Here is a 53,900-nt window from a genome sequence, read left to right as displayed (position 1 = left end):
AGCAGCAGCACCTTCATCGGCATCGACAGCCAGCGGCCGAGAATGGCTTTCTGCTGGTTGCCGCCGGACAGGTACATGATCTTTTGCGCGGCGGTCGGGGTTTTGACCTTCATTGCCTTGATCTGCTGGTCGGCATTGCCCTTTTCCCAACCGTCGCGCAGCAACCAGCCAAACGAAGAGTGGGCTCCACGGGCGCTGATATTGATGTTCTCGGCGACGCTGGACAGCGGAATGATGCCTTCCTTCTTGCGATCTTCCGGGCACAGCAGTACACCGGCGGCGATGGCATCACGCGGTGAGCGCAGTTGCAGGGCCTCCCCGCATAACTCAAGGCTGCCGGCGCTGGCGCGTTCCAAGCCGCTGAGCAAACGGAACAGCTCCGTGCGCCCTGCCCCGACCAAGCCGAACAACCCAAGGATTTCGCCTTTGCGCACCTCAAAACTGATCGGCTCACGCAAACCCGGCCCCAACAAACCGTCGACCTTGAGCGCCACCTCGCCGTGCTCGCGCGGGCGGTAGTCGTAGATGTCCTGGATGTCGCGACCGACCATGCAGGTCACCAACTGGTCGTGGGTCAGCGCGCTCATGTCATCGAAAGTGCGCACGTAGCGGCCGTCCTTGAACACCGTCACCGCGTTGCAGATGCGGAACACTTCTTCCATGCGGTGCGACACATAGAGCACCACTTTGCCCTCGTCCCGCAGGCGCGCGATGATCGCCATCAAGCGGTCGATCTCCCGCGCCGACAGGCTGCTGGTGGGTTCGTCGAAGGCAATCACATGGGCGCCACGGGACAGCGCCTTGGCGATTTCCACCAGTTGGCGCTGGCCCAGGGACAGGCGCCCGAGTTTTTCCTCGGGGTCGATTTCATCCGCCAGGCCCTTGAGACAGGCCAGGGCCTGCTTGCGCAGCAGGCCCCGGTTGACCACGCCGAAGCGCGCGGGCAAATGCCCGAGGAACAGGTTTTCGGCGACGGTCATTTCCGGCACCAGATGCAGTTCCTGGTGGATCACCGCCACGCCACTAGCGATGCTGTCGGCGGCGCATTTGAACGCCATGGTCTGCGCGCCGATCTGCACGCTGCCGCTGCTGGGAATATAGGCGCCGCCGAGGATCTTCAGCAGCGTCGACTTACCGGCACCGTTCTCGCCCATCAAGGCGTGCACCTGCCCCGGGTGGGCGGTGAAGCTGATGCCGTCCAGCGCCTTGACCCCGGGAAAGGTTTTGCCGATAGCGTCGAAACGCAGGGCCGCCGCCGTCATTTCCACAGCCCGATCTTGGTCAGTTCTTCCTGGAAGTTGGCACGGGTGATCAGGGTCACTTCATCCATGGCCGTGTATTTAGGCGGCTCGGTGCCCTTGGTAACCCACTCGTACATCATCAACGCAGTGTTGTAGCCCTCGATGTGCGGGCTCGGCAGCATCGAGCCGAAGAAGCCGCTGTTGGCCTTCTTCAGTTCGCCGATGGCGTCGGTACCATTGATGCCGATACCGATCACATTGGCCGCAGCGAAGCCGGCGCTTTCGGTGGCGCGCACGCCGCCGAGCACGGTGTTGTCGTTCATGCCGCCGATGATCAGGTTTTTCGCACCGCTGGGCAGCTTGACCAGGGCCGAGTTGGTGGCGTCCATACTGCCGGGGACGTCGAGGGTTTTCAGTGCAGCCGTCAGGATGTGGTCCTTGGGAATACCGGCTTCTTCGAGGGATTTGATCGAGCCGTCGGTGCGTTTCTTGCCGGTGTCGAGTTCATTGAAGGTGTTGATCACCGCGTAGGTGTCCTTCCAGACCCAACCACGTTTTTTCGCTTCGGCGGCCATGGCGGCGCCTTGCTTCTGGCCCACTTCAAACGCGGCCATGCCCAGGTACGGCACGTCCTCCATGAAGTTGCCCTTGGCGTCGACAAAACGGTCATCCACGGCAATCACTTTCAAGCCGTTGGCCTTGGCCTTGGCGACGATCGCCGGGCCCAGGGACACGTCCGGCGGGCAGATCACAAAGCCCTTGGCGCCGTTGGCGGCCAGGCTGTCGATGGCCGAAAGAGTTTTTTCGCCATCAGGCACGGCGATCTTGATCACGGTAAAGCCATGTTCCTTGCCGGCTTTTTCGGCAAAGGCCCATTCGGTCTGGAACCACGGCTCCTCGGCCTGCTTGACCAGAAAACCGATTTTCACTTCTTCAGCGGCCAGCAACAGCCCGCTCAAGCTCATGGCCGAGACCGCCACAGCGGCGCAGCACAGGGAACGGATACCACGACGACGATGATTCATACGGGTGACTCCTTGTTGTTGTTTTTTGTTTGCTGTTTTTTGTAGGAGCGAGCTTGCTCGCGAAAAACGTTAACGATGACGCGTACATCCTGAATGCACACGGCGCGCTCAGGCCTTTCGCGAGCAAGCTCGCTCCTACAGTGAAGCGGTGCAGCTAACCGGCAAAGCGATGGCAAGGCATGCCGGGGACATCGACTTCAATGGCCAGCACCGCGCCGTCCAGAGGGTGATCCAATGGGCTGGCGGCGCTGGTGATATACAAAGTGGTGAGGTTGGGGCCACCGAATACGCAACTGGTGGGGCGACTCACGGGCAACTCGATAATGCGGTCCACCTCCCCCTCGGGCGTCAGGCGCAGCAGGCAACTGCCGTCCCAACGGGCGTTCCAGATGTAGCCTTGACTGTCCATGGCAGAGCCATCCGGCCCGCCGCGCAAGTGCGGCCCGAACCACGGCGTTGCGGGCTCGAGTTGGCCGTCGGCCTGGATCGAATACTGGTAGAGCGTGGCGTCCAGGCTGTCGCCGAAATGCACCTGGCGGCCGTCCTCGCTCCACAGCAAGGTATTGGGAATGCCCAGGCCGTGGAGCAACGGCGTGACCCGGGCATCGACATCGATGCGAAACAGGCCGCCGGAGCGCCGCGTGATCGGCAGGTCTTCGCCGTGTTCGCCGATGTTGTTCTGCATGGTACCCAGCCACAGGCGGCCCTGGGCATCGCAGCGCGCTTCATTGCCACGGTTGCCCGGTTGCGGGTCGGCCACGCACAGCAGGGTCAGGGCTTCCGTGGCCAGGTCCAGGCGGTAGACACCGCTGCTCAGGGTCACCAGCGCATCACCGCGTTCGCACGGGATAAACGCCGAAACGTGCTCGGGTAACTGCCAGATCTGCAACTGCCCGCCCATCAGGCGCAGGGCCTGTTTGCCGGCGATATTGACCCAGTACAGCGCCTGGGTCGGCACGTCCCAGAACGGGCCTTCCCCCAGTTGCGCACGGTGCTCAGTGACAGCGGTACACGACATGACGCCTCCTGATAAGTGTTTACAGCGAGTCACGGGATGGCGTGCCATCCACCAGGCGCTGGATGCGCAACGGGTTGGCGTTTTTCAACGCGTCAGGCAGCAGGCTGTCAGGGTAGTTCTGGAAGCACACCGGACGCAGGAAACGGTCGATGGCCAAGGTGCCGACCGAGGTGCCACGGGCATCCGACGTCGCTGGATACGGGCCGCCATGCACCATCGAATCGCAGACTTCGACGCCGGTCGGGTAGCCGTTGAGCAGGATGCGCCCGACTTTCTGTTCCAGCAGCGGCGTGAGTTCGGCGAACTGTTGAAAGTCTGCCGGTTCGCCAATGATCGTCGCCGTGAGCTGGCCGTGCAGGCCGTGCAAGGCGGCGCTCAGCTGGGCTTGATCAGCGACCTCGACAAACACCGTGGTAGGGCCGAAGACTTCTTCCTGCAGCACTTCATCGCCCTCGAGCAACAAGCGCACATCGGCCTTGAACAGCTGCGGTTGTGCCTGATTGCCCGCCTGGGTGCTACCGGCCACATGCTGAATGCCAGGGTGCGCCAGGAGTTTTTCCAGGCCTTTGCCGTAGCTGCTCAGGGTGCCGGCATTGAGCATGGTTTGCGCCGGTTGCTCACCGATCAGTTGGGCGACCTGTTGGGTAAACGCGGTGAACTGCGGCGAGGCGATACCGATCACCAGGCCAGGGTTGGTGCAGAACTGACCGCAGCCCTGCACCACCGACGCGGTCAGGTCCCGCGCGACCGCTTCCGCCCGCGCCTGCAGGGCCTGGGGCAGCACGATCACCGGGTTAATGCTCGACATCTCGGCAAACACCGGGATCGGCTGCGGGCGCGCCGCTGCCATATCGCACAAGGCGCGACCGCCCTTGAGCGAGCCGGTAAAGCCCACTGCCTGGATCGCCGGGTGCTTGACCAGCGCCTCGCCGACGCCGCCACCGAAGATCATATTGAACACGCCCGCCGGCATCTCGGTCGCTTCTGCCGCGCGAATGATTGCATTGGCCACCTGCTCAGCCGTGGCCATATGCCCGCTGTGGGCCTTGAACACCACCGGGCAACCGGCCGCCAGCGCCGCTGCGGTATCGCCGCCGGCGGTGGAAAACGCCAGGGGGAAGTTGCTCGCGCCAAACACGGCGACCGGGCCCAGGCCGATGCGGTATTGGCGCAGGTCCGGGCGTGGCAGTGGCTGGCGATCGGGTAACGCCTTGTCGATGCGTGCGCCGTAGAAATCACCGCGACGCAGCACCGTGGCGAACAGGCGCATCTGGCCGCTGGTACGCCCGCGCTCGCCTTTGATACGTGCGGCAGGCAGCGCGGTTTCGCGGCAGACCAACTCGATGAAGTTATCGCTCAGGCCATCCAGCTCGTCGGCGATCGCATCCAGGAACTGCGCACGGCGCGCGGCACTCAACGCACGGTACGCGGGATACGCCGCGGCGGCGGCCTTGGCGGCGGCATCCACCTCTTCCGGCGTGGCCTGGTAGAAATCCTGGGGCAAGGTTTCGCCCGTGCTGGCATCGACGCTGTGCAGCTTGACGCTGCCGCTGGCGCTGCGCTGGCCGCCGATGTAGTTGTGGCCGAGGAACTGGGTCATGTTGATCTCCTTAAAGGGGGGTGACTTGGCCGGGTTCAAAGGCCGCCTCGCTGCTGCCGACGCCATTGACCAACGACGCGCCGAACTCGGCCTGGCTGATCTCGAACACATCGCCCGGTTGGGTACGTATACCATCGGCGAATGACAGCGTGGCGGTGCCGAAGAAGTGAATGTGCACATCGCCCGGCTTGAGGAACTGGCGGTATTTGAAGTGGTGGTACTCGAGGTTTTCCAGGCTGTGGCACATATTGGCCTCGCCACTGAGGAATTCGTTCCGCCAGATTTCCTCGCCGTTACGCAGGATGCGGCTGGTGCCGGCCAGGTGCTGGGGCAACTCGCCCACGCGCAGTTCGGGGCCGTAGCTGCAACTGCGCAGCTTGGAATGGGCCAGGTACAGGTAGTTCTTGCGCTCCATGATGTGGTCGGAGAACTCGTTGCCCACTGCAAAACCCAGGCGATAGGGCTTGCTGTCCGGGCCGATCACATAAAGGCCGCCGATTTCCGGTTCTTCACCGGCGTCTTCGGCAAACGGGGGCACCGGGAAGGCTTCGCCTGGGCGCACGACGATGCTGCCGTCGCCCTTGTAGAACCATTCCGGTTGCACACCGGCCTGGCCGGCAGCGGGCTTGCCGCCCTCCACGCCCCATTTGAAGATGCGCATGGTGTCGGTCAAAGCGCTCTCATCGCCGGCCTGCTGGTGCATTTTGTCCCGCGCCGAGGCGCTGCCCAGGTGGGTCAGGCCGGTGCCGCTGATGAGCATATGGGCCGGGTCCGGATGATCCAACGGCGGCAAAATCTTCAAGTCGGCCAGCAGTGCGGCGTAGTCATGGCTGTCGCCCAGGCCCAGGCTCTCGACCTGCTGCTGCAACTTGACGCCCGCCTCGATGGCGGCCAGCGCCAGTTCGCGCACGCTGCGCGCGGTACGCACTTCGCGCACTGTGGTGCCTTCTACAACGCCGACCCGGCGTTCACCGTTGCTTGACTCGAACTGAACTAAACGCATCAGACTTCTCCCAGATTAAGTACGTGTGGCGCCACGGGCGCTGGCGGCGAATTGATCGGCGGGCAGTACGTGCTTGCGCTCCAGCACGCGGTAGACCACGCCGGTCAAGACCAGCCCGAACACCATGACCCCGGACAGGAAGTACAAGCCCGAGGCGAGGTTGCCGGTGTATTCCTTGAGCGCACCGATCACGAACGGCCCGATATAGCCGCCGAGGTTGCCCACCGAGTTGATCAAGGCAATGCCCGCCGCCGCACTGGCGCCGGCAAAGAAGCGCCCCGGCAAGGTCCAGAACACTGCGGTGCAGGAAAACAGCGCAAACGCCGCCAGGCACAACGCGGCCATTTGCAGCACCGGCACACTCAGCCAGGCACTGCAGAACAGGCCGATGGCGCCGAGCACATACAGCACCGCCAGGTGGCCGTAGCGATCATTCAGGCGGTCCGAACTGCGCGGGATGATCAGCAGGCCGATGATGCCGAAGATGTACGGCACGGCGGAGATAAAACCGGTGACCAGGTCGGTGCCGCCGAACTGTTTGATCAGGGTCGGCAGCCACAGGCCCAAGCCGTAAATGCTCAGGGTCACCGGCAGGTAGAACAGCGCCAGCAGCAACACGCGCTTGTCCTTGAGGGCATGCAGCGGGTTGCCGTGGCGGGTCTGGCCGTAGGCTTGCAGGTCTTTGTCCAGCTCACCGGTGAGCCAGGCCTTTTCGTCGTCGCTCATCCATTTGACCTGCCTGGGGCCATCCGGCAGGTAGCGCAGCACCGGCCAGGTCAGCAGGATCGCCGGGGTGCCGATCACGATGAACAGCCACTGCCAGCCATGCAGGCCGAGGATGCCATCCATGCCCAGCAGGCCGCCGGACACCGGGCCGGTGATCATCATCGCAATCGGTTGGGAGAGGATGAACAGCCCGAGGATCTTGCCGCGATGGCGCACCGGGAACCATTGGGTGATGTAGTACAGGACGCCGGGAAAGAATCCGGCTTCGGCCGCGCCGAGCAGGAAGCGCATCACATAGAAACTGTGCGGCCCTTGCACGAAGGCCATGCCGATGGTGATCGCGCCCCAGGTGATCATGATCCGCGCAAACCAGCGCCGTGCGCCGAAGCGGTCGAGCATCAGGTTGCTGGGGATCTCGAAGAGGAAGTAGCCAATGAAGAACAACCCCGCGCCCAGGCCATAGGCCGCATCGCCGATACCGACGTCGGCGCCCATGTGCAGCTTGGCAAACCCCACGGCGGAACGGTCCACGTAGGCGATCAGGTACAGCAGGATCAGGAAGGGAATCAGTTTCAGCGTGATGCGCCGGATAAGCCGCAGTTCCTGGCTCATGGGGGTCGATCTCCGATTGTTGTTTTTATAGAAGCTCGGGGGACGCCTCTCGCGGAAATCCGCCAGGGTCATACCTCAGTTAAGCCAGACTATATAGTAGGACTATTTGCAAAACAACTCTTCCAAAGCATCGATTTTGCGCTTATGTTTAAGCACGCATAGAACATATAGTCATACAATAAGAGAATCGATCATGTCTGATAAAAAGCCCGGCCTACGCTCCGCCCAGTGGTTTGGTACCGCCGACAAAAACGGCTTCATGTACCGCAGCTGGATGAAGAACCAGGGCATCGCCGACCATCAGTTCCATGGCAAGCCGATCATCGGTATCTGCAATACCTGGTCGGAGCTGACCCCGTGCAACGCGCATTTCCGCCAGATCGCCGAGCACGTCAAACGTGGCGTGATCGAGGCCGGTGGCTTCCCGGTGGAATTCCCGGTGTTCTCCAACGGCGAATCCAACCTGCGCCCCACCGCCATGCTCACCCGTAACCTGGCGAGCATGGACGTGGAGGAAGCGATTCGCGGCAACCCGATTGACGGTGTGGTGCTGCTGACCGGCTGCGACAAAACCACCCCGGCCCTGCTGATGGGCGCCGCCAGTTGCGACGTGCCGGCCATCGTGGTCACTGGCGGGCCGATGCTCAACGGCAAGCACAAGGGCCAGGACATCGGCTCCGGCACCGTGGTGTGGCAGCTCAGCGAACAGGTCAAGGCCGGCACCATTACCCTGGACGATTTCCTCGCGGCCGAAGGTGGCATGTCGCGCTCGGCGGGCACCTGCAACACCATGGGCACCGCGTCGACCATGGCCTGCATGGCCGAGGCACTGGGCACCTCCCTGCCCCACAACGCGGCGATCCCGGCGGTGGATGCGCGGCGTTATGTGTTGGCCCACATGTCCGGCATGCGTGCGGTGGAGATGGTGCGCGAAGACTTGAAGCTGTCGAAGATCCTCACCAAGGAAGCGTTTGAAAACGCCATCCGCGTGAACGCCGCCATCGGTGGTTCGACCAACGCCGTGATCCACTTGAAAGCCATCGCCGGGCGCATCGGCGTCGAGCTCGACCTGGACGACTGGACCCGCATCGGTCGCGGCATGCCGACCATCGTCGACCTGCAACCGTCCGGGCGCTTCCTGATGGAAGAGTTCTACTATGCCGGTGGCCTGCCCGCCGTGCTGCGCCGCCTGGGTGAAGCCAACCTGATCCCGCACCCGAACGCCTTGACCGTCAACGGCAAGACCCTCGGCGAGAACACCAAGGACTCGCCGATCTACGGCCAGGACGAAGTGATCCGCACCCTCGACAACCCGATCCGCGCCGACGGCGGCATCTGCGTGCTGCGCGGCAACCTGGCGCCATTGGGCGCGGTGCTCAAGCCGTCGGCGGCCAGCGCCGAGCTGATGCAGCATCGCGGCCGTGCGGTGGTGTTCGAGAACTTCGACATGTACAAGGCGCGCATCAACGACCCGGAACTGGACGTGGACGCCAACTCGATCCTGGTCATGAAAAACTGCGGGCCCAAGGGTTACCCAGGCATGGCCGAAGTCGGCAACATGGGCTTGCCAGCCAAACTGCTGGCCCAGGGCGTGACCGATATGGTGCGGATCTCCGATGCGCGCATGAGCGGTACTGCCTACGGCACCGTGGTCTTGCATGTGGCGCCGGAAGCCGCGGCCGGCGGACCGTTGGCCACGGTGAAGGAAGGTGACTGGATCGAACTCGACTGCGCCAACGGTCGCCTGCACCTGGACATCCCCGACGCAGAGCTGGCGGCGCGCATGGCCGACCTGAAGCCGCCGCAGAACCTGATCGTCGGCGGCTACCGCCAGCTGTATATCGACCATGTGCTGCAGGCCGACCAGGGTTGCGACTTTGACTTCCTGGTGGGTTGCCGAGGGGCTGAAGTCCCCCGGCATTCCCACTAATTGGGATGCTATGATGCCGCGAATTTAAGTCGGAGCATCCCTGTCGTTATGGATCACCAGCCGTCCAAGCCGCGCAAGAGCATGCATGCCCAGATCGTTCAGGACTTGGGTATGCACATCGTTTCAGGTCGCTTCAAGCCCGAAGAACGGCTGCCCATGGAGGCCACGCTGTGCGAGGAGTACAAGGTCAGCCGTTCGGTGTTGCGCGAGGCGACCCGGGTGCTCAGCGCCAAGGGCCTGGTGTATTCCAAGCCGCGGGTGGGCGCGGTGGTGCGGCCGCGCTTGAAGTGGCACCTGCTCGACCCGGACGTATTGTCCTGGTTGATGCAGTCCACGCCCCACAGTGAGTTCTTCAATACCCTGGCCGGTGTGCGGCGCATCCTCGAGCCGGAGATCGCCGCCATGGCCGCGACCACCGCCACCGATGAAGACATCGCCACCATCGAAAAAGCCTATCAGGGCATGGAAACCGCGCAGACCCACGAACAGCTGCTGCAGGCCGACCTGGACTTCCACCGCGCCATCGCCGACGCCACCCGTAACGACCTGCTCGCCTATATGTGCAACATGCTGTCGTTGCCGCTGCGCGAGTCGATCAACATCACCAACCGCCGCCCGGACATCCAGGGCCTGAGCCTGCCCCGGCACAAGGCGATCCTCACCGCGATCCAGAACCGCGACGCCCTCGGCGCGCGGCATGCGTCGCTGGTGCAGTTGGATGACACGCGAGTGGCGTTGGATACGGTGATGAATGTGCTGACGCCGTTGTAATGTAAACGCAGTCAAATGTGGGAGGGGGCTTGCCCCCTCCCACATTGAAGCTGTGCAGGCTGTTAGAGGGTGTAGGCGATCCCTACCTGCACCGTGCGCGGTTCACCTGGGTAGGCGTACACATTGCCGAACGCACCTTCTTCATACTCTCGATTAAACAGGTTTTTCACGTCCAGGTTCAGCCGCACCTTGTCGTTGACCTTGTAGTAGCTGAGCAGGTCGACCACGGTGTAGGCGTCCATCGAGAAGGCGTTGTTGGAGGTCTGCCCGGCCCGTTCATCCACATACTTGCCACCCGCGCCGAGGCCCAGGCCCTTGAGGGCGCCGTCCTGGAACTCGTAGACGTTGAGCAGGCTGAAGCTGTTACGCGGGATGTTCAGCAAGCGCGTGCCGCTGCGCAGGGTGTTGTCCTTGGTCACTTCGGCATCCACGTAGGCGTAGCCACCGATCACACGCCACTCGGGGGTGATATTGCCCGCCACGTTCAGGTCGAAACCACGGCTGCGCACCTGGCCGGCGGCGACGCTGAAGGTGGAGTCGAGAGGGTCGGTGGTGAGCACGTTTTTCTTCTCGATCTGGTAGATCGCAGCGTCGACGCTGAGTTGACGGTCCAGGGCTTCCCACTTGATGCCCATCTCGTAGGATTTGCCTTTCTCCGGCTCAAAACCACCGCCCTGGCGACTGGCGCCGGTGTTGGGCTTGAACGAACGTGCGGCGTCGGCGTAGACCGCGACGGTGTCGGTGAGGTCGTAGATCACGCCCACGCGTGGGGTGACGGCGTTGTCGCTGGCTTCCCAGCTTTTACCGCCCGGCACGTAGGTGTGGTAGTCGTGCTCGAAGCGCTCGAAGCGTGCGCCGGCAAGGACTTTAAGGCGCTCGGTCAGGGCCACCTGATCCTGCACGAAGGCCGCGTAGGTCTTGAGGTTTTCCTTGTCGTGGGTCGGCGTGCGCGTGAGGTTCGGGCGCGCCTGGCCGTAGACCGGGTTGAAGATGTCGATTGAATAAGCACCCACTGCGCCGCTGGAGCGCTGGATGATCGACTTATAGTCGTAGTCTTCGAACTCGACGCCGGTGAGCAAGGTGTGGTCGAAACCACCGGTGGAGAAATGCCCGGTGAGGTTGAGCTGGGTGTCCTTGTCGGTCCACTCCAGTTTGCGGTAGTTGAAGTTGCGGCCCAGGGTGCGACCGTCGGCGGCCAGGCCGTTGGCTTCAATGGCATTGCCTTGCAAGGTGCCGTCCAGCCATTGGAAACCACCGCCCAGGGTCCAGCTGTCATTGAGCAGGTGCTCGAAACGCAGCTGGGCCATGCTGTTGTCGTTGTGCAGTTTGCCGGCGTCTTTTTCACCCCAGAAGGTGTCGCGCGAGGCGGTGCCTTTTTGATTGGGGTAGCGCGTCAGGCCACGGTCCAGCGGGTGGTTGTTGCGCATGAAGTCGCCTTCGAAGATCACCTTGGTGTCATCGCTGGCCTGCCAGGTGATCACCGGGGTCACGCCGTAGCGTTCGGTTTCGACATGGTCACGGAAGGTGTCACCGCCCTCGCCCACCACGTTCAGGCGATAGGCCAGGCGACCTTGTTCGTCCAACGGGCCGGAAGCGTCGAGGGTGGCGCGCTGCATGCCCTGGTCATCCAGTTGGCTGCCGAGGGTCACGGTCGGCTCGGCCAGCGGTTGCTTGGAGACCACGTTGAAGGTGCCGCCAGGGTCGCCACGGCCATACAGCATGGTTGCCGGGCCGCGCAGCACTTCGAGACGTTCGATGGTGTTGGCGTCCGGCATGTTCGGGTAGCCCCGGTTGATCGGGAAACCGTTGCGGTAGAACTCGCCGGTGGTAAAGCCACGTACGGTGAAGGTGGTGAGCCCCTGCCCGCCAAAGTTGTTGGCACGGCCGACGCCGCCGGCGTAGTCCAGGGCGTCCTGCAAACGGGTGGCGCCGATGTCTTCGACCACATCCTTGGACACGACGCTGATGGACTGCGGGGTTTCATGAATCGAGGTGTCGGTGCGCGTCGCACTCGCCGAACGTGTGGCGTGGTAGCCCTTGACCGGCCCTTGCGCCGTCTCGTAGTCCGCCTCGCCGGTGACATTGGTGGCTTGCAGCTCAAGACTGGCCTTGTCGGCAGGGACAACCTCGGCCCAGGTAAACGGGGAAAACGCCTGAAGCACGCAGAGGGAAATCAGGGTACGACGCATGGATGTTGAACCTAGTGAATGAGCCAGATGGGGCGGCAAACCTGCCAAAAAACGCGGGAATGGTATACCAAGTCATTCGCGTTTGACATCTATTCTCATTCACTATTTTTCAGGTAACAGCTTTGTATCGATCTGTAGGAAATTGGACGCGAGGCAAATGTGGGAGGGGGCTTGCCCCCGATATCGGTGTATCAATCACAGCAACATCGACTGGTCTACCGCTATCGGGGGCAAGCCCCCTCCCACACTTGGATTTTTATACAACGTTAGAAGTGGATCCGATCAGCGATACCGCTCCAACCAATGGGCGTAAGGCGCCGGCAAGGTCCAGGAGGATTTCTCCACGCCCAGCTCCTTGGCCGCAAAGTACGCCCAATGCGGGTCAGCCAGGTGCGCACGACCGACCGAGACCAGGTCCAGGTGCCCAGCCTGCAACGCACCTTCCGCCAGTTGCGGCGTGCCAAAGCCCCAGGCCGAGGTCACCGGGATGCCGGCTTCGCGGCGCACGCGCTCGGCGATCGGACCCATGAAGGCCGGACCCCACGGGATATTCGTGTCGGGGATGGTGAAACCGACGCTGACGCTCAGCAGGTCCAGGCCGCCGGCCTTGAAGTTGCGGGCCAGTTCGATGGATTCGGTCAGGGTCTGTTCGTCACGGCCGTCGTATTCGATCACGCCAAAACGTGCGGTCAGCGGCAGGTTTTCCGGCCAGACCTCGCGCACGGCAGCGAGGGTTTCCAGGAGGAAACGGCTGCGGTTGTCGAAGCTGCCACCGTAGGCGTCGGTGCGCTGGTTGGAATGCTCGGAGAAGAAGCTCTGGCCCAGGTAGCCATGGGCGAAGTGCAGTTCGATCCATTCGAAGCCGGCGTCACGGGCACGGCGGGCGGCGTCGACGAAGTCCTGCTTGACCCGAGCGATGTCGTCCAGGGTCATGGCCCGTGGCACTTGCGGCAGGTTGGCACCGAAGGCGATGGCCGACGGTGCGATGGTTTCCCAGCTGCGCGCATCGGAGACAGGTATGTGGTCGTCCCCTTCCCACGGGCGGTTGGCGCTGGCTTTGCGACCGGCGTGGCCGATCTGGATGCCTGGCACCGAGCCGGCGGCCTTGATGGCCTTGACCATGGGCACGAACGCTTCGGCGTGGGCGTCGCTCCACAGACCGGCGCAACCTGGGGTGATACGCCCCTCAGGCGCGACAGCGGTGGCTTCGACCACCAGCAAACCGGCGCCGCCCCGGGCCATACTGGCCAGGTGCACGAGGTGCCAGTCGTTGACGATGCCGTCATCGGCCATGTATTGGCACATCGGCGGGATGGCGATGCGATTGCGCAGGGTGACGTCTTTGAGTGTGAACGGTTCGAACAAAGCGGACATTGAGAACTCCGGGAGCGAGTGGATGATTCGATAGTTCGATGGTAATCGAACTATGGTATTCGATGATAGCCCCCTGTTATGATTCGTTTCATGCGAGCCTTTAAACACCCCACCCCGGAAGACCTGACCCTCGAGCGCCTGCTGTACGCTCTGAGTGATCCGGTGCGCCTGGAGATTGTCCGCTGCCTGGCCGGCGTGCCCGAGGCCAGTTGCGGCGAACTGGACGGCGGGCGCCCCAAGTCCAGCATGTCCCACCACTTCCGGGTCCTGCGCGATGCCGGCCTGGTCCACACCCGCAGCGTGGGCACTACCCACATGAATTCATTGCGCGGCGAGGTGCTTGAGGAACGGTTTCCGGGATTGTTGCAGAGCATCCTGACGCAACGATAAAAGCCGGATCAGTCCAGCAGCGCGATCAGCCGCGACTCGATCGTCATGTCCCGCACGTCCAGCACCGCCAACGTCACCGGCAATTTGAAGCGCCGCCGCCCTGCACTGCCGGGGTTTACGTACAGTGTTGCGCCCCGCCATTCGATCAGGGGCTTGTGCGAATGGCCGGTGATCACCAGCCGAGTAGACGTGTCGAGTAAGGCGGGTACGTCGGCGATATCATGCACCACCAACGTCCGCCATCCGTCCACCTCCAGCATCAGATGGTCGGGCACCAGCTCCGCCCACGCCGCGTCCTGGTCATTGTTGCCACGCACCACATGCAGGGGCGCGATCTGTGCCAATTGCTGAAGAATCTCAGGGCTGCCGATATCGCCGGCATGGATGATCTGCTCACATCCCTGCAAGGCAGCGACAGCCTCAGGGCGCAGCAGGCCGTGGGTGTCGGAAATCACGCCAACTCTGGACATCGTGGTCCTATTTTTCGGATGAAGGCGCAGCGAGCGACTGCGCTCTGTAGGTTGTGTAAATCTTTTGAACCTCAGGATTATCAAGGCTTTCGTAGGTAATCCTTTCCTTATCAAGCCCATCCAGACCTTTTAGGCCACCTATCATTCCTGGCCATTCATCACGATGTGCAATATCGACCACGAAGGGCTGCAGGTAATCATTCAGATGCCCTTTAAACGGCTCTTTGATTTCCGCACTGAGTGCCCGGAGGTAATCATCCTTGTTGGTTTTTGACCATTCAATGGCGAACTTGGCTCGATAACAAAGCTCCATGAAAACAAGCAGAATCGTGCGCCCATTGCCATCGAGAAAAGGATGCGCGAATGCCAACTGGCCCATGACGTCACCAGAGCGATCCCTAAAGCGCTTCTTGTTCGACGCCAGTTCAAATGCATAGTCGACGGAGAGCTTGATCGATGCCGGATGCTCAAACGGGGTATGGTGTGGATCGTCTTGAGAACCTTTGAAAACGGCAAGATGTGGAACAAGCTCAGTTCGATCCTTACCCGCCCAGTGATAAAAATCCGAGAACAGGATCTCGTGCACTTTGAGTACGGACGAGTAATCGATACTTTTTTTTTGGGCCAAGTATCGAAGCGCGTCTTCCATACTCAGTTCGAACGATAGATGCTCTGACTCTTTTACTTCGATGGGATCTTTAAGCTGTAGAGCATTTTGAAGGTACCCATCGGTCTCAAAATCGCCGAAGGGATCAAAATTCATGCGCTTAGCTTCTTCTTGGAGCGCCGCTTCTCTTTGAGGTAACTGCCCTGAAGCGCCAGGGTTTCCGATTTACTCAGAACACCCTTCCTCTTGAGATTGACCAACAGTTGCTCCACACCATCCAGCTCGACCACATCACCAGCCAGGCTGGTAATCGCAGCAGCCATTCGGCTTATGCCATCACGCTCAGCGGTAACATGATGAGCCCTGGCCAGGCGGCGCACATGGCTGGCAATACTGATATCGGCTGTTTTAGTCATCTGAAATCCCTCAATTAGCCTCCAGAGCATAGCATGGCGCCCTCCTCCCACTTCAACCGAAGCGCACGTCACTTAAACGTTTCTGGTTCAGGGCGAACCGTCCCCGCAAGCCGGCGTTCGAGCTAAGTCGCTCCCTGGCAGACCAGCGCGCCATCCAGATACACGCGGTCCTTGCCATTGCCCTTGGAGGCGTAGAGATTGCGGTCGGCACGCTTGAGGACCGCCGACATATCGGCCCCGGCCGTAAAGCACGTCATGCCCGCACTGCAGGTGTAGTGATGGGGCGGCGCGACACTGCAGCGGATCGCTTGCAGCAGGCGCAGCGCGTAATCGGTGGCGAGATCGGGGTCATCGACCAGCAGCAGCACGCCGAATTCCTCGCCGCCAATCCTGCCGAAACTGTGGCTGCCGGGGGTGGATTTCAGGCACGCGGCCATGGCGCAGAGAATCCGGTCGCCGACATCATGGCCGAACTGGTCATTCTTCAATTTGAAACTGTCGATATCCAACATCATGAAGTAACCGGTATCACCGGCCGCAATCAGTTTGGCGAAGCCCTCCATAAAGGCGCGCCGGTTCAGGATGGAGGTCAAGTAATCCGTCTCGGCCAATTCCCGAAACTCACTCTCGACCAGTAACACGGAGCGCAGGTTTTTCAGGTAGTAGACATTCAAGATAAAGCCGATCGACACCGACGCCGCACAAAAAATAAACACATAGGTGTCGACGCCGTCATAAAGGCTCAGCTGAATGTTGGGCCACGTCAGTAACCAGACCAGGGCGGCGCAGACCAGAAAATCCTGGACCACGATAAACAGGATTGCGCTGCTCATCACCAAGGTTACGGCCAGCGGCAAGGCGAACACCTGCAACGCGGGGCGGGTGTGCACCACATAGGCAAAACCTGCGGACAGCAGCACCATGTAGAACCCGCCGAGGGCCCGCCACAGCACATAATGCGTCACCATCCGGTGAACCCCATACACCACGCACAGCCCCAGCGTGACCAGCACCACCGGCCAGCCGAACATTCCCCCACGATCCACCAGCAACACCGCCAGCCAGGCGAAAATCCCGATCAGTTCGGCCTGGGCGATGGCAGGCGACAACAGCCTCTGCATCCGTGGCCTGAGTTTCACATTTGCCGGCATCCCGTCACTCCCTGTGAATGCGTGGCCGGTGTGTCATCGGCATGACTCAGTTGAAGACTGTGCAGGCAAATCGCAAACGAATAGGCCATGAACCGTCTTACCAGCACGACAAAAGGTGGCAGGACTTCAAGCTGCGTCTTGGAATGAATCTTGAAATAGCCCCGCTCGGCCCCCTCTTGCACCAGACGAATGACGTGGGTCTTGGACACCGAAAGTTGCTCAGCGATGGAAAGGTAGGACGAAGACCTGAAACTTGCGCCCTGATTATCCCGCGCACACGCATCGTTATAGATCGCCAGCATCAACATATGCCCGGCATCGCGCTTTACCAGCCAATAACAATCGGGCATCAACAGGTCAATGCTCAGGTTACGGCAGAGAAGCACCGAAAACCCTTTGAAATACCGGGCCAGATAGGCGCGATCATCCAACCCGGCCATTGAGGCGCACACCGCGGGTTCGGGGCACATCACGCCCAGCGGCTCGACCACGGACGTGAGCATCGGCCTGATCTCCGCGCAGGCTTGGGACGATGGGCTGAACAGCCGCAGACGGCTGTCGTCCGGATGCCTCGACACCGTCATGAACCCCAGCGCCCTGAACAGCAGGAAGATCGACTCCAGGCTGTTTCGCGAACAGAACCCGCGCGCCACACAAAACGCTTTCACCTCGGACAGCAAGGGGACCGGCTTGGCGAAATACGTACTCAATAACGTAAAGGACACCATCAAGCGACTGAACTTCAGTGCCGTCTTGTAGAAAAACGGTCTTTTTGAATAGCACTCCAGCAGAGCCGAATAATGGGTACGAATACACCCGTCAAAATCCACATGGCGCTCAAACGCCCGCGCCGACTGTTCAATCGCCAGCTTCAACGAACCACTGCACATGAGAAAGAGCCCTGATCAAACAACTTGGATTCACTGATCTCAATTGCAGCACCGGTAATGGCGTTTTGCCTTGAGCGCAATCTATCGTGATTAGCTCAGGGGACATCGTCGTTACCAAAATTGTTCCAAAAAACCCAGGCGGCTTAACCGTTTCAGTCGCCGCGGCGAACCTTCCCCGCAAGCCGGCGTCCGAGCTAAGGCACTGTTGCCTACCGCTCGCCGCGAGGTTGTCGTTTGAAAGCCGCCATCATCAAAAAGTACCGCCTGATCATCAAGACCATGGGCTATGTGGGCTGGTCGCTGTTCTGGCTGTTGCTGTGGGACGTCGCCGTCACCGTGGACTTCATGCTGTTCCTCACCGCCAAGATCAATTTGCCGCTGATGCCCCTCACCCTGCTGGGCTCGGCACTGATCGTGCTCATCAGCTTTCGCAACAGCAGCGCCTATAACCGCTGGTGGGAGGCCCGTACGCTATGGGGCGCGATGGTCAACAATTCACGCAGCTTCGCGCGGCAGGTATTGACCCTGCTGGACGACCCCGACGGCGAAGTGAACCCGGTCAAGGCCACCCTGCTGCGCCGCCATGTGGCCTATGTGAATTGCCTGGCTGCGCACCTCAAGGGCGAGCCGTGCCCTGATGAAGTACGCGCCTTTATCCCCTCCGAGGAATTCGCCCGCAACGGCGCCACCAATAATTTCGCCAATGACATCCTCACCGGCTCGGCGGCGTTGCTGGCCAGGGAATACAAGGCAGGGCACCTGGACAGCATTCGCCTGGCACGGCTGGAGTCGACCCTGGTGGATTTGTCCAATGCCCAGGGCGGCATGGAGCGGATCGCCAACACGCCACTGCCCTACCCTTACGTGTATTTCCCACGCCTGTTTATCTCGCTGTTCTGCCTGATCGTACCCGTGGGCCTGGTGGAATCCCTGGGCTGGTTCACCCCGCTGGCGTCCACCGTGGTGGGCTTTATGCTGCTGGCCATCGAACGCATCGGCACCGACCTGCAAAGCCCGTTCCGCTCCAGCGAACACCAGATCCAGATGGAAGCCATCTGCGAAACCATCGAGAAAAACCTGCAATCGATGCAGCGTGATGCGCTGGGTGGCGAGCGCATCGGATAAACACGCCCTTCGGCCTAAAGTGCGTGCTCCCGCAGTCGATACAAAGGGAGTACGCATGGGCCACATCCCCTCAAAACAACACATGCGACGCTCGACGCCACTGTTTTCTCCTTGCCAAAAATATAAATACCCGCGGGTGAAGTCATGAATATCAAGCAAAAGTTGACCTGGGCGTTTGCCGCTATCGCGTGCCTGCCAGTCATCCTGGTGGCCGTTATGGTTGTGCTGAACTTGCGCGAGGGGGCCCTGGCCAATTTCCTCGACAGCAGCGGTCGCGAGATCCGTCAGATCGACAACGGCATGAAGCAGTTTTTCGATGGCATCAGCCAGAACGTCGACTTTGTGGCCAAGGACCCGCGCGTTGTCGCGGCCAAGGACCTCAAGAGCTACGCCGGCGCCGACGCCGCGCAAATCCCCCTGACCCAGACCAACAAAGACCTGCTGGCGATTTTCGATCAGTTCGCCAAGAGCCACCCGAGCACCGCCTACTTGTCCTTGGGCCTCGCCGACGGCGGTTATGCCAGCTGGCCTGACGACACCAAACTGAACAACTACGACCCACGCGTACGCCCCTGGTACAAGGCCGCCATCGCCGCGCCAGGTGCTACCGTGCGCACCGGCGCCTATTACTGGGCACCGGACGACGTGGTGCTGATCGGCACCGTGCACACCGTCGCCGACGCCACCGGCAATATCCTCGGCGTGGTCGGCCTGGACGTGTCGCTCAAGCAGCTCACCGAACTGGTGCGCAACATCAAGCTGGGCGACAGCGGCTACCTGATGCTGGTGGAAGCCAACGGCAACGTGCTGGTGGACCCCAGCGATGCCAAGCACAACTTCAAGCCGATGGCCGACCTGGGCCCCAACTACGCCGAACTGGCCAAGCGCGGCGACGGCGTGACCCAGGTCGACATCAACGGCGTGGCCTACATGGCCAACGTGGTCAGCTCCAAGGATTTGGGCTGGCGCTTTATCGGCCTCATCAAACGCGATGAAGTCATGGCCGGCGCCACCAGCCTCACATGGTTGATCGCCGCGATTGCCGCCGTCCTGGCCGTGGTGTTCGCGATTGTCGGCGCCAGCTTTGCCAGCGTGATCGTGCGCCCGATTCGCGGGGTGGCCGACGGCCTGCAGGAGATTGCCGAAGGCGAAGGCGACCTGACGCGCCAACTCAAGGTGCAAGGCAAGGACGAAACCGCCAGCCTGGCGGGCTGGTTCAACCAGTTCCTGAGCATGATCGCGCAACTGGTGCAGCGCATCGGCAACGCCTCTTCCGACCTGCAAACCGCCGCCGCCGACACCAGCGAAGTCGCCAACAACATGAACCAGGCCGCCGGGCGCCAACGTGAAGCCGTGGAGCTGGTAAGCACCGCGTTCAACGAAATGGTGGCCACCGCCAACGAGGTCGCGCGTTCCTGCAGCGCCGCCGCCGCGAGTGCCGACGAAGGCTACCGCGACGTGCACAATGGCCAGCAGCATATCGGCGAAGCCACCGGCAGCGTGCTCAAGCTCAGCGAAGACCTGCAAAAGTCGACCCAGACCATGCAGTTGCTGGAGCAGGACAGCCAGAACATCAACACCATCCTCGACACCATCCGCTCGATCGCCGAACAGACCAACCTGCTGGCGCTCAACGCCGCGATTGAAGCCGCGCGCGCCGGTGACCAGGGCCGCGGTTTTGCCGTGGTCGCCGACGAAGTCCGCGCCCTGGCACGCCGCACTGCCGACTCCACCGGTGAAATCGACAGCCTGCTGGGCAACCTCGCCCGCCGCACCCAGGAAGTCACCCAGCAGATGCAGGGCAGCCTGCTCGTATCCCACACCAGCGTGGAACGCATCCAGCAGGCCCGCGACAGCTTCGACAAGATCCAAGGCTCGGTGGACTCGATCCGCGACCAGAACACCCAGATCGCCACCGCGGCCGAAGAACAGCACCAGGTGGCCGAAGAGATCAACCGGCACATCGCGCAGATCCATGCCGATGCGCAACTGGTCGAAGGCTTTGCCCACTCGGCGCAGACCGGATCGGGGCGGTTGACGGATATTTCCGGTCAGCTCAAGGGGTTGGTGGGGCGGTTCAAGTTCTAGGGTCGCCTGCGGGGACGTGTATTGGCTACTGATAGCCTCGCACTCCCCGCCTCTTACCCAACCACTGCTATTAAGGCGCTATCGGGGATGACGGTAGTCACCAACGACTTCGGGATCGTGCAGGCCCTGATGGATGCGACGCAGGTCACGGTGATCCACACCGGCGGCCAACTGGACCATGACAACCATTCTTCCGTCGGCGGGCTGGCCGTGGCGACCCTGCGCCAGGTGGTAACGGACATCGCCTTTGTGTCCATCAGCTCCTGGGACTTGCACCGAGGCATCACCACCCCCTCGGCGCTGAAAGTCGAGGTCAAGCAAGTGACGATGCAATCGGCGTCCCAGGTGGTGTTGGTGGCGAGCAGCTCCAAATATTGCACCTTCAGCATGTACCGCATCGCCGGGCTGGAACCGTTCGACGTGATCATCAGCGACGACGCCCTGGCGCCGGCAGCGGCAGATGGCATCCGCACGCGCGGGATTGAATGGATGCTGCCGGGTGATCCGTTGCCGGCCTGATGCCCTTCCTTTGTGGGAGATGTCGAGCTTTAGCGAGGCTTCGATGGCGGTGGCACGGTTGGCAGGTGTCTTGGCTGACGCACAGCTATCGGGGGCAAGCCCCCTCCCACATTTGATTGAGGTCGGCAGGTGGGAAGTTGCCCGGCTGTAGATCTCATGGTCACCGCTGGTCCCCTGTGGGAGATGTCGAGCTTTAGCGAGGCTTCGATGGCGGCGGCACGGTTGGCAAGTGTGTTGGCTGACACACAGCTATCGGGGGCAAGCCCCCTCCCACATTTGATTGAGGTTGGCAGGTGGGAAGTTGCCCGGCTGTAGATCTCATGTTCACCGCTGGTCCCCTGTGGGAGATGTCGAGCTTTAGCGAGGCTTCGACGGCGGCGGCACGGTTGGCAGGTGTCTGGCTGACACACAGCTATCGGGGCAAGCCCCCTCCCACATTTGATTGAGGTCGGCAGGTGGGAAGTTGCCCGGCTGTAGATCTCATGATCACCGCTGGTCCCCTGTGGGAGATGTCGAGCTTTAGTGAGGCTTCGATGGCGGCGGCAGGGTTGGCAGGTGTGTTGGCTGACACACAGCTATCGGGGGCAAGTCGAATCGTCGCACCGCCCCTCCCACATTTGAACCGAACCGACACAGAGGCTCTGTCGACTACCGAGCCGCTTTCCAGTCCCACAACCATTGCAGGCCCGCCGAGGTATCGGCCTTTGGCCGGTATTCGCAGCCGACCCAGCCGTCGTAGCCCAACTGGTCCATCAGTTCGAACAGGAACCCGTAGTTCAGCTCGCCCAGGTCAGGCTCGTGACGGTCCGGCACCCCGGCAATCTGGATATGGCCAATGCCGTCAAAGTCGCGGCGCAGCTTGGTGGCCAAGTCGCCTTCGACGATCTGGCAGTGGTAGCAGTCGAACTGCACCTTGAGGTTGCGCGCGCCGACCTCTCGGCAGATGGCGTGGGCCTGGTCCTGGCGATTGAGGAAAAACCCCGGCATGTCGCGGGTGTTGATCGGTTCCAGCAACACGGTGACGCCGACCTTGGCCGCCGCCGCGCTGGCGTAGGCGAGGTTTTCCAGGTACACGGCGTGATGGCGCTCACGCAGGGATTCCGATGGCAACAGCCCCGCCATGACATGCACGCGGTGGTTGCCGAGCACGGCGGCGTATTCCAACGCGCGCTCGAAGCCACTGCGAAACTCGGCTTCACGCCCCGGCAGGCTCGCGATGCCCCGCTCCCCCGCCGCCCAGTCACCGGGCGGCGCGTTGAACAACGCCTGCACCAGGTCGTTATCACTCAAGCGCTGCTTGAGCACCTGCGCGTCGTACTCGTAGGGAAACAGGTACTCCACCGCTTCAAAACCATCGGCCTTCGCGGCACTGAAACGCTCGAGAAAGTCATGTTGCGGGTACAGCATGCTCAGGTTGGCAGCAAAACGAGGCATAGGAACTCCTGGAAATCAGACAAAAGGCCAGATCAACAATGTAATCACGAAACCCAAGGTGCCGAGCAAGGTGGTGATCACCGCCCACGTGCGCAAACCGTCGGCCACGTTAAGCCCGGCAAGTTTGATGAAGATCCAGTAGCCGACATCGTTGATATGGGACATAGCCAGCCCGCCACTATTCATGGGGTACTCATGAGGAAAACGGCGGCTGACACCACACCGGCGAGCCGCGTTTGAGCTGGGATCGATCACTCACCAATGAACGGATCATGTTAATTATTTTTTCAATCTGACATTTTTTAACATTGATCCGAGAAAACCTCAGCCTCACCCCTTATCGCCGTCCCCCACGCAAACTCATTTGCGACCCTTGTGCTTTACGTATTATGGTATACCATCATACGCAATCCACTCCCCCACACCTGATGGAGCCGCTCATGAGTTTCGAAATCCGCAAGATCGTCAGCTACGTAGAAGAAACCTTTATCGAAGGCGGCAAGGCCGCGGACACCCCGGTGAAGATGGTCGGCCTCGCCGTGGTGCTGAAGAACCCATGGCTGGGTCGTGGCTTCGTCGAAGACCTCAAGCCGGAAATCCGGGCCAATTGCTCCGACCTCGGCGCACTGATGGTCGAGCGCCTGGTGGGCATCATTGGCGGCGCCGAAAACATCGAGGCGTATGGCAAGGCTGCCGTGGTCGGGGCCGATGGCGAGATCGAACACGCGAGCGCGATCATCCATACCCTGCGCTTCGGCAATCACTACCGTGAAGCGGTCAAGGCCAAGAGCTACCTGAGCTTCACCAACAAGCGCGGCGGCCCTGGCACCTCGATCCAGATCCCGATGATGCACAAGGACGACGAAGGCCTGCGTTCGCACTACATCACCCTGGAAATGCACATCGAGGATTCGCCGCGCGCCGATGAAATCGTCGTGGTATTGGGCTGCGCCGATGGCGGCCGCCTGCACCCTCGTATCGGCAACCGCTATATCGACCTGGAAGAGCTGGCCGCTGAAAAAGCCCAGTAAGCAAGACCGGCCAAAACAAAAAGCATGCAGGAGCGCTCCATGATTCGGCTCACCGCTGAACGCACCCCGGCTGGCACCAGTTATCTGGCGACCGGCCAAGGCCAGCCTGTGGTTTTGATCCACGGCGTGGGCCTGAATAAAGAAATGTGGGGCGGGCAAGTCGTTGGCCTGGCCACGAATTACCGCGTGATCACCTATGACATGCTCGGCCATGGCGCCAGCCCGCGTCCGGCCGCCGGCACGCCGCTGCTGGGGTATGCCGACCAGTTGCTGGAGCTGCTCGACCACCTGCAATTGCCCCAGGCCACGGTGATCGGTTTTTCCATGGGCGGCCTGGTCTCCCGGGCGTTTGCCCTGCACTATCCCGAGCGCCTCACATCCCTGGTAGTGCTCAACAGTGTGTTCAATCGCAGCCCGGAACAGCGCGCCGGCGTGATCGCACGCACCGCCCAGGCCGCCGAACACGGCCCGGATGCGAATGCCGAAGCCGCGCTGTCGCGCTGGTTCAGCCGTGAATACCAGGCGGCCAACCCGGCGCAGATCGCCGCCCTGCGTGAAACCCTGGCGGGCAACGACCCCCAGGGCTACCTGACCACCTACGAACTGTTTGCGACCCAGGACATGTACCGCGCCGACGACCTCAAGGGCTTGCGCGTACCGACCCTGGTCGCCACCGGCGAACTCGACCCCGGCTCAACCCCGGAAATGGCCCGGCAACTGGCCGATCGTATTCCCGGCGCCACCGTTGCGGTGCTGGCCGAGCAACGGCATATGATGCCGGTAGAATCGCCACGCCTGGTCAACCAGCTGCTGCTGGGCTTCCTCGACACGGTGTACGCCCAAAACAATCCAATCAAGGGGATCGTTGCATGACACTCGCACGCTTCCAGATGTGCATCGGCGGTGAATGGGTCGATGCCCTGTCCGGCAAGACTTTCGACAGCCTCAACCCGGCCCTGGCCGAACCCTGGGCGCAACTGCCCGACGCCGATGAAGCCGATGTGGAGCGCGCCGTGCAGGCCGCGCAAAGCGCCTTCGACAGCCCGGCCTGGCGTGGCCTCACCGCCACCGCACGGGGCAAATTGCTGCGCCGCCTGGGTGAGCTGATCGCCGAGAACAAGGAGCAACTGGCCCAGCTCGAAAGCCGCGACAACGGCAAGTTGATCCGCGAAACCCGTGGCCAGGTCAGCTACCTGCCGGAGTTTTTCCACTACACCGCCGGCCTGGCCGACAAGCTCGAAGGCGGTACCCTGCCGCTGGACAAGCCCGACCTGTTCGCCTACACCGTGCACGAAGCCATGGGCGTGGTCGCCGCGATCATTCCGTGGAACAGCCCACTGTACCTGACCGCGATCAAACTCGCGCCGGCCCTGGCGGCGGGCAATACCATCGTGATCAAACCGTCGGAACACGCCTCGGCGACCATCCTCGAACTCGCGCGCCTGGCCCTTGAAGCCGGGATCCCAGCGGGCGTGGTCAACGTGGTCACCGGCTACGGCCCCAGCACCGGCGCCGCCCTCACCCGCCACCCACTGGTGCGCAAGATCGCCTTCACCGGCGGCGCGGCCACGGCCCGCCACGTGGTGCGCAGCAGTGCGGAGAACTTCGCCAGGCTGTCCCTGGAACTGGGCGGCAAGTCACCCAATATCATCTTTGCCGACGCCGACCTCGACAGCGCCATCAACGGTGCGATTGCCGGGATCTACGCGGCGTCCGGGCAGAGCTGCGTGTCCGGCTCGCGCCTGCTGGTGCAGGATGAAATCTACGACGAATTCGTTGAGCGCCTGGTGGCTCGCGCCCAGCGCATCCGCATCGGCAACCCCCAGGACGACGCCAGCGAAATGGGCCCCATGGCCACCGCGCAGCAACTGGCCGTGGTCGAAGGCCTGGTCGCGGACGCCATCGCTGAAGGCGCGCGCCTGCGCACCGGCGGCAAACGCCCGCAGAACCTCGGTGGGGGCTGGTTCTATGAGCCGACCTTGTTCGAGTGCGACAGCAACTCGATGAAGATCATGCAGGAAGAAGTGTTCGGCCCGGTGGCCTCGGTCATCCGTTTCAAGGACGAAGCCGAAGCGCTGGCCATCGCCAACGACTCGCAATTCGGCCTCGCCGCCGGCATCTGGACCCGCGACCTTGGCCGCGCCCACCGCCTGGCGCGGGACGTGCGCTCGGGGATCATCTGGGTCAACACCTACCGCGCCGTGTCGGCGATGGCGCCTATCGGCGGCTTCAAGAACAGCGGCTACGGACGTGAAAGCGGCATCGATTCGGTGCTCGCCTACACCGAGCTGAAGACGGTGTGGATCAACCTCTCCCAGGCGCCCATGCCTGACCCTTTCGTGATGCGTTAAGAGACCCCGACCATGATCGAACCCGGCATTTACAAAGACGTCATGAGCTCATTCCCTTCCGGCGTCACGGTGGTCACCACCCTCGACCCGGACGGCGGCATCGTCGGCATCACCGCCAGTGCGTTCAGCGCGCTGTCGATCGACCCGGCGCTGGTGCTGTTCTGCCCCAACTATGGGTCGGACACCTACCCGATCCTGCGCGACAGCAAGCGCTTCGCGATCCACTTGCTGTCCGCCGACCAGACCGCCGAGGCCTATGCTTTCGCCAGCAAAGGCAAGGAAAAGGCCAAGGGTATCGAGTGGCACCTGAGCGAGTTGGGCAACCCGCTGCTGGCCAAGGCCACGGCGATCATCGAGTGCGAACTGTGGCGCGAATACGACGGCGGCGATCACGCGATCATCGTCGGCGCGGTAAAGAACCTGATCCTGCCCAAGGAGCCGGTCACGCCGATGATCTACCACAAGGGCAAGCTGGGCCCGCTGCCGGCCCTGGCCTGAGGCGCGCGGGGGCGTGAGGGTTTGTCGCTTAAGGAACGCAGCATGATAAACTTGGGCACGATTTTCGGCCCTCAATCGGCCCCGGCCGGCCGAGGCCTCCAGTTAACCGCCACATTCAGAGCAGACCCCATGAAACGCGCGCCCCTCGACGACAGCTTCAAGGTCAATCACAACCCGGTCACCCTGCGCGAAATCGTGCTGGAAAAACTGCGCAGCGCCATCATGAACTTCCAACTGCTGCCCGGTGACCGCCTGGTGGAGCGCGACCTGTGCGACCGCCTCGGCGTCAGCCGCACCTCGGTACGCGAAGCCTTGCGTCACCTGGAGTCCGAAGGCCTGGTGGAATTCGCCGATGCCAAGGGCCCGCAGGTGGCAATCATCACCCTGGCCGACGCCGTCGACATCTATGAACTGCGCTGCGTACTCGAAGGCTTGATCGTGCAGTTGTTCACTCTGCGCGCCAAGGCCAAGGACATCAAGGCCCTGGAAAAAGCCCTGGAAGAAAACCGCAAGGCCCTCAAGGACGGTGAACTGCAACAGGTCATCGACTCGGTCCAGGGCTTCTACGACGTGCTGCTCGAAGGTTCGGGCAACCATGTGGCGGCCACCCAGTTGCGCCAGCTGCAAGCGCGCATCAGCTACCTGCGCGCCACCTCGGTGTCCCAGGAAAACCGTCGCGGCACCAGTAACCAGGAAATGGAACGCATGGTCCAGGCGATCAAGAGCGGCGACCCGCTGGCGGCCCACCAGGCCTGCGTCGATCACGTGCGTGCGGCCGCCGCCGTGGCCCTGGACTACCTCAAGCGCAAACAGGAAGAAACCGGCAAGATTCCGGAAATCACCCTGCCCATCGCGCTGAAAGAACCGCGCATAGGTCACTGACCTTGGCCAGCCCCAGCTTTTGCCCGACATGCGGCGGCAGTGACCTCGGTCACCAGCTGCCACCGGGCGATACCCATGAGCGCCTGATGTGCCGGGGCTGCGGCTATATCCACTACATCAATCCCAAGATCATCGCCGGCTGCATCATCGAGCAGGACGGCAAATACCTGCTATGCCAACGGGCGATCCCGCCCCGCCCGGGCACCTGGACCTTGCCTGCCGGCTTTATGGAAGGTGGCGAAACCACCGAGCAGGCGGCGTTGCGTGAAGTCTGGGAAGAAAGCGGCGTACGCGCCGAGATCGTATCGCCCTACTCGATCTTCAGCGTGCCGAAAATCAGCGAGGTTTACATCATCTTCCGCGCCATCGCGCTGGAGATCACCGGCCAGTTCGGCCCGGAAACCCTCGACTACACGTTCTTCGCGCCCGAGGAGATTCCCTGGGAGAGCATCTACTACCCGGCGATCCGGCAGATTCTCGAGCGGTATATCGAGGAACGCCAGGCTGGGGTGTATGGCATCTATATCGGGAACGATGACAGCGGCAAGATTCATTTCATCCGCTGACCGCACGGCCAAACACGGATCAAAATGTGGGAGGGGGCTTGCTCCCGATAGCGGTGTATCAGTCAGCATCCTTGTAGCTGACAGACCTCTATCGGGAGCAAGCCCCCTCCCACATTTGGCCCATGTTCGGCCTGATGACCTAGGGCGCCAGCCCTTCCACGATGATGATCTGCGCCACCCCCGCCCCTTCACGGTGCGCCTTCGCCTCCTGATATTCAGCGGACTCATAACACGCTACCGCCTGCTCATAGCTCTCAAACTCAATCACCACATTACGCTGCCGTGCCGGCCCGCCTTCCATCGCCTCGCTGCGCCCGCCCCTGGCCAGGAACCGCCCGCCAAACTTTGCAAACGCCGCCGGCGCGCGCTGGGTGTACTGCGTGTATTGCTCGGCATCGGACACATCCACATGGGCAATCCAGTAGGCCTTCATCGTGACATCCTATTGTTGAGTTTTTGTGGTATACCATAATACATACAACCAACAAATCGAGCACTCTCCATGTCCTTCAACAGCATCGCAGACATCATCGAAGACTACCGCCAAGGCAAGATGGTGCTCCTGGTGGACGACGAAGACCGGGAAAACGAAGGCGACCTGTTGCTGCCTGCGGCCTGCTGCACCGCCGAGACTATCAGTTTCATGGCCCGCGAAGCCCGTGGCCTGATCTGCCTGACCCTCACCGACGAACACTGCCAGCGCCTCGGCCTGGAACAGATGGTGCCGAGCAACGGCAGCGTGTTCAGCACCGCGTTTACCGTGTCCATCGAAGCCGCCAGCGGCGTGACTACCGGCATCTCCGCCGCCGACCGCGCACGCACCGTGGCAGCGGCCGTCGACAGCAATGCCGGACCGGCCGATATCGTGCAGCCGGGGCATATCTTCCCGTTGCGCGCCAAGGACGGCGGCGTGTTGACCCGCGCCGGCCACACCGAAGCCGGCTGCGACCTGGCGCGCCTGGCCGGGCACACCCCGGCGTCGGTGATCGTCGAAGTGATGAACGACGACGGCACCATGGCCCGCCGTCCGGAACTGGAAATCTTCGCGCGCAAGCACGGCATCAAGATCGGCACGATCGCCGACCTGATCCACTACCGCCTCAGCACCGAACGCACCGTGGTGCGCATCGGCGAACGCGACCTGCCCACGGTGCACGGCACATTCCGCCTGATCACCTTTGAAGACCGCATCGACGGCGGCGTGCACATGGCAATGGTGATGGGCCAGTTGCGCCGCGATACCCCGGCGCTGGTGCGCGTGCATGTGATCGACCCGCTGCGCGACCTGGTCGGTGCCGACTACAGCGGCCCGTCCAACTGGACGCTGTGGGCGGCCTTGCAACGTGTCGCCGCTGAAGGCAGCGGCGTGGTGGTGGTGCTGGCCAACCATGAGTCGTCCCAGGCGCTGCTCGAACGCGTGCCGCAACTGACCCAGGCACCGCGCCAGTTCAACCGTTCGCAGTCGCGCATCTATTCCGAAGTGGGCACCGGGGCGCAGATCTTGCAAGACCTCGGCGTCGGCAAACTGCGTCACCTCGGCCCGCCCCTCAAATATGCCGGGCTGACCGGCTACGACCTGGAGGTGGTCGAGAGCATTCCCTTCACCGAATGACGGATAACCGGTAAGGCAAAATGCTTGCACAAAGTTTGGAATACCATAATATGATATTCCATAGACCGAACGCTTCCGCCAAGTGCGCCCGCCAGGGAGAGCACCAATAACAGCCCTTGGCACGGTCGCCTTTTGGGGTCTCGATTAGAGGCCCCCGATGGACCTACTGCTCCCGATAGGCGGGCATTACCAAGCCCGCTCAATAACAAAACAAATGAGGGCGTGAAAATGGTGTTGAACAAACGTGCAACCGCGGTGCTGTTCGCGGGTTTATTGGCCACGGCCACTCACGCGGCCATGGCGGCCGAAAGCGTCAATTTCGTGAGCTGGGGCGGTAGCACCCAGGATGCGCAGAAGCAGGCCTGGGCCGACCCGTTCAGCAAGGCCAGCGGCATTACCGTGGTCCAGGATGGCCCCACCGACTACGGCAAACTCAAGGCCATGGTCGAAAGCGGCAACGTGCAGTGGGACGTGGTGGATGTCGAGGCCGACTTCGCCTTGCGCGCCGCCGCCGAAGGCCTGCTCGAACCCCTCGACTTCTCGGTGATCCAGCGCGACAAGATCGACCCGCGCTTCGTCTCCGACCATGGCGTGGGCTCGTTCTTCTTCTCCTTCGTGCTCGGCTACAACGAAGGCAAGCTCGGCGCCGGCAAGCCCCAGGACTGGACCGCGCTGTTCGACACCAAGACCTACCCCGGCAAACGCGCCCTCTACAAATGGCCAAGCCCCGGCGTGCTCGAACTGGCGCTGCTGGCCGACGGCGTCCCGGCCGACAAGCTCTACCCCCTGGACCTGGACCGCGCCTTCAAGAAACTCGACACCATCAAAAAAGACATCGTCTGGTGGGGCGGCGGTGCGCAGTCGCAACAGTTGTTGGCCTCCGGCGAAGTCAGCATGGGCCAGTTCTGGAACGGTCGCATCCACGCCCTGCAGGAAGACGGCGCGCCCGTGGGCGTGAGCTGGAAGCAGAACCTGGTCATGGCCGATATCCTCGTCGTGCCTAAAGGTTCGAAAAACAAAGCGGCGGCGATGAAATTCCTCGCCAACGCCAGCAGCGCCAAGGGCCAGGCGGATTTCTCCAACCTGACCGCCTATGCGCCGGTGAACATCGACAGCGTGCAGCGCCTGGATTCGGTGCTCGCGCCGAACCTGCCGACCGCCTACGTCAAGGACCAGATCACCCTCGATTTCGCCTACTGGGCCAAGAACGGTCCGGCCATTGCGACACGGTGGAATGAATGGCTAGTCAAATGAAAATGACGGCAACCACACCGACCGGGAGCGCCCTCGGCGCTGCCGGCGCGGTTTCGCCCAAGGCCGGGGCGCCGTCCCTGGCACAGCGCTGGCGGGGCTCGAGCAACCTGATCCCGGCCCTGCTGTTCCTCGGCCTGTTCTTCCTGGCGCCGCTGATCGGCCTGCTGCTGCGCGGTGTGCTGGAGCCAGTGCCGGGCCTGGGCAACTATGAACAGCTGTTCGCCAACTCGGCCTATGCACGGGTGCTGCTCAACACCTTTTCGGTGGCGGGCCTGGTGACCCTGTTCAGCCTGCTGCTGGGCTTTCCGCTGGCCTGGGCGATCACCCTGGTGCCGCGCGGCTGGGGACGCTGGATCCTGAATATTGTGCTGCTGTCGATGTGGACCAGCCTGCTCGCCCGCACTTACTCCTGGCTGGTCTTGCTGCAAGCCTCCGGGGTGATCAACAAGGCGCTGATGGCCATGGGCATCATCGATGTGCCCCTGGAGATGGTGCATAACCTCACCGGCGTGGTGATCGGCATGAGCTACATCATGATTCCGTTCATCGTGCTGCCATTGCAGGCGACCATGCAGGCCATCGACCCGATGATCCTGCAGGCCGGCTCGATCTGCGGCGCGAGCCCGTGGACCAACTTCTTGCGCGTGTTCCTGCCGCTGTGCCGGCCGGGGTTGTTCTCCGGCGGCCTGATGGTGTTCGTGATGTCCCTCGGTTACTACGTCACCCCGGCGCTGCTCGGCGGTGCGCAGAACATGATGCTGCCCGAGTTCATCATCCAGCAGGTGCAATCGTTCCTTAATTGGGGCCTGGCCAGTGCCGGCGCCGCGTTGCTGATCTTCATCACCCTGGTGCTGTTCTACTTCTACCTGAAGCTTCAGCCGGAATCCCCGGTTGGCGCCCGCAACGCGAGGTAAGCCGTCATGCTCCTGACCCCCAATGCCATGAGCCGCAGGATGCGCTTGGGCCTCTACACCACCACCGGGTTGATCGGCCTGTTCCTGCTGCTGCCGATCGTGTTTATCGTGCTGCTGTCGTTCGGCTCGTCGCAATGGCTGGTGTTCCCGCCGCCGGGCTGGACGCTGAAATGGTACGGCCAGTTCTTTTCCAACGCCGACTGGATGAACGCGGCCATGGCCAGCCTCAAGGTGGCCGTGCTGACCACCGTATTCGCCGTCGCCCTCGGCCTGCCCACCGCCTTTGCCCTGGTGCGCGGGCGCTTCCCCGGCCGTGAATTGCTCTACGGCCTGTTCACCCTGCCGATGATCGTGCCGCTGGTGATCATCGCCGTGGCGGTGTACGCGCTGTTCCTCAAGCTTGGCTACACCGGCACGATGTTCGCCTTTGTGGTCAGCCATGTGATCGTGGCGCTGCCGTTCACCATCATCTCGATCATCAACTCGCTGAAACTGTTCGACCAGTCGATCGAAGACGCGGCGGTGATCTGCGGCGCCTCGCGGTTGCAGGCGGTGTTCAAGGTGACCTTTCCGGCGATTCGTCCGGGGATGGTCGCCGGTGCGCTGTTCGCCTTCCTGGTCTCGTGGGACGAAGTGGTGCTCAGCGTGATGATGGCCAGCCCGACCCTGCAAACCCTTCCCGTAAAAATGTGGACCACCCTGCGCCAGGACCTGACGCCTGTGATCGCCGTCGCGTCGACGCTGCTGATCGGCCTCTCGGTGCTGGTCATGGTGATTGCCGCCGCCGTTCGCCGGCGTACCGAAACCCGCGCTTGAGCGCCGAGGAGAAGAACATGAGTGCAGTGATCAACGATGTCGCGCAGAGCCATGGCCAACCCCTGGTCAGCCTGCGCAACCTGAACAAGCACTACGGCGAATTCGCTGCCGTGGACAACATCTCGCTGGACATCCAGGACGGCGAATTCCTCACCTTCCTCGGCTCCAGCGGCTCGGGCAAAAGCACCACACTGTCGATGCTTGCCGGCTTCGAAACGCCAAGCAGCGGCGAGATCCTGGTCAGCGGCCAATCGCTGGTCAACGTACCGCCGCACAAGCGCGACATCGGCATGGTGTTCCAGCGTTACTCGCTGTTCCCGCATTTGTCGGTGCGCGACAACATCGCCTTCCCCCTGGCGATTCGCAAACTGGCCAGCGCCGAACGCGACAAGCGAGTCGACGCCATGCTCAAGCTGGTGCAGTTGGAACAGTTCGCCCATCGCCGCCCTTCGCAATTGTCCGGCGGCCAACAGCAACGGGTCGCCATCGCCCGCGCGCTGGTGTACGAGCCACGCATCCTGCTGATGGACGAACCCCTCGGCGCCCTCGACAAGAAGTTGCGCGAAGACCTGCAGGACGAACTGCGCCAACTGCACCGGCGCCTGGGCATCACCATCGTCTACGTGACCCACGACCAGGAAGAAGCCATGCGCCTGTCCCAGCGCATCGCGATTTTCAGCCACGGCAAGATCGTCGGCCTGGGCAGCGGCTTCGACCTCTACCAAAACCCGCCGAACGCGTTCGTGGCGTCGTTCCTCGGCAACTCCAACTTCCTCAAGCTCAAGGCCCAGGGCAATGCCGTGGCGGCGTTCGAAGGCCAATCCGTGTCGATCCGCCTGACCAGCGGGTTGCACACCGAGCAGGAGGTGCTGCTGATGGTACGCCCGGAAAAAGCCCTGGCGCTGAGTGTCGAACAGGCCGCTGAGCAACCGTTGGCGGCGGGCTGGAATGAAGTGTCGGCGATTGTGGGTGAGGTGCTGTTCCTCGGCGAAAGCCAGACCTGCACCGTGAAAACCCTCGGCGGCACATCGATGACGGTCAAGGCGCTGTCCGCTGCGGGCATGCCGCTCAAGGCCGGCGACCCGGTGCGTGTGCGCTGGGCGACGGCGGATGCGTGTGTGTATACGCAGTGGGCCGAGAGTGATCTGAACAAGGCCGCAGGCGCGCATTGAATCCCATGTGGGAGGGGGCTTGCCCCCTCCCACATTTGAAGTGCGTTTATCCGTCAACTCTTGCGCTCGAAAATCGCCCCCTCGATCCCCAACACCTCACGGGTATCCGCATAAATCCCCACGCCCTTCTCCCACACGTGCTTGATCGAGCGGTCGGCGCAGCGAATCCGGTAATTGAGCTCGAACGGCTCCTGCCGTGACAACGCATATTGCACCTCGCGCCACACATAGTCGGCATCCTGCGCCAGGATCAGGCTGTTGTAGGTGAACTCATGGTTGTCCACCAGTCGCTCAGCGGGGTAACCAGTCAACTCCAGGCAGCCCGCGCTGACGAATTCCATGGTCCAGTCGCGGTTGTTGCGGCCGCGATAGATCAGGCCCGGCATGCTGTCGAGCAAGCTCATGCTGCTGCGCTGGCTGGCCTGCCAGGCGATTTCGCGGCGCTTGTGGGCAGTAACGTCCCCGGCCACCAAATAGAAGCCTTGGGGGCCGCGCTTGAGGCTGATCTCGAACCAGCGCAACTCGCCGTTGGGGTGCACAAAGCGCAGGCGCTGGTTGAATGAGGTGTCGGGGCGGCGGCGCAGTTCATTCAGGGCCTGGCGCCATAGCGGGCGGTCTTCCTGGTGCACGTAGTCCATCAGGTTGCGCTCCGCGCCCGGCGCGCCCATCAGCTCGGCCCAGGCCAGGTTGAAGTGGGCGATCTGGCCGTTGTCGCGCAGTTGCAATAAGGCGGCGGGAAAGCAATCCATCAGGTCAATCGGCGGGGGCGCAAACGCTTCGGGGCTGTCCCTCATCTAGTGGCGCTCCTCGTGTTTCATCAAGGCGCCGCTGTGCACCCAGGCCGCCAGCTCCAGGCGCGAATGCAGGCCGAGCTTCTGCAACAGGCTGCGCACGTAGATTTTCACCGTGCCGTCGCTGATCCCCAGTTCCCGGCCGATCTGTTTGTTGCTCATGCCGGCGGCGATCAGCGCCAGGGTCTGGCCTTCGCGCTCGGTAAGGTTTTCGCTGCCCGCAGCCTCACACGCTTGCGTGGGCTCGGCCTGGTCGGCGAGCAAGGCAATCAGGCTCGAGTCCAGCACGATCGCGCCCTTGTGGCAGTTGCGCATATACGCCAGCAACGCATCCGGCTCGGTTTCCTTGAGCACATAACCGCTGGCGCCCAGGCGCAAGGCCGTGAGCAGCTCGGCGCGGTCCATGGAGGCGGTGAGCACCACCACCTGGCAATCCAGGCGCAACTGGCGCAGTTCATCCAGCACCTGCAAACCGCTGAGGCCGGGCATGTGCAAATCCAGCAGCACCTGTTGCGGCGTCAGGCTCACGGCCAGGTTGATGCCCTCGCGGCCGCTGGCCGCCTGCCCCACCACTTCGAAGTCGCCGCTGGCATCGAACAACTGCGCCAGGCCCTTGCGAAACAACGGGTGATCATCGATCAGTAATAAGGTCGTGCAGTCCATCGAGACTCCCCTGTGGCAGATCGTGGTGGCGACGCAGGCCAAGGTGCACGCGCACCCCGTGCGGGCGGATCGCTTCTATGCTCAGCCGCGCGCCGATGCTGGCGGCGCGCTCGCGGATAATCGCCAGACCGAAATGGTTGTGCTCGTCGCAGGCCGGGATCAAGCCGATGCCATCGTCTTCCACCGACACCGAGGCGTCGCCGTCCTGGGTCTGGCGCAGTTCGATGCGCACGTGGCGCGCGTGGGAATGCCGCACCGCATTGGCCAGGGCCTCGCGAATGATCTGCAGGATCTGCAATTCGGTTTCCGGGCTCAGGGCGTCGTCGGCCAGGCGGTTGTCGAGTTCGAAGACGATGATGCAGCGCCGCGAGAACTCCGCGACCGAATCGGCCAGGGCCTGGCGCAGCGAGCGCCCGTCCATGGTCAGGCGCGCACTGGTGATCAGCTCGCGCACCTGGCGTTGCAGTTGGCTCAGGCCGGTGCACAGGTCCTGCAGTGCCGGCTCGCCCAGTTGCGATTGCAAGCCATGGGCCTGGAACGACAGGTAGCCCAACTGCTGCGCCACTGAATCGTGCAGCTCACGGGCCAGGGCGCCGTGGCGGGAGGTCGCCTGTTTGCGCTGCTGTTCACGGATTTGACTGCGCAGGCGCACGCTCACGCCTACCGCCTGCGCCGCCTCTTCCAGTAACTGGCGCCAACTGCCACCGGCGCGCCGGGGAGTGTCGAGCAGCAATGCGCCCTTTTCACCCTCGGGCAAGGCGCACACCAGACGGTGCACGCCCCGTTGCCGGCACGGTCCGCAGGCTTGGGGGGCGTCCGTCACGCTGGCGTCGCGCCAGGGGCAATGCGCGACCGCCTGGCAGCCGTCGACCCACCCTCGTCGCGTCGGGCCCAGGTCTTCGCCGCCGAGGATCAGGTTGAGCCTGGCAGGCGGCAGCAGTGCGTCGAAACGGTCCAGGAAACCCGACAAGGCACCGTCAGCGTGCAGGGGCAACCCGGCCAACAACCTGCGCACGCTGCGCGCCTGTTCGGGGCGCACAGGCCCCAACCAGAGCGGCCAGCCTTTTGGTCGTGTCAGCACTCTTCGATAACTCCCCGTCCGGTTGCGCTGCGTGGTCGAAAGGCCCAGCAACTTCCATGCCCCGAATGGCCGGCGCGCAAGGCTTATCTCCAAAGGCATAGCCCTTTTTCCAGATTGAGAAGATTTTCCCCATAGGAAAGTATCTCTCCCAACAGGAAACAAAACCCAGCGTGGAGAGCCCCCATGACCCACACCCGCAGCCGCCCTATCGTGGTGATGCAATCAGCCGCCGCCAGCGCAGCGTTCATCAGCGAACTGGACAGCCCCCTGCTGTTGAACGGCGAACACCCCGACTTTGCGCGGCGCCTGCAACAGGCGCTGGCCAGCGCCACCGTGGGCTGCCGGCTCTACCTGCTGGGCGACGAAGCCTTTATCTGGCGTGTGCACGGCGAGGCCCGCGCCGCTGGCCTGGAAGACGACGAGATCGAGATGACCTGCACCACCCCCGGCCTGCGCCAGGTGTATTGCGCACACTGCGGCCTGACCCAGGCGGCCGGGCCGGAGCCGCTGTTGAACTGCATCGGCTGCCACGTCGGGCTGGAGGTCCGCACGCATTTTTCCCGGCGCCTGGGGGCGTATCTCGGCGTGTGCATCAACCCCGACCAGCCCTACGCGGGGTTCCAGCCATGAGCGCGGCCCTCAACGTCCAGGTCAGCGCCGCACGCATGCTCACGCCGGTGGTGCGCGAATTCACCCTGACGCCCGCCACGGGCAGCCTGCCCGGCTTCTCGCCCGGCAGCCATGTGCAGGTGCACCTGCCGCTGGCCGAAGGCACGGTGCGCAACGCCTATTCACTCACCAGCGACCCGGCGCAGCCCCAGCACTACCGCATCGCCGTGCGCCTGCAAGACGCGTCGCGCGGTGGCTCGCAGTACCTGCACAGGCAGGTGCAGGTCGGCGACACCCTGCAGATTTCGCCGCCGGCCAATCTGTTCGCACCCCATGGCACCGCGCGCCTGCATATCCTCATCGCCGCCGGGATCGGGATCACGCCGTTCATGGCCTATATCGCCGCGATGGAACAACAGCAGGCCGACTTCGAGCTGCATTACCTGTTCCGCCGGGGCCTCAGCGACGCCTATCTCGACGAGCTGCAACAGCGCCTCGGCCCGCGCCTGCACACCTACGACCGGCGCCCGGACCTTAACCCAATCCTCGGCAACCGGCCGCTGGGCAGCCACGTCTACACCTGCGGTCCGCAGCCCTTGCTCGAGGCGGTTGAGCAACACGCTTCACGCCTCGGTTGGCCGAGCAGGCGTGTGCATTCGGAAGCCTTCAAGGGCGCACAACCCGGCCAGCCATTCGACCTGCACCTGCTGCGCAGCGGCCGACGCCTGCGGGTCGAGGCCGAGCAAAGCCTGCTCGAAGCCCTGGAACACGCCGGACTACAGGTGCCCAACCTGTGCCGTGGCGGGGTCTGCGGCCAGTGCATCACGCGCCACCAGGGCGGCGCCATCGAACACCGCGACAGCTTCCTCAGCCCGGCCGAGCAGGCCGACTTTCTGATGCCCTGCGTCTCGCGCGGCAGCGGCCCCTGCGTTTCGCTGGACCTATAGGAGTGAGTGCCATGCCCCTGCAAACGAGCCCCGTGCTGAGCTATCGCGACGATTTCAGCTTTCGCAACAGCCCGGCCGCGATCCGGCGTTTCCCCTTTCCCTTTATCGAGGACAGCTACCTGTACTCGGTAAACATCGAACCGGCCATCTCCCGCGACCCCGGCTCGATCTATGAGCACGCCTTCGACATCGACGAGCACTACCGCTCGGAAATGGCCGAGCGCGCCCTGGTGCTGGACAAGGACCCACGCCGCTACCTGGTGATGCCCCACATGCAAGTGGCGGCCTGGGATGCGCTGCAGATGATCATGGAACACCTGGCCGCCGACTACCCGCAGGCGTTCAGCCTGACGCAAAACGGCGAGCGCTGGCAGTGGCGCAACCACCTGCTGGACATCGACCAGGCCTTCATCTTCGGCGATGCCTCCAGCCTGCCCTGTGCGCCGCTGGAGTACATCGGCCGCCAGGTGCAGGGGGATTTCGCCCTGCTCGACCAGCGCGACGGCGACCTGTACATGGACGCCGGCCTGGTCACCAGCCCGGCCGACTGGTCACTGGCGTTCGACGCCGGCATGAGTTTCAAGCAATGGCACGCACCGGTGCCCATGGCCCATCAGATGGGCGTGTTCGAACGGGCGCTGAAGTACCTGCTCAACCTGCAGGTCGGCCAGCCGGTACGGCGCTTGAACTGGACCCTGACCATCAACCCGCGCCTGGATTCATCGCCGGAAACCTTCCATGAATGGGGCGCCGATCGCGGCCGGATCACCGCGCAGAACGTCGGCCAGCAGGTGCACCTGCGGGTCGAGCTGCAAGTGATGGCGCGCCTGCCGCGCAGCCACGCGGTGATGTTCAGCATCCGCACCTACCTGATCAGCCTGGACGAGCTGGTCACGCAACCCGGCTGGGGCTGTCGCCTGCACCGCGTGCTGCGCGACCTGCCCGACCCCATCGCCGACTACAAGGGCATGACCCGCTACCGCCACACGCTGGTCGAGTGGCTGAGCCAGTTCGACCCACAGGCCTGACGCCCCCTCTTCTACGACAAGGAACCTCACATGACCCACTCATGGCGTATTTCTGCATTGGCCGACCGGCACCGCGCCCTCGGCTCCCACCTCGAAGACTGGAACGGCATGGGCACTGCCTGGACCTACAGCAGTGACCTCGCCGACCACCACCAGGCGATCCGCACCCGCGCCGGCCTGATGGACGTATCCGGCCTGAAAAAAGTCCATTACGTGGGCCCCCACGCCGAGAGCCTGTTGCAGTGGGCCACCACCCGCGACATCGCCAAGCTCTACCCGGGCAAATCGGTGTATGCCTCGATGCTCGACGAGGACGGCAAGTTCGTCGATGACTGCATCGTCTACCGCACCGGCCCCAACGCGTTCATGGTGGTGCATGGCGCCGGCACCGGGCATGAAATGCTCGTGCGCTCGGCCCAGGGCCGGCAAGTGGCGGTGCTGTTCGATGACGACCTGCACGACCTGTCGCTGCAAGGTCCGCTGGCGGTGGATTTCCTTGCCGAACACGTGCCCGGCATCCGCCAGCTGGCGTACTTCCACCACCTGCAAACCCGCCTGTTCGACCGCCCGGTGATGATCTCGCGCACCGGCTACACCGGCGAACGTGGCTATGAGATTTTCTGCAAGGCCGCCGATGCGCCGTTCCTGTGGGACAGCATCCTCGAACAAGGCGCGAGCCTGGGGATCATTCCCTGCGCCTTCACCGCCCTGGACTGGTTGCGGGTGGAAAGTTCGCTGATGTTTTTCCCCTACGACAACTCGCAGATGTACCCCTTCGCCGACCAGAAGGCCGGCGACACCCTCTGGGAAATGGGCCTGGACTTCACCGTTTCGCCAGGCAAGAACGCCTTCCGTGGCGCCGAAGAACACCTGCGCCTGCGCGGCCAGGAGCGCTTCAAGATCACCGGCGTGCTGCTTGAGGGCGTCCGCGCCGCCGAGGCCGGCGACACCGTGTGGCAGGGCAACCAGCAAGTCGGCGTGATCACCTGCGGCATGTATTCGCGCCTGAGCAAACGCTCGATGGCCATCGCGCGCATGAGCGTCGCCTGTTCCGAACCCGGTATTGCCTTGCAGGTTCGCGGCAGCCTCGAGGCCAGCGCCAGCACCCACGCCCTGCCCTTCGACGACCCGCAGAAAACCAAGCGCACGGCCAAGGGCTGAGCCTTCCTTCACTGAACTCAGGAGCTTTCGATGGACGCCTCCCGCGAACATTACATCCTCAAGATCACCTGCCCGGCGGCGTCCGGGATTGTCGCCGCGATCAGCGCGTGCCTGGCCCAACAGCAGTGCTACATCAGCGAGCTGGCGCAGTTCGACGATGAGTTCACCGGGCAGTTTTTCATGCGCGCGGTATTCCGTTTCAACACCGGCGTGAGCGGCGACATCGGCGCCCTGCGCAAAGGCCTCGGCGACCTGGCCGGTGGCTTCGACATGCACTGGCAGTTGTTCAGCTCGCGCCAACCGACCCGCGTGCTGCTGATGGTCAGCAAGTTCGACCACTGCCTCACCGACCTGCTCTACCGCCACCGCAAGGGCGAGATGGACATGCACATCACCGCCGTGGTCTCCAACCACCTGGACCTGCGGGCGATGGCCGAACGCGAAGGCATCCGCTTCATCTACCTGCCGATCACCCAGGACACCAAGGCCGGCCAGGAAGCCGAGCTGATGCGCATCGTCGAAGACACCCAGACCGACCTGGTGGTGCTTGCGCGCTACATGCAGATCCTGTCCGACGGCCTGTGCCAGCAACTCTCGGGCCGGGCGATCAATATCCATCACTCGTTCCTCCCAGGGTTCAAGGGCGCCAAGCCGTATCACCAGGCCTATGACCGCGGCGTCAAGCTGATCGGCGCCACCGCCCACTACGTCACCAGCGACCTGGATGAGGGCCCGATCATCGAGCAGGAAATCCAGCGCGTCGACCATACCCACCTGCCCGACTCGCTGGTCGCCATCGGCCGTGACACCGAAACCGTGGCCCTTTCCAAAGCCCTGAAATACCACCTGGAACACCGGGTGTTCATCAACCAGGACAAGACAGTGATCTTTCGCTGAAACCTTCAGGAGGCACGCTCATGACCCTACGTGTTGCAATCATCGGTGCCGGCCCATGCGGCCTGGCGCAACTTCGCGCGTTCCAGTCGGCCCGCGACAAAGGCGCCGCCATCCCTGAGCTGGTGTGCTTCGAAAAACAGCAGGACTGGGGCGGCATGTGGAACTACACCTGGCGCACCGGCCTCGACGAGAACGGCGAGCCGGTGCACGGCAGCATGTACCGCTACCTGTGGTCCAACGGCCCCAAGGAATGCCTGGAGTTTGCCGACTACACCTTCGAAGAGCATTTCGGCCGGCCCATCGGTTCCTACCCGCCGCGCGAAGTGCTGTGGGACTACATCAAGGGCCGCGTGGAAAAGGCCGGCGTGCGCGACTACATCCGCTTCAACAATGTGGTGCGCCAAGTCACCTTCGACGAACAGAGCCAGCGCTTCACCCTCTACGCCCACGACTACACCAGCGACACCTTGACCTGCGAGGAATTCGACTACGTGATCAACGCCTGCGGCCACTTTTCCACGCCCAAGGTGCCGTACTTCGAAGGCTTCGAACAGTTCGCCGGACGTATCCTGCATGCCCACGATTTCCGCGAGGCGCTGGAGTTCAAGGACAAGGACCTGCTGATCGTCGGCAGCAGCTATTCGGCCGAGGACATCGGCTCGCAATGCTACAAATACGGCGCGCGCAGCATCACCAGTTGCTACCGCAGCGCGCCCATGGGCTATGCCTGGCCGGATAACTGGGAAGAAAAACCACTGCTCCAGCGCCTGGAAAACAACCGCGCGTACTTTGTCGACGGCAGCAGCAAGCACATCGACGCGGTAATTCTGTGCACCGGCTACAAGCACCACTTCCCGTTCCTGCCCGATGAACTGAGCCTCAAGACCGACAACCGCCTGTGGCCGATGAACCTCTACAAGGGCGTGTTCTGGGAACCCAACCCCCGCCTGATCTACCTCGGCATGCAGGACCAGTGGTACTCCTTCAACATGTTCGACGCCCAGGCCTGGTATGCCCGCGACGTGATCCTCGGACGCATTCAGCTGCCCGGCCACGCCGACATGGTCGCCGACAGCCAGGCGTGGCACGCACGGGAACAGACCCTGGAAACCAACCAGCAGATGTTCGAGTACCAGGGCGCCTATATCCAGCAACTGGTGGACGCCACCGACTACCCGAATTTCGACATCGCCGCCGTCAACGAAACCTTTCTGCACTGGAAGCACGACAAGGCGGAAAACATCATGGGCTATCGCGACAAGTCCTATCGCTCGCTGATGACCGGCACTCAGTCACCGCCGCACCACACGCCGTGGTTGCAGGCCCTGGATGACTCGATGGCGGCGTACTTGGATGAGCCTACGACCCCCATCAAGTCGGTCGGCTGATGATGAATGCACCGCGTGTTTCCCATCCCCGCGAACCCGGGCTGTTTGCCCGCGCGCCGAACCTGGAACGCTACCGCGTGGCCGCCGGCGGCGTGACCCTGGTCGACTTGCAGCCCGGCGACGGCCTGCAAGTGATCGACGTCGAAGGCCGGCAAACCTGCGCACTGCTGGCCCTCGACGCCGGTGGCCGCAGCGCCCTGGCGAGCTGGGGCCTGAGCGGGTCGACGGCGTGCTGCGTGCCTGGGCGTATCGGCCAGGCGCTCCAGCGGCGCGGCATCGACGCCCAGGCCTTGCCGCTGGCGGCCTCGCTATGGGACACCGACAGCCCGCCCGGCCACAGCCGGCAGTTTGTCGCCGAGGACGCGCTGCTGGTAATCGTCGCAGCCCCCGCCGAGGCCACCGCCGTGGACCGGCAATACCGGCCCAGCGAGCTGCGTCTGATAGTGACGCGGGCCAATCCGTCGCCGCTGCTGCTGCCGGCCCTGCCCGAGCCGTTGGGCGATGTACTCGACGAATTCACCCTGCGCGCGGGCACGGCCCACGGCTACACCGTCGCCAAGGGGCAGTACATCCAGGTACTGGACGTCGCGGGCCGCCAGTGTTCGGACTTCGTCGCCCTCGACCGGCGCGCCCTGGATCGCGGCGTCGAGCTGGACCTGGACCAGACCGTCACGCGCACCCTTAACGGCAGCGCCTACCCGGCACCGGGGCTGTTCTCGAAGTTTTTCGACCGCCATATGCAACCGATGCTGGAGGTGGTGCAAGACACCGTCGGGCGCCACGATTCATTCGCCCTGGCCTGCGCGGCGCGCTACTACGAAACCCATGGTTATTTCGGGCACGACAACTGCAGCGACAACCTCAGCCGCGTCCTCGCCCCCCATGGCGTGCAGGCGCGCAACGGCTGGCCGGCGATCAATTTCTTCTTCAACACCGGTATCGATGCGCACCAGCAGATGACCCTGGATGAACCCTGGTCACGGCCCGGCGATTATGTGCTGCTGCGGGCCATGACCGACCTGCTGTGTGGCAGTACCTCGTGCCCGGATGACATTGACCCGGCCAATGGCTGGAACCCGACCGACATCCATGTCCGCATCTACAGCGAGAAGGAGCGTTTTTCCATCGCCATGAGCACTCGAACCACGGCGGATGCCGACCCGATCCTCACCCGTGAGTCCGCGTTTCACTCACGTACCCGCGCCCTCACCGGCAGCTTCACCGACTACCGCAACTGGTGGCTGCCACTGCGCTACGACGGTTACGGCGTCACCGAGGAATACCTCGGTTGCCGCGAACGGGTGGCGGTGATGGACCTGACCGCCCTGCGCAAATTCGAAATCATCGGCCCCGACGCCGAAGCCCTGTTGCAGTACTGCCTGACCCGCGACATACGGCGCCTGGCGGTGGGCCAGGTGGTGTATTCGGCGATGTGCCACGCCCACGGCGGCATGCTCGACGACGGTACCCTGCTGCGCCTGGGCCCGGACAACTTCCGCTGGATCTGCGGCGAAGACTACGCCGGCGTGTGGTTGCGCGAGCAGGCACAGAAACTGGGCATGAAGGTGTGGGTCAAGTCCGCCAGCGAGCAGATTCACAACCTGGCGGTGCAGGGGCCTTTGAGTCGCGAACTGCTCAAGCAGATGGTCTGGACCCCGCCCACGCAACCAAGTGTGGAAACCCTCGGCTGGTTTCGCTTCCTGGTCGGTCGGCTGGACGGTTTCGACGGCTGCCCGTTGATGATTTCGCGCACCGGCTACACCGGCGAACTGGGCTTTGAGGTGTGGTGCCAGCCCGAAGACGCCGAACGGGTCTGGGACCGCATCTGGCAACTCGGCCAACCCTTGGGCCTGGTGCCCCTGGGCCTGGAAGCCCTGGACCTGCTGCGCATCGAAGCCGGGCTGATTTTCGCCGGCTACGAGTTCAGCGATCAGACCGATCCGTTCGAGGCCGGTATCGGTTTCAGCGTGCCGCTCAAGAGCAAGACCGACGACTTTATCGGGCGTGACGCCCTGCTGCGGCGCAGTGCCCATCCCAGCCACAAGCTCGTTGGCCTGCACCTGAGCGGCAACGAGGCCGCCCACCATGGCGACCCGGTGTACCAGGGCCGGGCCCAGGTCGGGGTGATCACCAGTGCCTGCCGCTCACCGTTGCTGGCCAGCAATATCGCGCTGTGCCGGGTGGATGTGAGCTGCGCCGAGCCCGGCACGGCACTTGAGATTGGCAAAGTCGATGGCCTGCAGAAGCGCATCAGCGCCACGGTCAGCGCAGCGATTTTCTACGACCCGGACAAAAGCCGGGTGCGTAGCTGATCGTCCCGAAACGTGTGTGCCACCCCATTTTGACTGCCCCAACCTAACCGCTATTCAGACATGGGAATACGAAGATGGAAGCGACGACGTTCGAGGCTGTACCGCAGGCTGCCGGCTCGGTGGGCAGCCTGCACCGCAAGATCGACTGGCGCGGGGCCTTCTGGGTCGCCAGTGGCGTGCCCGCGCTGGTGTTGTTCTCCATCGGTGCGATCGCCGCCACGGTGGGCAAACCGGCATGGATCGTGTGGATCGTGTCGATCCTGTTCGGGTTTATCCAGGCCTTCACCTACGCCGAGATCGCCGGGCTGTTCCCGCACAAATCCGGCGGCGCCTCGGTATACGGCGCGGTGGCCTGGGTGCGCTACAGCAAGCTGATCGCACCGGTGTCGGTGTGGTGCAACTGGCTGGCCTGGTCGCCGGTGCTGTCCATCGGTTCGGGTCTGGCGGCGGGGTATATCCTCACGGCGCTGTTTCCCGCCGATGCATTGATTAACACCTGGCAATTGACCCTGCTGGACCTCGGCTGGGTGAAGAGCGGCCTGTCGTTGCGCATCAACGCGACGTTCGCCATTGGTTTGTTGATTTTGCTCACGGTGTTTGCCGTGCAGCACGGCGGCATCCTGCGGTCGGCACGCCTGACCCTGGTGCTCGGCGTCACCTCGTTGATTCCGCTGCTGCTGGTGGGCGTGGTGCCGTTGTTCACCGGGGATGCGACCCAGGCCAACTTCCTGCCGCTGTACCCCCTGGCCCATGACGCGGCCGGGCAAGTCATCGATGGGCCGTGGGATATGTCCGGCTGGTCACTGATGGCCGGTGGGCTGTTCATGGCGGCGTGGTCCACCTACGGCTTTGAAACGGCGGTGTGCTACACCCGTGAGTTCAAGGACCCCAAGCGCGACACCTTCAAGGCAATCTTCTACGCCGGCCTGCTGTGCATCCTGGTGTTCACCCTGGTGCCGCTGGCGTTTCAAGGCAGCCTCGGGCTGGGCCAACTGGTGACGCCGGCGGTACTCGATGCCAGTGGTGCAATCGTGACGCCCGCGGTGTACAGCGGCCTGCTCTCGCCGGCGATCTACAGCGGCATGGGCGTTGGCCAGGTGTTGGCCGACAGCATCGGCGGCGGCAAGGTGGTGGCCAATATCGTATTGATCATGCTGGTGCTGGCGACGTTGCTGGCGATCATGACCTCGATGTCCGGTTCGTCGCGCACCCTGTACCAGGCCTCGGTGGATGGCTGGCTGCCCAAGTACCTGGGGCGCACCAACGAACATGGCGCGCCGACAGCGGCAATGTGGACCGACCTGTCGTTCAACCTGCTGCTGTTGCTGATGTCGGACTACGTGTTCGTGCTTGCGGCGTCCAATGTCAGCTACATCATCTTCAACTTCCTCAACCTCAATGCCGGCTGGATCCACCGCCTGGACCGCCCCGACTGGGTGCGCCCGTACAAAGCCCCCACCGTGCTGCTGGCGGCCGGCGCCGTGCTGAGTTTCGTCAACCTGGCCTGCATGGGCCTGGGCGCGGATATCTGGGGCGCAGGCACGCTGGTCACCGGCCTGCTGTTGGCGCTGCTGATCCTGCCGGTGTTCTGCTACCGCCACTATGTGCAGGACAAGGGCCGCTTCCCCGCCGCCATGCTCACCGACCTGTATATCCAGGCCGATGACGGCCAGCGCCGCGCCGGCTGGCTGCCCTATGCCACGCTGGTCGCCGGTGTGCTGGTGGTGTATGCCTGCCATCAACTGGTAGCCTGAGCCTTCCGGCCTGCCTATGGCTGAGGGATTCTTATCCCTCAGCGCCTTATTTCCCCAGACAACGGTGACGCTTTTGACCAGCTCTCTCCCCACGCCTGCCCGCGATATCGACGGCAAGGCCATCTCTGCCCAGGTGCTCGACGAGGTTCGCGAAGAGGTCCTGCTGCTAGCCTCGCAGCAAATCTACCCGGCCCTGGCGGTATTGCTGGTGGGCGATGACCCGGCCAGCCACGTCTACGTGCGCAATAAGCTGCTGCGGGCCAAGGAAGTCGGGATTCGCTCCCTGGAATACCGGCTGCCGGAGAGTGCCAGCCAGACGCAGGTGCTCGACCTGCTTGCCCGGTTGAACACCGATGCGACGGTCAACGGCATCCTGGTGCAGTTGCCGCTGCCGGCGCATATCGACGAGGCGGCAGTGATCCACGCGATCGACCCGATCAAGGACGTGGATGGCTTCCACCGCGAAAACGTCGGTGGCCTGGTGCAAGGCATCGAAGTGCTCACGCCCTGCACGCCCAGCGGCTGCATGCGCCTGCTGCACGAAACCTGCGGCGACTTGAGCGGCTTGCACGCGGTGGTGATCGGGCGTTCGAACATTGTCGGCAAACCCATGGCAACCCTGCTGCTGCAGGCCAACTGCTCGGTCAGCGTGGTGCACTCGCGCAGCACCGATGCACCGGCGCTGTGCCGTTTGGCCGACATCGTCGTCGCCGCCGTAGGCCGGCCGCAGTTGATCGACGCCAGTTGGCTCAAACCCGGCGCAGTGGTCATTGATGTGGGGATCAACCGCATCACCACCGAGGCCGGCACACGGTTGGTGGGGGATGTGGATTACGCCAGCGCACGCACCGTAGCCAGCGCGATCACGCCGGTGCCCGGCGGTGTGGGACCGATGACGATTGCCTACCTGCTGAAGAACACCCTGGTGGCGAGCCAGCTGCAACGCAGCAAGGCAAATGCGGGAGGGGACTTGCCCCCCGTGGCCGTGGCTCAGCTACAACCCAGCTGACTGGCAGACCGCTGTCAGCGCATAGGTATCCACAACGGTAACCACGATGCGAAGCGAGCCGCTCTTGCTGTAGATCTTGATCTTGATCTTGATCTCAGGCGCCCCGTTAACCACGCTGGCCGGAATCCGATAGTGATTTGGGGGGTAAACCGGCAGGGATGCCGGTTTAGCCGCCCCGCGCCATGGATGGCGCGTGGCGGCGGCCCCCCGAATCACTGTCGGATTACGGGCACACCGAGCCTGGGCGAGGTGCCGAGTGGTGGGGCAAGAGCCCTTTTGGTTACTTTTGGGGCTCTTTTCCAAAAGTGACCCGCTGTAAGAGCGGAACCCTAAGTGGTCGTTACCGCGGCAACGGATATGTACTCATTCCAACTCCAACAAATGATCGGCCCAAAGGCCGCCATCGGGAGCAAGTCGAATCGTCGCACCGCCCCTCCCACATTTCAGTCCCGGGGCACCCGTTAGAGAGTCGTCGGCTCCCCAGCCGCCACGGGGCAAGTCGAATCGTCGCACCGCCCCTCCCACATTTTGAGCTGCGTTTACTCAGGGGGAATGATCAGTGGTTGTAGGCCCGCTCATTATGCTCGGCCAGGTCCAGCCCCATCTCCTCCACCGACTCATGGGCACGCAAGCCAACCAGGGCATTGACCACCTTGAGGATGATCCAACTGATCACGAAGCAGTACACCGTGGTCAGCAGCACCCCCTTGAGCTGGGCAACCACCTGCCCGCCCATGGTCACACCTTCCACCAGGCCCCCCATGGACGGTACACAGAACACCCCGGTCAACACCGCGCCGATCATCCCGCCAATGCCGTGCAGGCCGAACACGTCGAGGCTGTCGTCGTAGCCGAAACGGCGCTTCAACACCGTCACGCTCAAGTAGCAGAACACCCCGCACAGCAAGCCGATGGCCAACGCACCGCCGACGCCCACGTAGGCACACGCCGGGGTGATCCCCACCAGGCCGGCCAACGCGCCGCTGGCCAGGCCGAGGGCACTGGGCTTGCCGACCTTGAACCACTCGGTGAACATCCAGCCCAGGATCCCGGCGCAGGCGCCCAACTGAGTGTTGAGCATGACGATGCCCGAGGTGCCGCTGAGGCCGCCACCGGAGCCGATATTGAAGCCGAACCAGCCGACCCAGAGCATCGCCGCGCCGGCCATGGTCAGGCTGAGGTTATGCGCCGGCATCGGCGTGTTCTGGTAGCCCTTGCGCTTGCCGAGGATCAGGCACGCAGCGAGCGCAGCCACACCGGCATTGATGTGCACGGCGGTGCCGCCGGCAAAGTCGAGCACGCCCCAGTTATGCATCAAGGCCCCCGAACCGCCCCAGACCATATGCGCCACCGGGGCATAGACCAGGGTGAACCAGAGGGCCATGAACAGCAGCGCCGCCGAGAATTTCATGCGTTCGGCAAAGGCGCCGGCGATCAGGGCCGGGGTGATGATGGCGAAGGTCATCTGGAAGGTCACGAACACCCCTTCCGGAATATCCCCCACCAGGCTCTCCGGGGTCATGCCCGCCAGGAAGGCGCGGCTCAGGCCGCCGACAAAACTGTTGAAGGTCACCTGCCCTTCGACCATGCCGGTGGTGTCGACCACCATGCTGTAGCCGTAGATCACCCACAGCACGCCCACCAGGCCAGCGATGCCGAAGCACTGGGTGAACAACGAGAGCATGTTTTTCGCACGGACCAGGCCACCGTAGAACAACGCAAGCCCCGGCAAGCACATGAACAGCACCAGCACGGCGGCGGTGACCATCCAGGCGGTGCTGCCGGTGTTCAAGGTGGGGGCGTCGGCGGCCTGGGCGAGGGGCACAAGTGCACCGGTCGCCAATAAGCCAATAAGGGATTTGCCGAGAAGACGATTGATCATGTTCAAAGCTCCTGCAACAGAAGTGTGTAGGAGCGAGCTTGCTCGCGAAAAACGTCCAGGCAACGCGTTCATCCGGGGTGCCAGCGTTATCGTTGACGATCTTCGCGAGCAAGCTCGCTCCTACAGGGGGGGTAAACTCAGTAACCGGAACCTGGCACCCAACTGGTCCCCGCCAGCGGCACCCGCGCCATGGCGGCCGATTCCACTGTCAGCGCCACCAGGTCCTCGGGGTCGAGGTTGTGCAGGTGCGATTTGCCGCACGCACGGGCCATGGTCTGCGCCTCCAGCACCATCACCCGCAGGTAGTTGGCCAACCGCCGCCCGCCTTCCACCGGGTCGAGGCGCTTGGACAGCTCCGGGTCCTGGGTGGTGATGCCGGCCGGGTCGCGGCCGTTCTGCCAGTCGTCGTAGAAGCCGGCGGCCGAGCCGATTTTTTTCAGTTCCGCGTCCAGCCGTGGGTGGTTGTCACCCAGGGCAATCAGCGCCGCCGTGCCGATGGCGACCGCATCCGCGCCCATCGCCATGGCCTTGGCGACATCGGCACCGTTGCGGATCCCGCCCGAGACGATCAACTGGACCTTGCGGTGCATGCCCATCTCTTGCAAAGCCTGTACCGCTTGCGGGATGGCCGACAAAATCGGGATGCCCACATGCTCGATAAACACTTCCTGGGTCGCGGCAGTACCGCCTTGCATGCCATCAAGCACGATCACATCGGCACCGGCCTTGACCGCCAGCTTCACGTCGTAATACGGCCGGCTCGCGCCGATTTTCACGTAGATCGGTTTTTCCCAATCGGTGATTTCGCGCAGCTCGGCAATCTTGATCGCCAGGTCGTCGGGGCCGGTCCAGTCCGGGTGGCGGCAGGCGCTGCGCTGGTCCACGCCGATGGGCAAGGTGCGCATGCCGGCCACACGCTCGGTGACTTTCATGCCGAGCAACATGCCGCCGCCGCCGGGCTTGGCGCCCTGGCCGAGGACGATCTCGATGGCGTCGGCCTTGCGCAAATCATCCGGGTTCATGCCGTAGCGCGACGGCAGGTACTGATACACCAGGTGCTGGGACTGGCCGCGCTCTTCCGGGGTCATGCCGCCGTCACCGGTGGTGGTGCTGGTGCCGGCGATGGTCGCGCCACGGCCCAGGGCTTCCTTGGCGTTGGCCGACAACGCACCGAAGCTCATGCCGGCGATGGTCACCGGGATCTTCAGGTGGATCGGCTTCTTGGCGAAGCGGTTGCCGAGGATCACATCGGTGCCGCACTTCTCGCGATAGCCTTCCAGCGGGTAGCGCGACACGCTGGCGCCGAGCAGCAGCAAGTCATCGAAGTGCGGCAGCTTGCGCTTGGTGCCGCCACCGCGAATGTCGTAGATGCCGGTTTCGGCGGCACGCTGGATTTCCTGGATGGTCAGGCGGTCGAAGGTGGCCGACTCGCGCAGGACCGGAGGGGTTTGTTCAGTCATGGTGGAGCTCCTGATCAGTACGCGGAGGCGTTATCGACTTTGAAGTTGTACAGCTGACGGGCCGAGCCGTAGCGCTTGAAATCCGCCGCCTGGTGGGCGAAACCGGCGCGGTCGAGCAGTTCCTGCAGCTCTTGCAGGTGCTCGCTGCGCATCTCTTTTTCGACGCAGTCCGAGCCCAGGGACTCCACCGTGCCTTTCACGTAGATATGGGTTTCGTAGAGCGAATCCCCCAGCGCATCGCCGGCGTCGCCGCACACCACCAGGCGCCCGGCCTGGCCCATGAAGCAGCTCATATGGCCAATGCTGCCGCCGACGACGATGTCGATGCCCTTCATGGAGATCCCGCAACGCGCGCCCGCATCGCCCTCGATCACCAGCAAACCACCATGGGCCGTGGCCCCGGCCGCCTGGGACGCGCTGCCTTTGACACGCACCGAACCGGACATCATGTTCTCGGCGCAGCCCACGCCGACATTGCCGTGCACGGTGATCGAGGCCTGCTGGTTCATGCCCGCGCAGTAGTAGCCGGCGTGGCCCTCGATATCGATGGACACGGCCTGGTTCACCCCCACCGCGAGGTTGTGCTTGCCGTTGGAATGGGTCACGCGCCATTCGTTGTCGATGGCCTGGGCGTGCAGCGCCTGGTTGAGGTCACGCACGGTGGCGGTGGAAAGATCGATGGTTTTCATGTGTGCGCTCCTTAAGCTGACTGGCGTTCCCAGATGTACAACGTGGCCGGTGCCGGCTCCCAAATCCGCGCGTTCTCGATGCCCGGCAGGCTCGACAGCGCCTGGTATTCGGAGGCCATGGCGACGTAGTCGTCGGTCTCGGCCAAGATCGCCGGCTTGCACGCAATCGGGTCGCGGATCACCGCAAAGCCGTTGCGCGTGCCGATGGCGAAGGTGAAGAAGCCGTCGAGGTCTTCCAGGGAATGGTCCAGCGCCTCTTTGAGCGAGTCGCCCTGTTGCAGGCGCCAGGTCAGGTAGCCGGCGGCGACTTCGGTGTCGTTGTCGGTTTCGAAGTGGATGCCTTCGCGCTTGAGTTCCTGGCGCAGGCGGAAGTGGTTGGACAGCGAGCCGTTGTGCACCAGGCACAGGTCGGCGCCGGTGGAGAACGGGTGGCTGCCTTCCATGGTCACCGCGCTTTCGGTGGCCATGCGCGTGTGGCCGATGATGTGGCTGCCCTGCATGTTTGCCAGGCCGAAGCGTTGGGAAATTTCCTGGGGCAGGCCCATGCCCTTGAGGATCTCGATGCTCTGCCCGGCGCTCATGATGCGCACGCTCGGCGCCAGTTCGGCCAGGGCCAGGCGCACCGGGGTTTCGTCGGCGTGGATCTTCAATACGGCGGCGCTGGCGTTCTGGAACCAGTCCAGGGAACAGCCGAGGCGCCCTTCCAGCTCGCCCATCAAGCCTTTCCAATCGAAGGCTTCGGTGGTGGCTTGCAGGGTCAGCTTGACCCAGCCATCGGCGACTTCATCGCCGTAGATGGCGAAACCGGCGCTGTCCGGGCCACGGTCGGTCATGGCTTGCAGCATGGGTTCAAACAGCTGGCCGAGCTGGGGTTCCAGCTGCGGATTCTTCAGGTACAGGCCTACGATTCCACACATAACAAGTCTCCGTCACACGGTGTCAGAAAAATTCGGTATAGCGCTGGATTTCCCAGTCGCTCACATGGCGGCTGTACTCCACCCACTCCATGCGCTTGAGCTTGATGAACTCGCCCACGATCTGCGGGCCGAGCATTTCGGCGAACAGCGCGTCGGCTTCCAGCGCGTCGCAGGCTTCCTTGAGGGATTGCGGCAGGGTCTTGATGCCGCGCTCGGCGATCTGCTCGAGGCTCAGGCTGTAGAGGTTTTCGTTGCAGACGTGGTCGATTTCCAGCTGGCGATCGATACCGTCCAGGCCCGCGGCGATGATCGCGGCGCTGACGAGGTAGGGGTTGCAGCCGGCATCCGGCAGGCGGAACTCCAGGCGGCCATACGGCACGCGCACCATGGCCGAGCGGTTGTTGGCGCCAAACGCAATAAAGGCCGGGGCCCAGGTGGCGCCGGACAACGAGTTGCCGACCACCAGGCGCTTGTAGGAGTTGACCGTGGGCGCGGCGAACGCACACAGCGCCGGGCCATGGGCGAGCAAGCCGGCGGCGAAGTGATAGGCGAGTGTCGACAGGCCCATGCCGCTTGGGTCGCTGGCGTCATGGAACAGGTTTTTGTTCTCGGCGCTGCTGATCGACAGGTGAAAGTGCATGCCGTTGCCGGCGCGTTTCGGGTCGGGCTTGGGCATGAAGGAGCAGATCATGCCCAGGTCATTGGCGATCTCGCCGGCGGCCATGCGGAAGAAGGTGAAACGGTCGGCGGAGGTCAAGGCGTCGCTGTAGGTGTAATTGATCTCGAACTGGCCGTTGGCGTCCTCGTGGTCGATTTGATAGACCTCGAAATCCACCGCCTGCAAGGCTTCGGTCAGGCGCTCGAGGAACACCCGCGAACGCGACAGGCCTTTGTAGTCGTAGCAAGGCTTGTCGAGGTTGTCGCTGGGGTCCACCAGTTGCAGCTTGCCCTGCTCGTCGCGGCGCATCAGGTTGAACTCGGGCTCCAGGCCGGTGTTCAGCGTCCAGCCCTTGTCCTGCAGGCGCTGCACTTGTTGCTGCAACACGTAGCGGCTGTCGTAGGGATGAGGCTTGCCGTCGACATGCCCGACGCACACCACGCGCCCATAACCCGGCTGCCAGGGTACCGGGGTCAAGGTCGACAGATCGCCGCGCGCCATGAAGTCCGGGCCATGGGGTTCCATGCCCATGCCGCTGATGGCAAACCCGGCAAACCCTGCGCCCTCTTCGGCCACGGTCTTGAGCCCGCAGATGGGCACCGACTTGGTCTTGGCCGCACCGTGTATATCCACAAACTGCGCAAGCACGTATTTGATCCCGTGCTTGTCGATGATGCGCTGGGTTTCTGCTGGCAACATTGCGTGTCACTCCTCGCGAAAGGCAAAACCGTGTGGGTGGGCCTAGGCTGTCTTTTTATTCCTAAAAAGAAAGTTAGTTTCCCTACAGGAATGCAATACCCTTGCCAGAATCGCGATCGACACATCGAAGTGGGTGGAGCGGCGCTTTTGTGCTGTATATATGGGAAAATTCTTTTCCCCGCAGGAATACGCACAGCGGGGTGGCCTTCAAGTGCCAGACCTTGCACTTTCCCAGTGCGAAAATAATATTACTGAACGGAAACCGTGCAGGAGCCGATGA

The 53,900-nt window shown here is 63.0% G+C and carries 47 protein-coding genes and 4 pseudogenes; 27 read left to right on the top strand and 24 right to left on the bottom strand.

Annotated features, from left to right (window positions below):
• The 6 genes from BB029_RS14845 to BB029_RS14820 form a co-directional block, all read right to left on the bottom strand.
• The coding region (locus tag BB029_RS14845) for an ATP-binding cassette domain-containing protein (protein ID WP_065939048.1) at positions 1-1,262 on the bottom strand (1,262 nt) is incomplete at its 3' end.
• Entirely contained in the window at positions 1,259-2,266 is a 1,008-nt protein-coding gene (locus tag BB029_RS14840) for a substrate-binding domain-containing protein (protein WP_065939750.1), read from the bottom strand. The genes BB029_RS14845 and BB029_RS14840, both read right to left, overlap by 4 nt.
• A gap of 154 nt (positions 2,267-2,420) precedes the next feature.
• The gene (locus BB029_RS14835) at positions 2,421-3,284 is read right to left on the bottom strand and encodes an SMP-30/gluconolactonase/LRE family protein (protein WP_065939749.1); all 864 of its coding nucleotides are present in this window, start codon (positions 3,282-3,284) and stop codon (positions 2,421-2,423) included.
• A 19-nt stretch (positions 3,285-3,303) separates the two neighbouring features.
• A complete protein-coding gene (locus tag BB029_RS14830; RefSeq protein ID WP_065939748.1) occupies positions 3,304-4,884 on the bottom strand; it encodes an aldehyde dehydrogenase (NADP(+)) in 1,581 nt (526 codons plus the stop codon).
• 10 nt (positions 4,885-4,894) lie between these two features.
• Positions 4,895-5,887: an AraD1 family protein gene (araD1, locus tag BB029_RS14825; protein ID WP_065939747.1), complete on the bottom strand. Its 993-nt coding sequence runs from the start codon at positions 5,885-5,887 to the stop codon at positions 4,895-4,897.
• Positions 5,888-5,902: 15 nt separating this feature from the next.
• Positions 5,903-7,225: an MFS transporter gene (locus tag BB029_RS14820; protein ID WP_065939746.1), complete on the bottom strand. Its 1,323-nt coding sequence runs from the start codon at positions 7,223-7,225 to the stop codon at positions 5,903-5,905.
• A 193-nt stretch (positions 7,226-7,418) separates the two neighbouring features.
• Between BB029_RS14820 and BB029_RS14815 the strand changes: the two genes are divergently transcribed.
• Complete coding sequence (locus tag BB029_RS14815; RefSeq protein ID WP_027603618.1) at positions 7,419-9,155, top strand: IlvD/Edd family dehydratase; 1,737 nt, start codon at positions 7,419-7,421, stop codon at positions 9,153-9,155.
• A gap of 48 nt (positions 9,156-9,203) precedes the next feature.
• Entirely contained in the window at positions 9,204-9,926 is a 723-nt protein-coding gene (locus BB029_RS14810) for a FadR/GntR family transcriptional regulator (protein ID WP_027603617.1), read from the top strand.
• A gap of 62 nt (positions 9,927-9,988) precedes the next feature.
• On the opposite strand, the gene BB029_RS14805 is transcribed toward BB029_RS14810, so the two are convergent.
• Both BB029_RS14805 and BB029_RS14800 read right to left on the bottom strand, forming a co-directional pair.
• Positions 9,989-12,115 (bottom strand): TonB-dependent siderophore receptor, encoded by a 2,127-nt coding sequence (locus BB029_RS14805; protein WP_065939745.1) that lies wholly within the window; start codon positions 12,113-12,115, stop codon positions 9,989-9,991.
• Positions 12,116-12,397: 282 nt separating this feature from the next.
• Entirely contained in the window at positions 12,398-13,489 is a 1,092-nt protein-coding gene (locus tag BB029_RS14800) for an NADH:flavin oxidoreductase/NADH oxidase (RefSeq protein WP_065939744.1), read from the bottom strand.
• A 78-nt stretch (positions 13,490-13,567) separates the two neighbouring features.
• Here BB029_RS14800 and BB029_RS14795 point away from each other — a divergent pair, with 78 nt between their 5' ends.
• Positions 13,568-13,879: a helix-turn-helix transcriptional regulator gene (locus BB029_RS14795; protein WP_027603612.1), complete on the top strand. Its 312-nt coding sequence runs from the start codon at positions 13,568-13,570 to the stop codon at positions 13,877-13,879.
• Positions 13,880-13,887: 8 nt separating this feature from the next.
• Here BB029_RS14795 and BB029_RS14790 read toward each other — a convergent pair whose 3' ends face one another.
• The 5 genes from BB029_RS14790 to BB029_RS14770 all read right to left on the bottom strand — a co-directional run bounded on the left by BB029_RS14790 (position 13,888) and on the right by BB029_RS14770 (position 17,398).
• Positions 13,888-14,349, bottom strand: a complete 462-nt coding sequence (locus BB029_RS14790; protein ID WP_065939743.1) for a metallophosphoesterase family protein — start codon at positions 14,347-14,349, stop codon at positions 13,888-13,890.
• 7 nt (positions 14,350-14,356) lie between these two features.
• Positions 14,357-15,112: a Fic family protein gene (locus BB029_RS14785; RefSeq protein ID WP_065939742.1), complete on the bottom strand. Its 756-nt coding sequence runs from the start codon at positions 15,110-15,112 to the stop codon at positions 14,357-14,359.
• Positions 15,109-15,372 carry a hypothetical protein gene (locus BB029_RS14780; protein ID WP_065906106.1) on the bottom strand — a complete coding sequence of 88 codons (264 nt, stop codon included), beginning with the start codon at positions 15,370-15,372 and terminating at the stop codon, positions 15,109-15,111. Before BB029_RS14780 ends, BB029_RS14785 begins: the two co-directional genes overlap by 4 nt.
• A gap of 122 nt (positions 15,373-15,494) precedes the next feature.
• Positions 15,495-16,523: a GGDEF domain-containing protein gene (locus tag BB029_RS14775; RefSeq protein ID WP_065939741.1), complete on the bottom strand. Its 1,029-nt coding sequence runs from the start codon at positions 16,521-16,523 to the stop codon at positions 15,495-15,497.
• Positions 16,508-17,398, bottom strand: a complete 891-nt coding sequence (locus tag BB029_RS14770; protein ID WP_256558284.1) for a hypothetical protein — start codon at positions 17,396-17,398, stop codon at positions 16,508-16,510. Before BB029_RS14770 ends, BB029_RS14775 begins: the two co-directional genes overlap by 16 nt.
• Positions 17,399-17,647: 249 nt before the next feature.
• Here BB029_RS14770 and BB029_RS14765 point away from each other — a divergent pair, with 249 nt between their 5' ends.
• The 4 genes and pseudogenes from BB029_RS14765 to BB029_RS14755 form a co-directional block, all read left to right on the top strand.
• Positions 17,648-18,538 carry a bestrophin family protein gene (locus BB029_RS14765; RefSeq protein WP_065939739.1) on the top strand — a complete coding sequence of 297 codons (891 nt, stop codon included), beginning with the start codon at positions 17,648-17,650 and terminating at the stop codon, positions 18,536-18,538.
• 144 nt (positions 18,539-18,682) lie between these two features.
• Positions 18,683-19,762 (top strand): annotated as a pseudogene (locus BB029_RS34275) (cache domain-containing protein); the annotation flags it as partial.
• A gap of 327 nt (positions 19,763-20,089) precedes the next feature.
• Positions 20,090-20,626: pseudogene (locus BB029_RS34270) on the top strand (methyl-accepting chemotaxis protein); the annotation flags it as partial.
• Between the two features lie 3 nt (positions 20,627-20,629).
• Positions 20,630-21,145, top strand: a pseudogene (locus BB029_RS14755) (DeoR/GlpR transcriptional regulator); the annotation flags it as partial.
• A 648-nt stretch (positions 21,146-21,793) separates the two neighbouring features.
• Here BB029_RS14755 and otnI read toward each other — a convergent pair.
• Together otnI and BB029_RS32195 are read right to left on the bottom strand one after the other, a co-directional pair.
• The gene (gene otnI, locus BB029_RS14750) at positions 21,794-22,579 is read right to left on the bottom strand and encodes a 2-oxo-tetronate isomerase (RefSeq protein ID WP_065939736.1); all 786 of its coding nucleotides are present in this window, start codon (positions 22,577-22,579) and stop codon (positions 21,794-21,796) included.
• A gap of 15 nt (positions 22,580-22,594) precedes the next feature.
• A pseudogene (locus tag BB029_RS32195) lies at positions 22,595-22,765 on the bottom strand (transporter); the annotation flags it as partial.
• 254 nt (positions 22,766-23,019) lie between these two features.
• Between BB029_RS32195 and BB029_RS14745 the strand changes: the two are divergent.
• From BB029_RS14745 to BB029_RS14720, 6 genes are all read left to right on the top strand, one after another.
• On the top strand, positions 23,020-23,610 hold the full coding sequence (locus BB029_RS14745; RefSeq protein WP_065939735.1) for an amino acid synthesis family protein: 591 nt from the start codon (positions 23,020-23,022) through the stop codon (positions 23,608-23,610).
• A 39-nt stretch (positions 23,611-23,649) separates the two neighbouring features.
• Positions 23,650-24,483, top strand: a complete 834-nt coding sequence (locus tag BB029_RS14740) for an alpha/beta fold hydrolase (RefSeq protein ID WP_065939734.1) — start codon at positions 23,650-23,652, stop codon at positions 24,481-24,483.
• The gene (locus tag BB029_RS14735) at positions 24,480-25,961 is read left to right on the top strand and encodes an aldehyde dehydrogenase (protein ID WP_065939733.1); all 1,482 of its coding nucleotides are present in this window, start codon (positions 24,480-24,482) and stop codon (positions 25,959-25,961) included. The genes BB029_RS14740 and BB029_RS14735 overlap by 4 nt, the downstream gene beginning before the upstream one ends.
• A 12-nt stretch (positions 25,962-25,973) precedes the next feature.
• Entirely contained in the window at positions 25,974-26,459 is a 486-nt protein-coding gene (locus BB029_RS14730; RefSeq protein ID WP_027603601.1) for a flavin reductase family protein, read from the top strand.
• A gap of 129 nt (positions 26,460-26,588) precedes the next feature.
• Positions 26,589-27,341 (top strand): GntR family transcriptional regulator, encoded by a 753-nt coding sequence (locus tag BB029_RS14725; RefSeq protein ID WP_027603600.1) that lies wholly within the window; start codon positions 26,589-26,591, stop codon positions 27,339-27,341.
• Positions 27,342-27,343: 2 nt separating this feature from the next.
• Positions 27,344-27,907: an NUDIX hydrolase gene (locus BB029_RS14720; protein WP_065939732.1), complete on the top strand. Its 564-nt coding sequence runs from the start codon at positions 27,344-27,346 to the stop codon at positions 27,905-27,907.
• A 139-nt stretch (positions 27,908-28,046) separates the two neighbouring features.
• Here the strand turns inward: BB029_RS14720 and BB029_RS14715 are convergent, their stop codons facing one another.
• A complete protein-coding gene (locus tag BB029_RS14715; RefSeq protein WP_053139511.1) occupies positions 28,047-28,340 on the bottom strand; it encodes a DUF1330 domain-containing protein in 294 nt (97 codons plus the stop codon).
• A 69-nt stretch (positions 28,341-28,409) separates the two neighbouring features.
• Here BB029_RS14715 and ribBA point away from each other — a divergent pair, with 69 nt between their 5' ends.
• From ribBA to BB029_RS14690, 5 genes are all read left to right on the top strand, one after another.
• On the top strand, positions 28,410-29,519 hold the full coding sequence (ribBA, locus tag BB029_RS14710) for a bifunctional 3,4-dihydroxy-2-butanone-4-phosphate synthase/GTP cyclohydrolase II (protein ID WP_065939731.1): 1,110 nt from the start codon (positions 28,410-28,412) through the stop codon (positions 29,517-29,519).
• 228 nt (positions 29,520-29,747) lie between these two features.
• Complete coding sequence (locus BB029_RS14705; RefSeq protein WP_027603596.1) at positions 29,748-30,773, top strand: ABC transporter substrate-binding protein; 1,026 nt, start codon at positions 29,748-29,750, stop codon at positions 30,771-30,773.
• Positions 30,770-31,687, top strand: coding sequence for an ABC transporter permease (locus BB029_RS14700; RefSeq protein WP_065939730.1), 918 nt, complete (start codon positions 30,770-30,772; stop codon positions 31,685-31,687). The genes BB029_RS14705 and BB029_RS14700 overlap by 4 nt, the downstream gene beginning before the upstream one ends.
• Positions 31,688-31,693: 6 nt before the next feature.
• Positions 31,694-32,503 (top strand): ABC transporter permease, encoded by an 810-nt coding sequence (locus BB029_RS14695; protein ID WP_010567348.1) that lies wholly within the window; start codon positions 31,694-31,696, stop codon positions 32,501-32,503.
• A gap of 17 nt (positions 32,504-32,520) precedes the next feature.
• Entirely contained in the window at positions 32,521-33,675 is a 1,155-nt protein-coding gene (locus BB029_RS14690) for an ABC transporter ATP-binding protein (RefSeq protein ID WP_065939729.1), read from the top strand.
• A 53-nt stretch (positions 33,676-33,728) separates the two neighbouring features.
• Here BB029_RS14690 and BB029_RS14685 read toward each other — a convergent pair whose 3' ends face one another.
• Genes BB029_RS14685 through BB029_RS14675 form a run of 3 tightly spaced genes read right to left on the bottom strand, consistent with a single transcriptional unit; the run spans position 33,729 to position 36,144 of the window.
• On the bottom strand, positions 33,729-34,469 hold the full coding sequence (locus BB029_RS14685) for a PAS domain-containing protein (RefSeq protein ID WP_065939728.1): 741 nt from the start codon (positions 34,467-34,469) through the stop codon (positions 33,729-33,731).
• A complete protein-coding gene (locus tag BB029_RS14680) occupies positions 34,470-35,129 on the bottom strand; it encodes a response regulator (protein WP_065926401.1) in 660 nt (219 codons plus the stop codon). It lies immediately after the preceding gene.
• Positions 35,098-36,144 (bottom strand): ATP-binding protein, encoded by a 1,047-nt coding sequence (locus tag BB029_RS14675; protein WP_065939761.1) that lies wholly within the window; start codon positions 36,142-36,144, stop codon positions 35,098-35,100. The genes BB029_RS14680 and BB029_RS14675 overlap by 32 nt, the downstream gene beginning before the upstream one ends.
• 249 nt (positions 36,145-36,393) lie before the next feature.
• On the opposite strand from BB029_RS14675, the gene BB029_RS14670 reads away from it, so the two are divergent.
• The 9 genes from BB029_RS14670 to folD all read left to right on the top strand — a co-directional run bounded on the left by BB029_RS14670 (position 36,394) and on the right by folD (position 47,315).
• Positions 36,394-36,840, top strand: a complete 447-nt coding sequence (locus tag BB029_RS14670; RefSeq protein WP_065939727.1) for a dimethylamine monooxygenase subunit DmmA family protein — start codon at positions 36,394-36,396, stop codon at positions 36,838-36,840.
• The gene (locus BB029_RS14665; RefSeq protein ID WP_065939726.1) at positions 36,837-37,766 is read left to right on the top strand and encodes a PDR/VanB family oxidoreductase; all 930 of its coding nucleotides are present in this window, start codon (positions 36,837-36,839) and stop codon (positions 37,764-37,766) included. Before BB029_RS14670 ends, BB029_RS14665 begins: the two co-directional genes overlap by 4 nt.
• Before the next feature lie 11 nt (positions 37,767-37,777).
• The gene (locus BB029_RS14660; RefSeq protein WP_065939725.1) at positions 37,778-38,794 is read left to right on the top strand and encodes a DUF3445 domain-containing protein; all 1,017 of its coding nucleotides are present in this window, start codon (positions 37,778-37,780) and stop codon (positions 38,792-38,794) included.
• Between the two features lie 30 nt (positions 38,795-38,824).
• Positions 38,825-39,955, top strand: a complete 1,131-nt coding sequence (locus tag BB029_RS14655; RefSeq protein WP_027603588.1) for an aminomethyltransferase family protein — start codon at positions 38,825-38,827, stop codon at positions 39,953-39,955.
• A 30-nt stretch (positions 39,956-39,985) separates the two neighbouring features.
• Entirely contained in the window at positions 39,986-40,852 is an 867-nt protein-coding gene (purU, locus tag BB029_RS14650; RefSeq protein ID WP_065939724.1) for a formyltetrahydrofolate deformylase, read from the top strand.
• A 20-nt stretch (positions 40,853-40,872) separates the two neighbouring features.
• Positions 40,873-42,240: an NAD(P)-binding domain-containing protein gene (locus tag BB029_RS14645; protein ID WP_065939723.1), complete on the top strand. Its 1,368-nt coding sequence runs from the start codon at positions 40,873-40,875 to the stop codon at positions 42,238-42,240.
• A 2-nt stretch (positions 42,241-42,242) separates the two neighbouring features.
• Positions 42,243-44,552 carry a DUF1989 domain-containing protein gene (locus tag BB029_RS14640; protein ID WP_065939722.1) on the top strand — a complete coding sequence of 770 codons (2,310 nt, stop codon included), beginning with the start codon at positions 42,243-42,245 and terminating at the stop codon, positions 44,550-44,552.
• Between the two features lie 74 nt (positions 44,553-44,626).
• Positions 44,627-46,306, top strand: coding sequence for an APC family permease (locus BB029_RS14635; protein WP_065939721.1), 1,680 nt, complete (start codon positions 44,627-44,629; stop codon positions 46,304-46,306).
• Positions 46,307-46,379: 73 nt separating this feature from the next.
• Complete coding sequence (gene folD, locus BB029_RS14630) at positions 46,380-47,315, top strand: bifunctional methylenetetrahydrofolate dehydrogenase/methenyltetrahydrofolate cyclohydrolase FolD (RefSeq protein ID WP_065939720.1); 936 nt, start codon at positions 46,380-46,382, stop codon at positions 47,313-47,315.
• A gap of 556 nt (positions 47,316-47,871) precedes the next feature.
• Here the strand turns inward: folD and BB029_RS14625 are convergent.
• The 5 genes from BB029_RS14625 to glnT form a co-directional block, all read right to left on the bottom strand.
• Positions 47,872-49,197: an ammonium transporter gene (locus BB029_RS14625; RefSeq protein WP_065939719.1), complete on the bottom strand. Its 1,326-nt coding sequence runs from the start codon at positions 49,195-49,197 to the stop codon at positions 47,872-47,874.
• A gap of 137 nt (positions 49,198-49,334) precedes the next feature.
• Positions 49,335-50,657, bottom strand: coding sequence for an FMN-binding glutamate synthase family protein (locus tag BB029_RS14620; RefSeq protein WP_027603581.1), 1,323 nt, complete (start codon positions 50,655-50,657; stop codon positions 49,335-49,337).
• 14 nt (positions 50,658-50,671) lie between these two features.
• A complete protein-coding gene (locus BB029_RS14615) occupies positions 50,672-51,346 on the bottom strand; it encodes a protein glxC (RefSeq protein WP_027603580.1) in 675 nt (224 codons plus the stop codon).
• 11 nt (positions 51,347-51,357) lie between these two features.
• Entirely contained in the window at positions 51,358-52,263 is a 906-nt protein-coding gene (locus BB029_RS14610) for a glutamine amidotransferase family protein (protein ID WP_065939718.1), read from the bottom strand.
• Between the two features lie 22 nt (positions 52,264-52,285).
• The gene (glnT, locus tag BB029_RS14605; RefSeq protein WP_027603578.1) at positions 52,286-53,620 is read right to left on the bottom strand and encodes a type III glutamate--ammonia ligase; all 1,335 of its coding nucleotides are present in this window, start codon (positions 53,618-53,620) and stop codon (positions 52,286-52,288) included.
• Between the last annotated feature and the right edge of the window lie 280 nt (positions 53,621-53,900).

Origin of the sequence: Pseudomonas sp. S3E12, from assembly GCF_001702295.1 — a bacterium.
Taxonomy (GTDB): domain Bacteria; phylum Pseudomonadota; class Gammaproteobacteria; order Pseudomonadales; family Pseudomonadaceae; genus Aquipseudomonas; species Aquipseudomonas marginalis.
This window is presented reverse-complemented; position numbering and strand designations above follow the sequence as displayed.

What these genes read in the sequence shown, in the direction of transcription:
- BB029_RS14840 (WP_065939750.1), bottom strand. Translation starts at nt 2,266, where the DNA reads ATGAATCATCGTCGTCGTGGTATCCGTTCCCTGTGCTGCGCCGCTGTG.
- BB029_RS14835 (WP_065939749.1), bottom strand. Translation starts at nt 3,284, where the DNA reads ATGTCGTGTACCGCTGTCACTGAGCACCGTGCGCAACTGGGGGAAGGC.
- BB029_RS14830 (WP_065939748.1), bottom strand. Translation starts at nt 4,884, where the DNA reads ATGACCCAGTTCCTCGGCCACAACTACATCGGCGGCCAGCGCAGCGCC.
- araD1 (WP_065939747.1), bottom strand. Translation starts at nt 5,887, where the DNA reads ATGCGTTTAGTTCAGTTCGAGTCAAGCAACGGTGAACGCCGGGTCGGC.
- BB029_RS14820 (WP_065939746.1), bottom strand. Translation starts at nt 7,225, where the DNA reads ATGAGCCAGGAACTGCGGCTTATCCGGCGCATCACGCTGAAACTGATT.
- BB029_RS14815 (WP_027603618.1), top strand. Translation starts at nt 7,419, where the DNA reads ATGTCTGATAAAAAGCCCGGCCTACGCTCCGCCCAGTGGTTTGGTACC.
- BB029_RS14810 (WP_027603617.1), top strand. Translation starts at nt 9,204, where the DNA reads ATGGATCACCAGCCGTCCAAGCCGCGCAAGAGCATGCATGCCCAGATC.
- BB029_RS14805 (WP_065939745.1), bottom strand. Translation starts at nt 12,115, where the DNA reads ATGCGTCGTACCCTGATTTCCCTCTGCGTGCTTCAGGCGTTTTCCCCG.
- BB029_RS14800 (WP_065939744.1), bottom strand. Translation starts at nt 13,489, where the DNA reads ATGTCCGCTTTGTTCGAACCGTTCACACTCAAAGACGTCACCCTGCGC.
- BB029_RS14795 (WP_027603612.1), top strand. Translation starts at nt 13,568, where the DNA reads ATGATTCGTTTCATGCGAGCCTTTAAACACCCCACCCCGGAAGACCTG.
- BB029_RS14790 (WP_065939743.1), bottom strand. Translation starts at nt 14,349, where the DNA reads ATGTCCAGAGTTGGCGTGATTTCCGACACCCACGGCCTGCTGCGCCCT.
- BB029_RS14785 (WP_065939742.1), bottom strand. Translation starts at nt 15,112, where the DNA reads ATGAATTTTGATCCCTTCGGCGATTTTGAGACCGATGGGTACCTTCAA.
- BB029_RS14780 (WP_065906106.1), bottom strand. Translation starts at nt 15,372, where the DNA reads ATGACTAAAACAGCCGATATCAGTATTGCCAGCCATGTGCGCCGCCTG.
- BB029_RS14775 (WP_065939741.1), bottom strand. Translation starts at nt 16,523, where the DNA reads ATGCCGGCAAATGTGAAACTCAGGCCACGGATGCAGAGGCTGTTGTCG.
- otnI (WP_065939736.1), bottom strand. Translation starts at nt 22,579, where the DNA reads ATGCCTCGTTTTGCTGCCAACCTGAGCATGCTGTACCCGCAACATGAC.
- BB029_RS14745 (WP_065939735.1), top strand. Translation starts at nt 23,020, where the DNA reads ATGAGTTTCGAAATCCGCAAGATCGTCAGCTACGTAGAAGAAACCTTT.
- BB029_RS14740 (WP_065939734.1), top strand. Translation starts at nt 23,650, where the DNA reads ATGATTCGGCTCACCGCTGAACGCACCCCGGCTGGCACCAGTTATCTG.
- BB029_RS14735 (WP_065939733.1), top strand. Translation starts at nt 24,480, where the DNA reads ATGACACTCGCACGCTTCCAGATGTGCATCGGCGGTGAATGGGTCGAT.
- BB029_RS14730 (WP_027603601.1), top strand. Translation starts at nt 25,974, where the DNA reads ATGATCGAACCCGGCATTTACAAAGACGTCATGAGCTCATTCCCTTCC.
- BB029_RS14725 (WP_027603600.1), top strand. Translation starts at nt 26,589, where the DNA reads ATGAAACGCGCGCCCCTCGACGACAGCTTCAAGGTCAATCACAACCCG.
- BB029_RS14715 (WP_053139511.1), bottom strand. Translation starts at nt 28,340, where the DNA reads ATGAAGGCCTACTGGATTGCCCATGTGGATGTGTCCGATGCCGAGCAA.
- ribBA (WP_065939731.1), top strand. Translation starts at nt 28,410, where the DNA reads ATGTCCTTCAACAGCATCGCAGACATCATCGAAGACTACCGCCAAGGC.
- BB029_RS14705 (WP_027603596.1), top strand. Translation starts at nt 29,748, where the DNA reads ATGGTGTTGAACAAACGTGCAACCGCGGTGCTGTTCGCGGGTTTATTG.
- BB029_RS14700 (WP_065939730.1), top strand. Translation starts at nt 30,770, where the DNA reads ATGAAAATGACGGCAACCACACCGACCGGGAGCGCCCTCGGCGCTGCC.
- BB029_RS14695 (WP_010567348.1), top strand. Translation starts at nt 31,694, where the DNA reads ATGCTCCTGACCCCCAATGCCATGAGCCGCAGGATGCGCTTGGGCCTC.
- BB029_RS14690 (WP_065939729.1), top strand. Translation starts at nt 32,521, where the DNA reads ATGAGTGCAGTGATCAACGATGTCGCGCAGAGCCATGGCCAACCCCTG.
- BB029_RS14685 (WP_065939728.1), bottom strand. Translation starts at nt 34,469, where the DNA reads ATGAGGGACAGCCCCGAAGCGTTTGCGCCCCCGCCGATTGACCTGATG.
- BB029_RS14680 (WP_065926401.1), bottom strand. Translation starts at nt 35,129, where the DNA reads ATGGACTGCACGACCTTATTACTGATCGATGATCACCCGTTGTTTCGC.
- BB029_RS14670 (WP_065939727.1), top strand. Translation starts at nt 36,394, where the DNA reads ATGACCCACACCCGCAGCCGCCCTATCGTGGTGATGCAATCAGCCGCC.
- BB029_RS14665 (WP_065939726.1), top strand. Translation starts at nt 36,837, where the DNA reads ATGAGCGCGGCCCTCAACGTCCAGGTCAGCGCCGCACGCATGCTCACG.
- BB029_RS14660 (WP_065939725.1), top strand. Translation starts at nt 37,778, where the DNA reads ATGCCCCTGCAAACGAGCCCCGTGCTGAGCTATCGCGACGATTTCAGC.
- BB029_RS14655 (WP_027603588.1), top strand. Translation starts at nt 38,825, where the DNA reads ATGACCCACTCATGGCGTATTTCTGCATTGGCCGACCGGCACCGCGCC.
- purU (WP_065939724.1), top strand. Translation starts at nt 39,986, where the DNA reads ATGGACGCCTCCCGCGAACATTACATCCTCAAGATCACCTGCCCGGCG.
- BB029_RS14645 (WP_065939723.1), top strand. Translation starts at nt 40,873, where the DNA reads ATGACCCTACGTGTTGCAATCATCGGTGCCGGCCCATGCGGCCTGGCG.
- BB029_RS14640 (WP_065939722.1), top strand. Translation starts at nt 42,243, where the DNA reads ATGAATGCACCGCGTGTTTCCCATCCCCGCGAACCCGGGCTGTTTGCC.
- BB029_RS14635 (WP_065939721.1), top strand. Translation starts at nt 44,627, where the DNA reads ATGGAAGCGACGACGTTCGAGGCTGTACCGCAGGCTGCCGGCTCGGTG.
- BB029_RS14625 (WP_065939719.1), bottom strand. Translation starts at nt 49,197, where the DNA reads ATGATCAATCGTCTTCTCGGCAAATCCCTTATTGGCTTATTGGCGACC.
- BB029_RS14620 (WP_027603581.1), bottom strand. Translation starts at nt 50,657, where the DNA reads ATGACTGAACAAACCCCTCCGGTCCTGCGCGAGTCGGCCACCTTCGAC.
- BB029_RS14615 (WP_027603580.1), bottom strand. Translation starts at nt 51,346, where the DNA reads ATGAAAACCATCGATCTTTCCACCGCCACCGTGCGTGACCTCAACCAG.
- BB029_RS14610 (WP_065939718.1), bottom strand. Translation starts at nt 52,263, where the DNA reads ATGTGTGGAATCGTAGGCCTGTACCTGAAGAATCCGCAGCTGGAACCC.
- glnT (WP_027603578.1), bottom strand. Translation starts at nt 53,620, where the DNA reads ATGTTGCCAGCAGAAACCCAGCGCATCATCGACAAGCACGGGATCAAA.